The organism is Methylophaga sp. UBA678 (assembly GCF_002299105.1).
GTDB classification, from domain to species: domain Bacteria; phylum Pseudomonadota; class Gammaproteobacteria; order Nitrosococcales; family Methylophagaceae; genus Methylophaga; species Methylophaga marina.
The window spans coordinates 1681-58340 of the sequence record NZ_DBNG01000014.1; the positions used below are offsets into that span (position 1 = coordinate 1681).

Annotated in this window: 62 protein-coding genes (1 of these 62 running past the window's edge); 36 read left to right on the top strand and 26 right to left on the bottom strand. The window is 43.3% G+C overall.

Translation table 11 applies throughout. From position 1 onward, the window contains the following. From tsf to lpxA, 12 genes are all read left to right on the top strand, one after another. Positions 1-831, top strand: an 831-nt coding sequence (tsf, locus tag B3014_RS07980; protein ID WP_289286942.1) for a translation elongation factor Ts, incomplete at its 5' end; no start/stop codon positions are given. 3 nt (positions 832-834) lie between these two features. Next, the gene (pyrH, locus tag B3014_RS07985) at positions 835-1560 is read left to right on the top strand and encodes a UMP kinase (protein WP_286305389.1); all 726 of its coding nucleotides are present in this window, start codon (positions 835-837) and stop codon (positions 1558-1560) included. Between the two features lie 8 nt (positions 1561-1568). Then, on the top strand, positions 1569-2126 hold the full coding sequence (gene frr / locus B3014_RS07990) for a ribosome recycling factor (protein WP_289243983.1): 558 nt from the start codon (positions 1569-1571) through the stop codon (positions 2124-2126). A gap of 33 nt (positions 2127-2159) precedes the next feature. Further along, positions 2160-2903 (top strand): isoprenyl transferase, encoded by a 744-nt coding sequence (locus B3014_RS07995; RefSeq protein ID WP_286305388.1) that lies wholly within the window; start codon positions 2160-2162, stop codon positions 2901-2903. Further along, positions 2896-3723 carry a phosphatidate cytidylyltransferase gene (locus B3014_RS08000; protein WP_286305387.1) on the top strand — a complete coding sequence of 276 codons (828 nt, stop codon included), beginning with the start codon at positions 2896-2898 and terminating at the stop codon, positions 3721-3723. The genes B3014_RS07995 and B3014_RS08000 overlap by 8 nt, the downstream gene beginning before the upstream one ends. After that, complete coding sequence (gene ispC, locus B3014_RS08005) at positions 3724-4911, top strand: 1-deoxy-D-xylulose-5-phosphate reductoisomerase (protein ID WP_289243982.1); 1188 nt, start codon at positions 3724-3726, stop codon at positions 4909-4911. Then, positions 4899-6236 carry an RIP metalloprotease RseP gene (rseP, locus tag B3014_RS08010; RefSeq protein WP_289243981.1) on the top strand — a complete coding sequence of 446 codons (1338 nt, stop codon included), beginning with the start codon at positions 4899-4901 and terminating at the stop codon, positions 6234-6236. The genes ispC and rseP overlap by 13 nt, the downstream gene beginning before the upstream one ends. A gap of 58 nt (positions 6237-6294) precedes the next feature. After that, positions 6295-8571, top strand: coding sequence for an outer membrane protein assembly factor BamA (bamA, locus tag B3014_RS08015; RefSeq protein ID WP_289243980.1), 2277 nt, complete (start codon positions 6295-6297; stop codon positions 8569-8571). Positions 8572-8590: 19 nt separating this feature from the next. After that, on the top strand, positions 8591-9097 hold the full coding sequence (locus B3014_RS08020) for an OmpH family outer membrane protein (protein ID WP_286305383.1): 507 nt from the start codon (positions 8591-8593) through the stop codon (positions 9095-9097). A gap of 9 nt (positions 9098-9106) precedes the next feature. After that, positions 9107-10123 carry a UDP-3-O-(3-hydroxymyristoyl)glucosamine N-acyltransferase gene (gene lpxD, locus B3014_RS08025; RefSeq protein ID WP_289243979.1) on the top strand — a complete coding sequence of 339 codons (1017 nt, stop codon included), beginning with the start codon at positions 9107-9109 and terminating at the stop codon, positions 10121-10123. Between the two features lie 87 nt (positions 10124-10210). Continuing rightward, on the top strand, positions 10211-10660 hold the full coding sequence (fabZ, locus tag B3014_RS08030) for a 3-hydroxyacyl-ACP dehydratase FabZ (protein ID WP_286305381.1): 450 nt from the start codon (positions 10211-10213) through the stop codon (positions 10658-10660). Further along, a complete protein-coding gene (gene lpxA / locus B3014_RS08035) occupies positions 10657-11427 on the top strand; it encodes an acyl-ACP--UDP-N-acetylglucosamine O-acyltransferase (protein WP_289243978.1) in 771 nt (256 codons plus the stop codon). Before fabZ ends, lpxA begins: the two co-directional genes overlap by 4 nt. 30 nt (positions 11428-11457) lie before the next feature. Here lpxA and B3014_RS08040 read toward each other — a convergent pair whose 3' ends face one another. Next, complete coding sequence (locus tag B3014_RS08040; RefSeq protein WP_289243977.1) at positions 11458-12642, bottom strand: ammonium transporter; 1185 nt, start codon at positions 12640-12642, stop codon at positions 11458-11460. 288 nt (positions 12643-12930) lie between these two features. On the opposite strand from B3014_RS08040, the gene B3014_RS08045 reads away from it, so the two are divergent. The 3 genes from B3014_RS08045 to der are packed head-to-tail and all read left to right on the top strand — an operon-like array spanning position 12931 to position 16137. After that, a complete protein-coding gene (locus B3014_RS08045; RefSeq protein WP_289243976.1) occupies positions 12931-13572 on the top strand; it encodes a YfgM family protein in 642 nt (213 codons plus the stop codon). Next, positions 13562-14734 (top strand): outer membrane protein assembly factor BamB, encoded by a 1173-nt coding sequence (gene bamB / locus B3014_RS08050; RefSeq protein ID WP_289243975.1) that lies wholly within the window; start codon positions 13562-13564, stop codon positions 14732-14734. Before B3014_RS08045 ends, bamB begins: the two co-directional genes overlap by 11 nt. Continuing rightward, complete coding sequence (gene der, locus B3014_RS08055) at positions 14731-16137, top strand: ribosome biogenesis GTPase Der (RefSeq protein ID WP_289243974.1); 1407 nt, start codon at positions 14731-14733, stop codon at positions 16135-16137. Before bamB ends, der begins: the two co-directional genes overlap by 4 nt. Here the strand turns inward: der and B3014_RS08060 are convergent. Then, on the bottom strand, positions 16134-16472 hold the full coding sequence (locus B3014_RS08060) for a hypothetical protein (protein WP_289243973.1): 339 nt from the start codon (positions 16470-16472) through the stop codon (positions 16134-16136). The two genes, der and B3014_RS08060, sit on opposite strands and share 4 nt — an antisense overlap. A gap of 116 nt (positions 16473-16588) precedes the next feature. On the opposite strand from B3014_RS08060, the gene B3014_RS08065 reads away from it, so the two are divergent. From B3014_RS08065 to fabB, 6 genes are all read left to right on the top strand, one after another. Further along, entirely contained in the window at positions 16589-18769 is a 2181-nt protein-coding gene (locus B3014_RS08065; protein ID WP_289243972.1) for a type I secretion system permease/ATPase, read from the top strand. A 2-nt stretch (positions 18770-18771) separates the two neighbouring features. After that, entirely contained in the window at positions 18772-20103 is a 1332-nt protein-coding gene (locus B3014_RS08070; protein WP_289243971.1) for an HlyD family type I secretion periplasmic adaptor subunit, read from the top strand. Continuing rightward, entirely contained in the window at positions 20100-20771 is a 672-nt protein-coding gene (locus B3014_RS08075) for a helix-turn-helix transcriptional regulator (RefSeq protein ID WP_289243970.1), read from the top strand. The genes B3014_RS08070 and B3014_RS08075 overlap by 4 nt, the downstream gene beginning before the upstream one ends. Positions 20772-20895: 124 nt before the next feature. Then, complete coding sequence (locus B3014_RS08080; protein ID WP_289243969.1) at positions 20896-22215, top strand: TolC family outer membrane protein; 1320 nt, start codon at positions 20896-20898, stop codon at positions 22213-22215. Between the two features lie 136 nt (positions 22216-22351). Then, a complete protein-coding gene (gene fabA / locus B3014_RS08085) occupies positions 22352-22867 on the top strand; it encodes a 3-hydroxyacyl-[acyl-carrier-protein] dehydratase FabA (RefSeq protein WP_286305370.1) in 516 nt (171 codons plus the stop codon). Between the two features lie 9 nt (positions 22868-22876). Continuing rightward, on the top strand, positions 22877-24094 hold the full coding sequence (gene fabB / locus B3014_RS08090) for a beta-ketoacyl-ACP synthase I (protein WP_286305369.1): 1218 nt from the start codon (positions 22877-22879) through the stop codon (positions 24092-24094). A 29-nt stretch (positions 24095-24123) separates the two neighbouring features. Here the strand turns inward: fabB and B3014_RS08095 are convergent, their stop codons facing one another. Continuing rightward, on the bottom strand, positions 24124-24297 hold the full coding sequence (locus B3014_RS08095; protein WP_007145891.1) for a hypothetical protein: 174 nt from the start codon (positions 24295-24297) through the stop codon (positions 24124-24126). Between the two features lie 54 nt (positions 24298-24351). Between B3014_RS08095 and B3014_RS08100 the strand changes: the two genes are divergently transcribed. The 4 genes from B3014_RS08100 to B3014_RS08115 are packed head-to-tail and all read left to right on the top strand — an operon-like array spanning position 24352 to position 27161. Then, a complete protein-coding gene (locus B3014_RS08100; protein ID WP_289243968.1) occupies positions 24352-25116 on the top strand; it encodes an alpha/beta fold hydrolase in 765 nt (254 codons plus the stop codon). Next, the gene (locus B3014_RS08105; protein WP_286305367.1) at positions 25109-25459 is read left to right on the top strand and encodes a nucleotide pyrophosphohydrolase; all 351 of its coding nucleotides are present in this window, start codon (positions 25109-25111) and stop codon (positions 25457-25459) included. The genes B3014_RS08100 and B3014_RS08105 overlap by 8 nt, the downstream gene beginning before the upstream one ends. Positions 25460-25519: 60 nt before the next feature. Next, positions 25520-26377 carry a formyltetrahydrofolate deformylase gene (gene purU, locus B3014_RS08110; protein WP_286305366.1) on the top strand — a complete coding sequence of 286 codons (858 nt, stop codon included), beginning with the start codon at positions 25520-25522 and terminating at the stop codon, positions 26375-26377. A gap of 25 nt (positions 26378-26402) precedes the next feature. Further along, positions 26403-27161: an SDR family oxidoreductase gene (locus B3014_RS08115; protein ID WP_286305365.1), complete on the top strand. Its 759-nt coding sequence runs from the start codon at positions 26403-26405 to the stop codon at positions 27159-27161. A gap of 37 nt (positions 27162-27198) precedes the next feature. Here the strand turns inward: B3014_RS08115 and B3014_RS08120 are convergent, their stop codons facing one another. The 9 genes from B3014_RS08120 to dapC all read right to left on the bottom strand — a co-directional run bounded on the left by B3014_RS08120 (position 27199) and on the right by dapC (position 34754). Beyond that, positions 27199-27543, bottom strand: a complete 345-nt coding sequence (locus B3014_RS08120) for a DUF4870 family protein (protein WP_286305364.1) — start codon at positions 27541-27543, stop codon at positions 27199-27201. A gap of 40 nt (positions 27544-27583) precedes the next feature. Beyond that, the gene (locus B3014_RS08125) at positions 27584-28348 is read right to left on the bottom strand and encodes a metal ABC transporter permease (RefSeq protein WP_289243967.1); all 765 of its coding nucleotides are present in this window, start codon (positions 28346-28348) and stop codon (positions 27584-27586) included. After that, the gene (locus B3014_RS08130; protein WP_286305362.1) at positions 28345-29238 is read right to left on the bottom strand and encodes a metal ABC transporter substrate-binding protein; all 894 of its coding nucleotides are present in this window, start codon (positions 29236-29238) and stop codon (positions 28345-28347) included. Before B3014_RS08130 ends, B3014_RS08125 begins: the two co-directional genes overlap by 4 nt. Positions 29239-29247: 9 nt before the next feature. Next, positions 29248-30621: a hypothetical protein gene (locus tag B3014_RS08135; RefSeq protein WP_289243966.1), complete on the bottom strand. Its 1374-nt coding sequence runs from the start codon at positions 30619-30621 to the stop codon at positions 29248-29250. Between the two features lie 86 nt (positions 30622-30707). Continuing rightward, entirely contained in the window at positions 30708-30998 is a 291-nt protein-coding gene (locus tag B3014_RS08140) for a hypothetical protein (RefSeq protein WP_289283540.1), read from the bottom strand. 9 nt (positions 30999-31007) lie between these two features. After that, a complete protein-coding gene (dapE, locus tag B3014_RS08145) occupies positions 31008-32138 on the bottom strand; it encodes a succinyl-diaminopimelate desuccinylase (protein WP_289243964.1) in 1131 nt (376 codons plus the stop codon). Between the two features lie 151 nt (positions 32139-32289). Further along, complete coding sequence (locus B3014_RS08150) at positions 32290-32628, bottom strand: ArsC family reductase (protein ID WP_289243963.1); 339 nt, start codon at positions 32626-32628, stop codon at positions 32290-32292. Between the two features lie 87 nt (positions 32629-32715). Beyond that, positions 32716-33537 (bottom strand): 2,3,4,5-tetrahydropyridine-2,6-dicarboxylate N-succinyltransferase, encoded by an 822-nt coding sequence (dapD, locus tag B3014_RS08155; protein WP_289243962.1) that lies wholly within the window; start codon positions 33535-33537, stop codon positions 32716-32718. A gap of 23 nt (positions 33538-33560) precedes the next feature. After that, the gene (gene dapC, locus B3014_RS08160; RefSeq protein WP_289243961.1) at positions 33561-34754 is read right to left on the bottom strand and encodes a succinyldiaminopimelate transaminase; all 1194 of its coding nucleotides are present in this window, start codon (positions 34752-34754) and stop codon (positions 33561-33563) included. 73 nt (positions 34755-34827) lie between these two features. On the opposite strand from dapC, the gene B3014_RS08165 reads away from it, so the two are divergent. Together B3014_RS08165 and B3014_RS08170 are read left to right on the top strand one after the other, a co-directional pair. Next, entirely contained in the window at positions 34828-35709 is an 882-nt protein-coding gene (locus B3014_RS08165; protein WP_289243960.1) for a DMT family transporter, read from the top strand. A gap of 77 nt (positions 35710-35786) precedes the next feature. Beyond that, positions 35787-36176, top strand: a complete 390-nt coding sequence (locus tag B3014_RS08170) for a VOC family protein (protein WP_286305354.1) — start codon at positions 35787-35789, stop codon at positions 36174-36176. 256 nt (positions 36177-36432) lie between these two features. Here B3014_RS08170 and ttcA read toward each other — a convergent pair whose 3' ends face one another. Genes ttcA through mobA form a run of 3 tightly spaced genes read right to left on the bottom strand, consistent with a single transcriptional unit; the run spans position 36433 to position 39685 of the window. Next, entirely contained in the window at positions 36433-37311 is an 879-nt protein-coding gene (gene ttcA, locus B3014_RS08175; RefSeq protein ID WP_286305353.1) for a tRNA 2-thiocytidine(32) synthetase TtcA, read from the bottom strand. Further along, positions 37308-38567, bottom strand: a complete 1260-nt coding sequence (locus B3014_RS08180; RefSeq protein WP_289243959.1) for a bifunctional molybdopterin-guanine dinucleotide biosynthesis adaptor protein MobB/molybdopterin molybdotransferase MoeA — start codon at positions 38565-38567, stop codon at positions 37308-37310. Before B3014_RS08180 ends, ttcA begins: the two co-directional genes overlap by 4 nt. A 2-nt stretch (positions 38568-38569) precedes the next feature. Beyond that, positions 38570-39685 (bottom strand): molybdenum cofactor guanylyltransferase MobA, encoded by a 1116-nt coding sequence (mobA, locus tag B3014_RS08185; RefSeq protein WP_289243958.1) that lies wholly within the window; start codon positions 39683-39685, stop codon positions 38570-38572. A gap of 38 nt (positions 39686-39723) precedes the next feature. Here mobA and B3014_RS08190 point away from each other — a divergent pair, with 38 nt between their 5' ends. Beyond that, complete coding sequence (locus tag B3014_RS08190; protein ID WP_289243957.1) at positions 39724-40368, top strand: retropepsin-like aspartic protease family protein; 645 nt, start codon at positions 39724-39726, stop codon at positions 40366-40368. A gap of 55 nt (positions 40369-40423) precedes the next feature. On the opposite strand, the gene folE2 is transcribed toward B3014_RS08190, so the two are convergent. The 5 genes from folE2 to B3014_RS08215 are packed head-to-tail and all read right to left on the bottom strand — an operon-like array spanning position 40424 to position 44639. Then, entirely contained in the window at positions 40424-41236 is an 813-nt protein-coding gene (gene folE2 / locus B3014_RS08195) for a GTP cyclohydrolase FolE2 (RefSeq protein ID WP_286305349.1), read from the bottom strand. After that, positions 41237-41620, bottom strand: a complete 384-nt coding sequence (gene queD, locus B3014_RS08200; RefSeq protein WP_286305348.1) for a 6-carboxytetrahydropterin synthase QueD — start codon at positions 41618-41620, stop codon at positions 41237-41239. Positions 41621-41664: 44 nt separating this feature from the next. Continuing rightward, positions 41665-43488, bottom strand: coding sequence for a 1-deoxy-D-xylulose-5-phosphate synthase (dxs, locus tag B3014_RS08205; protein ID WP_289243956.1), 1824 nt, complete (start codon positions 43486-43488; stop codon positions 41665-41667). 12 nt (positions 43489-43500) lie between these two features. Then, a complete protein-coding gene (ispA, locus tag B3014_RS08210) occupies positions 43501-44367 on the bottom strand; it encodes a (2E,6E)-farnesyl diphosphate synthase (RefSeq protein ID WP_289244050.1) in 867 nt (288 codons plus the stop codon). 26 nt (positions 44368-44393) lie between these two features. Further along, entirely contained in the window at positions 44394-44639 is a 246-nt protein-coding gene (locus tag B3014_RS08215) for an exodeoxyribonuclease VII small subunit (RefSeq protein ID WP_286305346.1), read from the bottom strand. 127 nt (positions 44640-44766) lie between these two features. On the opposite strand from B3014_RS08215, the gene ribF reads away from it, so the two are divergent. Next, positions 44767-45699, top strand: coding sequence for a bifunctional riboflavin kinase/FAD synthetase (ribF, locus tag B3014_RS08220; protein ID WP_289243955.1), 933 nt, complete (start codon positions 44767-44769; stop codon positions 45697-45699). Between the two features lie 6 nt (positions 45700-45705). On the opposite strand, the gene B3014_RS08225 is transcribed toward ribF, so the two are convergent. The 3 genes from B3014_RS08225 to B3014_RS08235 are packed head-to-tail and all read right to left on the bottom strand — an operon-like array spanning position 45706 to position 46943. Further along, complete coding sequence (locus B3014_RS08225) at positions 45706-46065, bottom strand: lysozyme inhibitor LprI family protein (RefSeq protein ID WP_289243954.1); 360 nt, start codon at positions 46063-46065, stop codon at positions 45706-45708. A 3-nt stretch (positions 46066-46068) separates the two neighbouring features. Next, positions 46069-46473 carry a hypothetical protein gene (locus B3014_RS08230; RefSeq protein WP_289243953.1) on the bottom strand — a complete coding sequence of 135 codons (405 nt, stop codon included), beginning with the start codon at positions 46471-46473 and terminating at the stop codon, positions 46069-46071. A gap of 11 nt (positions 46474-46484) precedes the next feature. Then, positions 46485-46943: a GNAT family N-acetyltransferase gene (locus tag B3014_RS08235; protein ID WP_286305342.1), complete on the bottom strand. Its 459-nt coding sequence runs from the start codon at positions 46941-46943 to the stop codon at positions 46485-46487. A 120-nt stretch (positions 46944-47063) separates the two neighbouring features. On the opposite strand from B3014_RS08235, the gene B3014_RS08240 reads away from it, so the two are divergent. The 4 genes from B3014_RS08240 (at position 47064) to B3014_RS08255 (ending at position 52490) form a co-directional block, all read left to right on the top strand. Beyond that, on the top strand, positions 47064-47810 hold the full coding sequence (locus tag B3014_RS08240) for a ferredoxin--NADP reductase (RefSeq protein WP_289243952.1): 747 nt from the start codon (positions 47064-47066) through the stop codon (positions 47808-47810). A 145-nt stretch (positions 47811-47955) separates the two neighbouring features. Then, entirely contained in the window at positions 47956-48477 is a 522-nt protein-coding gene (locus tag B3014_RS08245) for a type IV pilin protein (protein WP_289243951.1), read from the top strand. Positions 48478-48485: 8 nt separating this feature from the next. Then, positions 48486-51302 (top strand): EAL domain-containing protein, encoded by a 2817-nt coding sequence (locus tag B3014_RS08250; protein WP_289243950.1) that lies wholly within the window; start codon positions 48486-48488, stop codon positions 51300-51302. A 132-nt stretch (positions 51303-51434) separates the two neighbouring features. Then, complete coding sequence (locus B3014_RS08255; protein ID WP_289243949.1) at positions 51435-52490, top strand: acyltransferase family protein; 1056 nt, start codon at positions 51435-51437, stop codon at positions 52488-52490. A 2-nt stretch (positions 52491-52492) separates the two neighbouring features. Here B3014_RS08255 and B3014_RS08260 read toward each other — a convergent pair whose 3' ends face one another. Beyond that, complete coding sequence (locus B3014_RS08260; RefSeq protein WP_289243948.1) at positions 52493-53155, bottom strand: SDR family oxidoreductase; 663 nt, start codon at positions 53153-53155, stop codon at positions 52493-52495. A gap of 116 nt (positions 53156-53271) precedes the next feature. Between B3014_RS08260 and B3014_RS08265 the strand changes: the two genes are divergently transcribed. Genes B3014_RS08265 through arsB form a run of 3 tightly spaced genes read left to right on the top strand, consistent with a single transcriptional unit; the run spans position 53272 to position 55101 of the window. Then, positions 53272-53649 carry an ArsR/SmtB family transcription factor gene (locus tag B3014_RS08265; RefSeq protein ID WP_286305335.1) on the top strand — a complete coding sequence of 126 codons (378 nt, stop codon included), beginning with the start codon at positions 53272-53274 and terminating at the stop codon, positions 53647-53649. Between the two features lies 1 nt (position 53650). Next, positions 53651-54061, top strand: a complete 411-nt coding sequence (locus B3014_RS08270) for an arsenate reductase ArsC (protein ID WP_286305334.1) — start codon at positions 53651-53653, stop codon at positions 54059-54061. Beyond that, positions 54058-55101, top strand: a complete 1044-nt coding sequence (gene arsB / locus B3014_RS08275; RefSeq protein ID WP_286305333.1) for an ACR3 family arsenite efflux transporter — start codon at positions 54058-54060, stop codon at positions 55099-55101. Before B3014_RS08270 ends, arsB begins: the two co-directional genes overlap by 4 nt. 80 nt (positions 55102-55181) lie before the next feature. Here arsB and B3014_RS08280 read toward each other — a convergent pair whose 3' ends face one another. After that, positions 55182-56423 (bottom strand): sensor domain-containing phosphodiesterase, encoded by a 1242-nt coding sequence (locus B3014_RS08280; RefSeq protein WP_289243947.1) that lies wholly within the window; start codon positions 56421-56423, stop codon positions 55182-55184. A gap of 126 nt (positions 56424-56549) precedes the next feature. After that, positions 56550-56660: the final stretch of an MAPEG family protein gene (locus B3014_RS08285; RefSeq protein WP_286305331.1), read on the bottom strand. 312 nt of this gene lie beyond the right edge of the window; 111 of the gene's 423 nt are visible here — the last part of the coding sequence; its start codon lies off the right edge, out of view; the stop codon is at positions 56550-56552.

The window sequence follows — 56660 nt, forward strand, 5'->3', positions numbered from 1 at the left end:
GGCATGATGGAGTGCAAAAAAGCACTCGTCGAAGCAAATGGTGACATTGAAGTCGCTATCGAAGAAATGCGTAAATCAGGTTTGGCAAAAGCGGATAAAAAAGCAGATCGTATCACCGCTGAAGGTATCATCACTATTGAAACAAGTGCGGATAACAAACATGCGATTATGTTGGAAGTGAATTCAGAAACTGACTTCGTAGCGAAAGCAGACGATTTTGTTAATTTCGTATCTGCGGTAGCGAAAAAAGCGCTGGAAGCACAACCTGCCGATCTGGACGCGTTAAAACAATTAACACTGGAGTCTGGTGAAACAGTTGAAACTGTGCGTCAGGCGCTGGTAGCTAAAATTGGCGAAAACATTCAAGTTCGTCGTTTCACTTCATTAAACACTGAAGATGGCATCATTGGTTTCTATCGTCATGGTGACCGCATTGGTACTATGGTTCAGTTAACTGGTGGCAACGAAGAATTAGCTAAAGATTTAGCTATGCACGTTGCAGCTAATCGTCCACAAGCCATTTCTCCAGATGAGTTATCTCAAGAACTGCTGGATAAAGAACGTGATATCGTGGCAACTCAAGCACGTGATAGCGGTAAACCTGAAAACATCATTGAAAAAATGATTGAAGGCCGTATGGCGAAATTTGTTAACGAAATCAGCTTGGTTGGCCAACCATTTGTTAAAGATCCAGACGTGACAGTTGAAAAACTGATCAAACAAGCCGGTGCTTCAATTGACGCTTTTGAGTTCTTTGAAGTCGGTGAAGGTATCGAAAAAGCAGAAGATAATTTTGCTGAAGAAGTAATGGCACAAGCCAGAGGGAAGTAATTTATGACACAAACGGGAAGTCAGCCAGTTTTTAAGCGTGTCTTGCTCAAACTGAGTGGCGAGGCATTGATGGGGGATGCGGAGTATGGCATCCAGCCAGAAGTGATTTCCCGTTTTGCCAAAGAGATATCTGAGCTGAGCGCGCAAGGCGTTCAGCTCGGTGTCGTCATCGGTGGCGGAAATATATTCCGTGGTGCTGGTCTCGCCGCTAGTGGCATGGACCGTGTCAGTGCCGATCATATGGGCATGTTAGCGACAGTGATGAATGCCTTGGCATTACAAGACGCTTTGGAGCGAAACGGTACTTTCTGTCGTGTCATGTCAGCTATCAGAATTCATGAGGTCTGCGAAGATTATTTACGCCGTCGTGCTATCAGACATCTTGAGAAAGGGCGTGTAGTTATTTTCGCTGCCGGAACGGGCAATCCTTTTTTCACGACTGATTCTGCAGCGAGTTTACGTGCTGTGGAGATCGGTGCTGAACTGATGTTAAAAGCGACGCAGGTTGATGGTGTTTATAACGCTGATCCGAATAAAGACCCAAATGCCGTTCGTTATGATGAATTGAGTTATGACGAAGTCATCAATAACCGCCTTGCTGTGATGGATACGACAGCTGTTGTGATGTGTCAGGAGCAAAAAATACCTTTACGTGTTTTTGACGTACACAAAGAAGGTAATCTGACAAAAATTATCTACGGCGAAGAAGTTGGAACATTAGTCAAATAGGATTGAATATGATTGAAGATATCAAGAAAGATGCTGCTGATCGTATGAACAAAAGTGTTGCTGCACTTAATACAGCAATGGCTAAAATTCGTGCAGGACGTGCTCACACCAGCTTATTGGATCATTTGCATGTCTCTTACTATGGTTCTGATGTGCCATTGAGCCAAGTGGCCAATGTGGGTGTTGAAGACTCAAGAACATTAACGGTAACGCCATGGGAGAAAGATATGGTGTCTGTCGTTGAAAAGGCCATCATGACATCTGATCTGGGTGTTAACCCAAACAGTGCCGGCATGACTATTCGGATTCCCATTCCTCCTTTAACGGAAGAACGCCGTCGTGACTTAGTCAAAGTGGCAAAAAATGAAGCTGAAAATGCACGTATCGCTGTTCGTAACATTCGCCGTGATGCTAACAGCACGCTAAAAGATCTACTGAAAGAAAAAGAAATTTCTGAAGATGAGCAACGTGGTGCTGAAGAAGATATTCAGAAGCTCACCGATGCAACCATCAAACAAATTGATGATGTGCTTGCAGAAAAAGAAACGGACTTGATGGAAGTGTAACCGGCTGGTTACACTCTCATTGACCACCTCTGAATGAACCCTCAGAAAGAGAATATTCCTAAGCATATCGCCATTATCATGGATGGTAATGGCCGTTGGGCAAAACGCCGTTTACAACCACGTTTTATGGGGCACCGAGCTGGTGTGAAAACGGTGGCTGAAATAGTGAAACGCTGTGCCGAACTTGGTGTCGAAGTGCTCAGTTTATTTGCCTTTAGCAGTGAAAACTGGCGTAGACCAGGTAAAGAAGTGTCACTGCTTATGGAATTATTTAGTCACGCCCTCGACAATCAAGTCAAAAAGTTACACGAGAATAATATTAGATTGTGCATTATTGGCGACGTCGATAAATTTTCTCCCGTATTACAGCAGAAAATAGTCGATGCACAGTCACTCACACAAAATAATACGGGACTGATAGTCAACATCGCTGCAAACTATGGTGGGCGTTGGGATATCACACAATCCGTTCGTCAGCTTGCAAAAAAGGTGGCTGCTGGTGAATTAGACCCTGACGATATTAACGAAGACGATATCAGTTCATCACTATCAACCGCTGAACTCCCCGAACCAGATTTATTTATCCGCACTGGCGGAGAACAGCGCGTCAGTAATTTCCTGTTATGGCAAATGGCCTATACAGAGTTTTTCTTCACAGATGTATTGTGGCCCGAGTTCGATAAAAAACAATTAGATGTGGCTATCAGCTCATTTAGTCAGCGTGAAAGACGTTTTGGTCGTACTTCTGAACAGTTGCAAGGTCAATCGGATGCTTAAACAACGTTTAATCACAGCAGCCATTTTAATTCCCCTGGTCGTTTGGGCTATTTTTGCCAGTTCCTTAGTGACATTCACTACACTTATCGCTGCCGTAGCCATACTGGCTGCTTGGGAGTGGCATCAAATGATAGGGATAAAAAGCCCGACAATGCGTGTGATGCTGGTGATAGACCTGATTGTTGTATTGTATTTGGCCATTACACAAATTAATCCATATTTTGTGATCAGCATTGGCATTATTATTTGGCTTTTAGCGACATTAACGATACTCGCCTATTCAAATAACTCTCTGTCTGAACGGTTATCCTATTTATTCAAGAATAAAATTTTTGGTGCGATTAGCAGTATTCTGATACTCACTGTATTTGTTGTCTCTGCTGTCACATTGAAAACCTTTAGTGAAACCGGTGCTTTTCTCTTCTTTTTTGTCATGGTGACAGTGTGGTTAGCAGATACCGGTGGTTATTTTGCTGGTAAACGCTTTGGTCAACATGCGTTGGCACGATCTGTCAGTCCGAACAAAACATGGGAAGGTGTCGCGGGTGCCATTGTGCTTGCTTCAATATGGGCAGCTGCCTTTTATTCAGTAACATCACCTTCGACAATCACGTGGTTTGAATGGATGTTAATTTCTATCGCCACGGTGGCTTCATCCATTATCGGTGACTTATTTGAAAGCCTCTACAAACGTGCTTTTTCTGTTAAAGATAGCGGGAATTTACTACCAGGACATGGTGGTATATTAGACAGAATTGATAGTCTTTTAGCTGCAGTGCCTATCTTCACTTTCCTGATATTAATCATGGGTAGTGTCTAGATGAAATCAGTGACGATTCTTGGTTCTACTGGTTCCATCGGTTTGAGCACATTGGACGTGTTGAGTCTTCATCCTGAAAAATTCAAAGTCTATGCATTAACAGCCAATCAATCTGTTGAAACTATGTTGCAGCAATGTCTGCAGTTTCAACCTGAAATTGCTGTGATGTTAGATGCCAAAGCTGCAGACAAACTGGCTGAAGCGCTTCGTAAAGAAGGCTGTAATACAGTTGTAAAAAGTGGCACCCAGTCACTGGAAGATGTTTCGTCATCATCCAGAACCGATATCGTCGTTGCGGCAATCGTGGGTGCTGCTGGCTTATTACCCACTCTTGCCGCTGCCAAAGCAGGCAAGCGAATCTTACTGGCTAACAAAGAAGCATTGGTCATGAGTGGTGCCTTGTTTATGAAAACTGTGGCAGAAAACGGCGCAACTCTTCTCCCCGTTGATAGTGAACATAATGCCATCTGGCAATGCCTGCCCGTAGCAAACACGCAGCATCATGATTTCAACGGCAAAGGGGTAAGGAAGATAATTCTTACCGCTTCAGGTGGGCCTTTCAGAGACTATGAGCTGGATAAATTAGAAGAGGTGACACCAGAACAAGCTGTTGCTCATCCTAATTGGTCCATGGGGCAAAAAATTTCCGTCGACTCAGCGACTATGATGAATAAAGGTCTTGAGGTGATTGAAGCCCATTGGTTATTTGGCTTACAAAGCCAACAAATCGAAGTCGTGTTACACAGACAGAGTGTTATCCACTCAATGGTGGATTATGAGGATGGCTCGGTTTTAGCTCAGATGGGCAATCCGGATATGCGGACTCCTATTACGAATACCTTATCGTGGCCAGAGCGAATCGCCTCTGGTGTGGCACCATTAGACTTAGTGAAAGTAGGCCGGCTTGATTTTAGTGAAGCTGATTTTTCACGTTTTCCGTGTTTACGTTTAGCCTATAAAGCATTAAACGATGGTGGTACGGCTACAGCTATTTTGAATGCTGCTAATGAAGTAGCAGTGCAAGCCTTTTTGGATGAGCAGATACGGTTTACTGATATTGCGAAAATTATTGAAGATGTTTTAATCGAACTACCTATTCACGAGGCTTCATCACTCGAACAAATCCTGGCAGATGACGCTGCAGCAAGAGAATTGGCTATGAGCAAGATAGGTTTATGCACTCACTAATCTTCTTTTTAATCGCTTTAGCCATACTGATTATCATTCATGAATATGGTCATTTCTGGGTAGCAAGACGCTGCGGCGTCAAAGTGCTACGGTTTTCGGTGGGCTTTGGTAAACCTATCTGGCAAAAAGTGGGTAAAGATGGCACTGAGTATGTGTTAGCGCCTATTCCAATGGGCGGTTATGTCAAAATGCTCGATGAACGGGAAATGCCGGTAAGTGAAGAGCAAGCTCAATTTGCATTTAACCGTCAGTCTTTGGCAAAAAGAGTGGCTATCGTCTCTGCTGGCCCTATAGCCAATCTCATTTTTGCCATACTGGCTTATTGGATGTTGTTTGTCGTTGGTGTATCTGGAATTAAACCCATCATTGATGATGTGCATCCAGACTCAATCGCCGCTCAGGCGGGTCTCAATCCGAATGATGAAATTTTACAGGTGGATGGTAAACGAACCCCAACCTGGAATAGTGTTTATAAGGCACTCATTCAAAAAGCAGAATATGGTGAACGAACTGAGATTTTAGTACTGACGTCAGGAATTGAGCAGCAATATGCTTTAGTCATACCTCAAGTCAGTATTGATCAAGCAGGTAGTATTTTGGACAAAATAGGTATTGAGCCTTTGCGTCCAGCTATTAAACCGGTACTGGGTGAAATTGTGCCTGACTCACCAGCCCAAAAAGCCGGGTTAAAAGTGGGGGATGTTCTCCTGTCCTCACAGCAACAAACCATTGATAACTGGTCGAAATGGGTTGAATTGATCCAAGCAAGTGCTGGTAAAGAGTTGAATATTGAAATTCAACGTAATGAGCAACGCTTAACTCTCACATTAACACCACAAGCTGGTGATGATGGAAAAGGACGAATTGGTGCCGCGGTCGATGCAAGTCAGAGCACGATACCTCAGGATCTTCAAGCGGAATTAAGTTATGGCCCTGTTGAAGCGGTCTGGCAAGCGGTGATACAAACTTGGGATTTTTCTTCTTCGACACTGAAAAGTTTATGGGGAATGATAACCGGGAAAGTCTCAACCGATAATCTTGGCGGGCCGATTAGTATTGCACAAATTGCAGGCAGCTCGGCCGAGCAGGGTGTGACCTCATTTATCAGTTTTCTTGCCATGATAAGTATTACACTTGGCATATTGAACCTTTTACCTATCCCAATGCTTGATGGTGGACATCTCGCCATGTTTGCAGTGGAGGCTGTCAGAGGTAAACCAATCTCTGAAATAACTCAGATGCAGATACAAAAAGTGGGCTTTTTGATTTTGATTATGGTGATGTTTATTGCCTTTTTTAATGATCTCACAAGAGTGTTTGGATAATCAGATTAATTGCAGGTACACTTACTCTTTCGTCGACGGATAGTTATTGCTGATAACAATGAATAAATTACTGCCTATACTCCTGTTTTTGTCTTTTATCTCAGTCGCAAAGGCTGAGTCCTTTACCATCGAAGATATTCGTATAGAAGGATTGCAGCGGATTTCTGCTGGTACAGTCTTTAACTATCTCCCTGTGAAAGTCGGGGATACGATGACGGATAATGATGCAAAAGGCATTATTCGCTCATTGTTTAAGTCTAAATATTTCAATGATGTTGAAGTAGAAAGACAAGACGGTGTATTAGTTATCAAAGTCAAAGAACGTCCAGCCATATCCAGCATCGAACTTGTCGGCAATAAAGACATGGACTCAGCAGAGTTGCTGAAGTCGCTTCGGGAAATCGGTTTTGGTGAAGGCCAGGTTTTTGAGCAAGCCATGCTAGAGCGTGTAGAGCTTGAACTTGAGCGTCAATATTTCAGTCGAGGCAAATACGGTGTGGCGATTAGTTCTGAGGTAACACCGTTATCACGAAATCGTGTAGCTATTCGTATCACGATGGCAGAAGGCGTGGTGGCGACTATCAGTGATATTAACATTGTTGGTAATCATGCTTTTGATGATGAAGAGCTGATGACAGATTTTCAGACCACAACCGGTTCATTACTGTCATTCCTGACGAAGGACAATCAATATTCTCGTCAAAAATTATCCGCGGATTTAGAAACCTTACGTTCTTTTTACTTAGATCGTGGTTTTGTAGATTTTACGGTTGAGTCAACTCAAGTCTCTATCAGTGATGATAAGAAACACATGTTCATCACAATCAATATCAGTGAAGGCGAGAAATATAAAATTAACGAAGTGCGATTAGCCGGTAATTTGATCGTACCTGAAGAAGAATTATTTAAGCTGGTTACAATTCGAGAAAACTCGGTATTTTCACGTAAAGCCATCACTAAGAGTACTGAAAATTTAACTAATCGCTTAGGTAATGATGGCTATGCCTTTGCAAACGTCAACGCGGTGCCTGAGATTGACCGTGAAAAGCGTGAAGTAGATTTGACGTTCTTCGTCGATCCAGGTCGTAGAGCCTACGTCAGACGTATCAATATTTCAGGTAACAGTAAAACACGTGACGAGGTTTTACGTCGTGAATTCCGCCAACAAGAATCTGCATGGATCTCCACAGAAAAGGTAGAGCAGTCTAAGGCCAGGGTGTCACGTCTTGGTTACTTTGAAAATGTGAATGTCGAAACTATTCCGGTGGCTGGTGTACAGGATCAGGTTGATTTAGATTTTGGAGTCACAGAAACACCATCAGGTAGTTTATCTGCCGGTATCGGCTTCTCCCAATCAGATGGTCTGATTTTCAATGCCAATGTGACGCAGAAAAACTTCTTGGGTAGTGGTAAGCACATTCGATTTGGCTTCAATAATAGTAGCATTAACACGATATATAGCTTTGGTTACACCAATCCATTTGTCACAGTCGATGGTATTAGTCAGGGCTTTAATGCTTTCTATCGTGAAACAGATGCTGATGAAGCAAACATAGCAACATATACTCTTGACGCATTCGGTGGGGATATCACTTTCGGTATTCCAATTTCAGAAGAGAATCGTATCAATCTTGGGGTGGGTTATGAACGTACTCAAATTGATCTTCCTTCAGATAACACTATTTCGCGCTATTCTGATTTTATCGATCGTGAAGGTGACACCTTTGATACCGTTACATTAAATCTTGGCTGGTCCAGTGATGACCGTAATAACGCATTATTACCAACAAGTGGTGTGTCGCAAACATTGACAGGTGAGTTTGCTATACCAGGACCATCATTGCAGTACTACAAGCTCAAATACAAAGCGAATGCTTACCATCCGATCAACGACACCTTCACTTTCGCGTTAAGAGGTGAGTTCGGATATGGTGAATCCTATGGTGATACTGAGGAGTTTCCTTTCTTCCAGAACTTCTACGCTGGTGGTATCAGAAGTGTCCGCGGCTTCCAGGCTAATACCTTGGGTGTCAAAGAGGACGATGAACCGTTAGGTGGTAATTTACTGGTTAGCGGTGGTGCGGAAGTTATTTTCCCCGTGCCATTTATGAAAAAAACGTTAAAATCTTTCCGTCTTAGCGCCTTTACTGACTTTGGTAACGTTTATGATGTGGATCAAGATTTTGATGCTGGTTTACTGAGGTATTCAGCAGGTTTGTCCGCTATCTGGATTTCCCCATTTGGTGCAATGTCGTTTAGTATAGCGGCACCGTTGAAGAAAGAAGACGGTGATGAGACTGAAGCATTCCAGTTCTCATTGGGTTCGACGTTTTAATTAATTATTGGAGTTGAGTGTGAAGAATTTGAAGTTTATTTGGCTATTATTTGCATTGTTCATCGCCGCCCCTGCTAGCTATGCAGCAGATTTAAAAATTGGTGTTGTAAATGCAGGCGTGGTGCTTGATAAATCACCACAAAAAGCAGCAGCACTCGCGCGTTTGGAAAAAGAATTCTCCGCAAGAAGTAAATCATTAGAAGCAAAACACAAAGCACTTCGTGCTGCACAAGAAAAATTAAATAAAGACGGGGCTATCCTCAGTGCAGATCAACGTCGTGACAAAGAACGTGATTTATTAAGCGATCAACGTGAACTGCAACGCCTTCAAGATGAGTACAGTGAAGACTTATCGATCCGTCGTAATGAAGAGTTAAGAAAGCTTGAAAAAGACATTGCAGAAACCATTGTCGATCTGGCAAAAAAAGAATCGTATGACATGGTGTTGTATCAAGGTGTCATTTTTGCCAGTGATAAAGTTGACCTGACAAATAAAGTCTTGGAAATGTTGAAAGCTAAAAAATAGAGTACAGTTGTGGGTTTGACACTTGCTCAAATAGCAGAAGAAATTAATGGTAGAGTTATCGGCGATGCTACTTACGAAGTTAGCAGCGTCGGTACTCTATCTAATGCTAAATCATCTCAGCTAAGCTTTTTATCAAATTCGAAATATAAGAAGTTTTTAAAACAATCCCAGGCTGGCGCCATTATCGTCTCAAAAGACATGTCCGAATATGTCGTGACAAATGCCATTGAGGTTGACGATCCTTATGTTGCCTATGCCAAAGCAGCCAGTCTTTTACATCCTGTGAAAAAGCTCTCTGCTGCCATCCATCCATCCGCAGCCATTGATCCTGCAGCCGAGATAGGTAGCAATGTCAGCATTGGTGCACATGTTGTCATTGAGCCAGGCGTTATCATCAAGGATAACGTAACTATAGGCCCAGGCTGTGTTATTGAGCATGACGTCATTCTCAGAAAAGGGGTAACACTCCGTCCTAATGTGACATTATGTTTTGGTGTGGATATCGGTGAACGTACTATCATCCATCCAGGTGTTGTGATTGGTGCAGACGGTTTTGGCATTGCCAATGATAACGGGCACTGGATTAAGGTGCCTCAGGTTGGGTCAGTTAAAATAGGTAGCGATGTTGAAATTGGCGCCAACACTACGATTGACAGAGGCGCTATCGAAGATACCGTAATAGCAGACGGTGTAAAACTCGATAATCAAATACAAATTGGCCATAACGTGACCATTGGAAAACACTCGGTCATAGCGGGCTGTACAGGGATAGCGGGTAGTACATCTATTGGTGAATATTGTGCGATAGGTGGTGGCACCGGCATGACTGGACATATCAATATCGCCAATGGAGTGCAGCTGACTGGCATGAGTATGGTGACAAAGTCCATCAATGAAGCGGGTGTCTATTCGTCAGGTATACCGGTTGAGCCAACGAAACAATGGCATAAAAACGTGATTAGATACCGTCAGATGGATAAATTATTTGATCGTGTGAAACAGCTTGAAGAGCAAGATAAAGACTGATTGCAATGTTGTTTTGCTTTACCAAAGTCTGCTCTCACAGTAACATTGTCGGTCTTTTAAATACAATGATAGTCAAGGGATATTAGCTTGAACACGATTGATATACATGAAATTCAACGCCTGTTACCTCATCGATACCCTTTCTTGTTGATTGACAGGGTTATAGAGTTTACCCCGGGTGAGCGTTTGGTCGGCATTAAAAATGTGACATTTAATGAACCGCATTTTACAGGTCATTTCCCTCAGCGTGTCATTATGCCTGGTGTATTAATCCTTGAATCCCTTGCGCAAGCGACAGGGTTATTAGCGTTCAAGACAGCGGATCAAATCCGCTCTGATGAAGCATTATATTATCTAGCTGGTATAGATAATGCTCGGTTTAAACGACCTGTTGAACCCGGTGATCAACTTAGACTTGAAGTTAAGTTAGAAAAGAACAAACGTAACCTGTGGAAATTTACGGGCGAAGCGAGTGTTGATGGCGAAGTTGTTGTCAGCGCCGATATCATGTGTGTTAACCAAGAAATGCCAAAGTGATACATCAAACAGCTATCATTGATCCAAGCGCCGTTATCGCTGATAACGTCAAAATTGGTCCTTTTTCTGTTATCGGCCCAAAGGTAGAGATTGGCGAAGGGACTGAAATCGCCTCACATGTCGTTATAAATGGACCAACGAAGATTGGTAAGAATAACCGCATCTTTCAATTTGCTTCTATTGGTGAAGAACCTCAAGATAAAAAATTTCATGGTGAAGACACCACATTAGAGATTGGTGATAACAATCTTATACGTGAGTCTGTCACAATCAACCGTGGCACTGTGCAAGGCGGAGGCGTAACTCGTCTTGGCAGTAACAACTGGATTATGGCTTATGTCCATATCGCTCATGACTGTATTATTGGTAACGATAATATCTTTGCGAATAATGCATCACTTGCCGGTCATGTGATTATCGATGATTTTGTGATTCTGGGTGGTTTTACTTTAATCAGTCAATTTAATTACATGGGATCACATTCCTTCAGTGCTATGGGCAGTGTGATTTCAAGACATGTACCCCCGTATGTGCTGGTCTCTGGTCACATGGCGAAACCCTTTGGTATTAATGTTGAAGGATTACGCAGACGTAATTTTACTGATCTGCAAATTAAAAATATTCGACAAGCCTATAAATTTTTATATCGCTCTGGTTTGAAGTTAGAAGAAGCTGAGATGCGCATTGATAACATCAAACAAGAATCAGATGAAATTTCTCTATTATCTGATTTTCTCAAGAACCAGGAGGGTGGCATAATCCGATAACAATCGGATTATGCTTTATTCCATTCTTACTTAGTCATTATTCGGCGTTGCTGTGATTTTGTGAATACTTAAATCTGCACCTTCATATTCTTGTTCCTGAGACAGCCTTAACCCCAAGACGAGTTTAAGCAAACCATAAACGGTAAATCCACCAACAAATGCGATAAGTACACCTAATCCAGTGCCAATAAGCTGTGACATCAAACTAACGCCACCCATACCACCTAAAGCGACTTGACCGAAGATACCAGCTGCAATACCACCCCAAACACCACAAAGACCATGTAAAGGCCACACCCCAAGGACATCATCAATTTTCCATTTGTTTTGTGTGAGTGTGAATGTGAAAACGAATAATGAACCCGCAACCAAACCTGTCACCAGGGCTCCTAATGGATGCATGATATCTGAACCTGCACATATGGCTACTAAACCTGCAAGAGGTCCATTGTGCACAAAGCCCGGGTCGTTTTTACCCACTAGGCACGAAGCAAGTATGCCGCCAACCATTGCCATAAGTGAATTGATAGCAACCAACCCACTTATTCCATCAATAGCCTGAGCGGACATGACATTAAACCCAAACCAGCCTACAGTAAGAATCCATGCACCCAGTGCCAGAAAAGGGATATTTGAAGGTGGGTGTGCAAATATTTCACCTTTTTTACTATAGCGTCCATGGCGTGGACCGAGGTGCAAGACTGCTGCTAATGCAATCCAGCCGCCCACGGCATGAACAACAATTGAACCAGCGAAATCATGAAAGCCGGCACCATATGTGTTAATCAACCACTCTTGAATACCATATGCACCGTTCCATGAAATGCCTTCGAAGAAAGGATAAATAAAGCCAGCAATAAAAAATGTCGCTATGAGTTGAGGGTAAAACTTAGCACGCTCGGCAATGCCACCAGACACAATAGCCGGTATCGCAGCAGCAAAGGTAAGTAGGAAAAAGAATTTAACCAGCCCATAACCATAATTTTCATTCAATGTTGGAGCCGCATCAAAAAAATGTAAATTGTAGGCTATACCGTAACCAATAAAGAAATAAGCGATAGTGGATATGGCAAAATCGACAATAATTTTTACCAGTGCGTTGACCTGATTTTTCTTTCTAACTGTCCCGACTTCTAGAAAAGCAAAGCCAGCGTGCATGGCTAGCACCATTATGGCGCCAAGCAGTATAAACAAAACATCATTTGCGTTATTCACTATCCTATCCCCTCGTTGGTTTAGATATAAAGCACCAAAATAGCAAGAGTCGCACCAAATTAGAAAAAACAATATAAATCAATTGGATGGTTATAATAAACCTGCCAGTGTTGGGTTTTATTGATTTAAATTGGTGCAATATTGTTAGCTTTAGCACTAGATTGGTGCTTCGTGATATCTCATGGTGCATGTGATTAAACGAATTGTTGATCCACAAGCAGCATATAAAAACGTATAATCAACGGCTTTATATAAAGTTGATCAGTAAACCGATGTTGAGGAGACCGCATGGATATCTATGCATCTGATGAAGAGAAAGCAGAAGCAATAAAACAATGGTGGCGTGAAAATGGCCGCTCTGTCTTTATTGGTGTGATACTGGGTATCGCAAGCATTTTTGGTGTACGTTACTGGATGAACTATCAGCAAGTTCAAACTCAGCAAGCGGCTATGATCTACCAGCAAGCGATTGTGTCAGTAAGCAATCAAGATTCTGAAGCTGCTCAAGCCAGCACAGAAAAATTGATGCAGGATAACAAAAATAGTGCTTACGCCGTTTTCGCCGCGCTCCAAATGGCACAGAAAGCGAGTGAAGCCGGTGAGTATGAGAAAGCGAAAGATTACCTGCGTTGGGTGATAACGAATGCAGAGTTATCAAGTCACCAAGCGTTAGCAAAACTACGTTTAGCAAAAGTTGAGTTTGATCGCGGACAATTAGAACAGGCTCTAGAGCAAGTAACATCCAATGATGTGGAGGCCTTTGATTCTCTTTTTGCTGAGCTGGAAGGTGATATTAAATCTGCTCAGGGAGAGACGCAACAAGCGCAAACAGCGTATCAGAATGCCTTGAAAGGGCTCAATTCTGGTGAACCTAGACATACCCTGATTGAAATGAAATTAGATGATGTGGCCGTTGCACATGAAAGTTAATTTGCGCTTATTAACCATTGGTCTCTCACTCACCGTACTTACTGCATGTAGCACCGTAGGCGATTGGTTCGCAGAAGAATCCTATGAGGAACCACCAGAGCCGCTAACTGAATTTGCCAGTGAGTTCAATGCCAAAGTCCTATGGGATAAAGGTGTTAATGATGGTGCAGGTGAAAAGAAACTCGACCTGGCATCATGGTGGCAAAATAATAAAATTTTTGCTGTTGATCATGAAGGTGAAGTGACCGCACTGAATGCTGAAACGGGACGTGAAATTTGGGATGCCGATCTGGATTTTAATGTTGTGACCGGCATCGGTGGTGGTATGGAAGCAGTCTATGTCGGCTCAGATAAAGGTTTGCTGGTTGCTTTGAATGAAGTCGATGGCAAAGAGTTGTGGCGGACACAATTAACTAGTGAAGTGTTGGCTCCAGCGACTTCAGCAAATGGTATTGTTGTGAGTCGTACCTCTGATGGACGAGTCACGGGTATTTCTGCAGGTGATGGTAAGGTCATTTGGTCATACCAGCGCGCTGTCCCTTTACTCAGTTTACGTGGTGCCGGAAGACCTGTGATTGCTGGTGATACCGTCATTGCTGGCTATGACAACGGTAAATTGGTCGCCCTGACATTGAACGACGGTAAAGTGATATGGGAAAAGAGTATCGCTATTCCACGTGGCAGAACCGAGCTGGAACGTTTAGTTGATATTGATGCTGACCCGGTAGTGATTGAAGATACTGCCTACGTTGTGACTTACCAAGGACAATTGGCTGCTGTAGATATCAATTCTGGTCGTGTGTCATGGTCACGTGATATGTCATCACAAATCGGGCTGGATGCCGCTTACCGAGACGCTGTTTATGTGACAGATGATCAAGGTTATGTCTGGGCTGTCCAGGATGGTAGTGGTGATGCATTGTGGCGTCAGACAAGATTGCTGAGACGTCAGGTAACTGCGCCTGCGATTGCGGGTAATTACATAGTCGTAGGTGATTTTGAAGGATATATTCACTGGATAGCAAGAGATGATGGTCGCTTTGTTTCACGTCAGCAACTGAGTGATGCTCCAATTTACAGCAAACCATTAGTTATCAATGGCATTGTCTATGTTACTGCAGCTGATGGCAGTCTTTCCGCTTTGAGAGTACCTGAAAATTGAAACCAGTAATTGCGTTGGTTGGTCGTCCGAATGTCGGCAAATCGACCATATTTAACCGGCTAACAAGAAGCCGTGATGCGCTTGTAGCGGATTACGCTGGTCTGACGCGTGACCGTATCTACGGTACCGCGAAAGAGCCTGGTTATGATTTTATCCTGATTGATACCGGTGGCCTTACCGATCAAACAGACAATATGTCTGATCTTATGCGTAAACAGGCAAAACTGGCGATTGATGAAGCGGATCTCATCTTATTCATCGTCGATGGTCGTGCAGGACTGATGCCTACTGACTCCGATGTCGCCCAGCTTTTACGAAACGACGGCAAACCCGTTTGTCTTGTAATAAATAAAACGGAAGGTGAACGTCGTGAAATTATCTCTGCCGAGTTCTATGCATTAGGTCTGGGTGAGCCTCAGGTTATCTCTGCAACTCAGGGCAGAGGTATAGATGCGCTGTTAGCCGAAATCAAAGATCGCATCCCAGCGGTTGAGAAGCTGGAGGCCGATGAACCTGAGCAATTTGATGAGAATGAAATTCGACTGGCAGTGTTGGGCAGACCTAATGTAGGTAAATCTACGCTGATTAACCGTTTGCTTGGTGAAGAGCGCGTGGTGGCATTCGATGAACCTGGCACAACCCGTGATAGTATTCATGTTCCATTTGAAAAAGATGGCGTCAAGTACACATTGATTGATACAGCAGGTGTCAGACGACGTTCTAAAGTCTCTGAAAAACTTGAAAAGTTCAGTATATTAAAAACATTACAGGCTTTAGAAGATGCTAATGTAGTGATGCTGGTCCTGGATGCGCATGAAGGCATAGTCGAGCAGGATCTGCATTTAGCAGGACTGATTATTGAAAGTGGGCGTGCTGTCGTTATTGCTGTTAATAAATGGGACGGCCTGGAAAAAAGTGAACGTGAATGGGTGACGACAAATATCGAGCGTCGGTTACCTTTTCTGAATTTTGCCAAAACGCATTTTATTTCAGCATTACATGGCAGTGGTGTCGGCCTCTTATTCAAATCAGTCAGACAAGCATTTCAGTCTGCCATGATAAAAGCCCCTACTTCACGCCTGACTCGGGTATTGGAAGATGCGGTTGCTGATCATCCACCGCCACTGGTCCGAGGTCGTCGTATCAAATTCCGTTATGCTCATCTAGGCGGAAAAAACCCGCCTAGAATCATCATTCATGGAAATCAGACTGAATCAACGCCGAACAGTTATAAACGTTATCTGGAAAATACCTTCAGAGACGTTCTAAAGTTACAGGGCACACCGGTGATGATTGAGTTTAAAACCAGTGACAATCCTTACCGTGATAAAGCCGTTAAAAGTGCGGCACAAAACACACCTCAAAGAAAACAGCGTCCTCCGCGTAAAAGTCGTAAAAATTAGAGCAATCCGGGGTCATCGCTCATCAGATTTTCGAGACTGTTGAGCTTGTCCCGGATTTTTTCACGCGTGGCCAATTTCTCGCGCGCAGCGAGAGGCAGATCTGTAAATAGTATGACTTGTTTGTCTATCAAGGTATTGATCAAATCTTCCAACACCCGGATCAAAGATAAGTCTGATGCGTTAAGCGCAGACAGACTATCTGCTTTGTTTTCTGATTGTGTTAAATAAGCGACCAGTTCGTCAGAGTTTACTGATAGCTTTTCTGTTGCGCCAGCTTGAGGGTTATCGTAAACAGCAATGATGTCAGCTGTTTCGTCTCTTTCTACATAAACCATATCTATTCATGACCCCATTAATGTAATGCCATAGCACATTATGGCGTGATATGCTTTACAGTAAACTAAAAAACTGTGAAACTCATCAAGTTTATTAACTTACTATTGTTAAGAAGATGTATACGGAGTCTGTCATCAACACAAATAAAAAAGAGCAGTGGGATGCTCAGGATAGCTACCGTACTCATGATGATCCGTTACTGGCCTGCCTGACGGTTCTCGCCAAAATTCTTAATAAACCACATAGTCCAGAATCGTTGATTGCTGGTCTGCCCCTTGTTGATAATAAACTTTCACCCTCTTTATTCAGTCGCGCTGCAGACCGTGCGGGCTTGTCTTCTCGCATAGTGAAGAGAAAACTGACAAAAATCTCAAATCTTGTTTTGCCGGCTATCCTTTTATTGGATAATGCAAATGCCTGCATTCTCCTTGAAATCAACAAAACAAAAGCAAAAGTTATTTTCCCTGAAACAGGTGAAGGGGAGTCCGAGCTCTCTCTTGATGAATTAGCAGAGCAATATTCGGGATACAGTATCTTTATCAAACCTGTTCATCACTTTGATAAACGAACAGAATTCTCTGCTATACCGCGTTCTGAACATTGGTTCTGGGGCACAATTTTGCGTTTCTGGCCCATCTACGGCCAAGTATTTATTGCATCCATCCTGGTGAATAGTTTTGCTCTGGCTTCACCTTTATTTGTGATGAATGTCTATGACCGTGTTGTGCCAAATAATGCCACAGAAACACTGTGGGTATTAGCCATTGGTGTCGCCACTGTATTTGTCTTTGAGTTATTACTGCGCACACTTCGTGCGTATTTTATTGATATAGCCAGTAAAAAAGCAGATGTGATTCTTTCCGCCACTATTTTTGAAAAAGTGATGGCGGTAAAAATGTCCGCGCGGTCGAATTCTGTCGGGTCATTCGCCAACAGTATGCAAGAGTTCGAATCGTTCAGAGAGTTTTTTACATCGGCGACACTGACAACCTTGGTTGATTTGCCATTTTCATTATTATTTATTGCTGTTATCTGGCTGGTAGCAGGGCCTGTCGCGTATATACCTTTAGCCGTTATACCTCTGACGATACTAGTGAGTTTGATTATTCAGTTCCCTTTATCAAAAACGATTCAACATTTATTCAGGCATTCCGGACAGAGAAGTTCGACATTAATTGAAACGCTTACCGGCTTGGAGACTATCAAGAGTATTGGTGCAGAGACTCCTATTCAGCGTAAATGGGAGCAGACGGTTGGTTTTATGACGAAATACAGCCAACGCGCACGTATTTTATCTGCCACGGCGATCAACTTTACTTCCTTCCTGCAACAGATGGCATCCATCACCGTTGTTGTGTTTGGTGTGTATTTAATTACAGAAAATGAAATCACTATGGGGGCCTTAATTGCCAGCACTATTTTGACAGGGCGTGCATTAGCTCCGATGGCACAGTTAGCCGGGATATTGACTCGATATCATCAATCTAAAGCGGCGTTGAGTTCATTGAATAGCTTGATGGCATTGCCTGTTGAAAGACCATCTGGACGAGAGTTTCTGCATCGGCCTGAATTCAAGGGTGGCATTGAATTTAAAAAGGTGAGCTTTCGTTATCCAGAACAACCCATTGATGCTTTATCTGATGTCTCTTTTAAGATTAATGCTGGAGAAAAGGTGGCATTTATAGGCCGCATTGGTTCTGGGAAAAGTACCATTGAAAAACTCATGCTGGGTTTGTATGAGCCTAATGAAGGCTCTATTTTGTTGGACGGTACTGATATTCGACAGGTCGATCCTGTCGATCTAAGAAAGAATGTTGGCTACGCACCACAGGACGTCGTACTGTTCTACGGCAGTATTCGTGAAAATATCACCATGGTGGCTCCCTTCGCTGAAGATCATGAAGTATTAAAAGCGGCGGACATTGCGGGGGTGACGGAATTTGTCAATCGACACCCATCGGGTTTTGATATGCCTGTCGGGGAGAGAGGTGAAGGTTTATCCGGTGGACAGCGTCAAAGCGTAGCCGTTGCCAGAGCATTGTTGTTAAATTCACCTGTTGTGATGCTGGATGAACCCACTAATGCCATGGACAACAGTACAGAAGAACGTTTTAAAGCCAAATTAGCAGAGCACATTGAGGATAAGACCCTTCTACTGGTGACTCATAAAGCCTCACTTTTGAGTTTAGTTGATAGAGTGATCGTGATGGATCAAGGGAATATTGTTGCCGATGGCTCCCGGGAACAAATTCTGTCTGCCCTTAAAAATGGTCATATTAAAGTGAGTAAGGGCTAGTTATGGCTTGGTTCAAAAAAACGCATTCAGACGATCTGGAGTTCATGTCAGAAGTCAGTGCCGCTTCACTGGAAAGTTCATCTCGAGTTGGTCACTCTTTACTACTGCTTACAGCACTGTTTTTCATCTGCGCTTTCTGGTGGGCCAGTATTACAGAGTTAGATGAAGTGACGCGGGGGCAGGGTAAAGTTATTCCATCCAGTAAAGTTCAAGTCATACAGAATCTGGAAGGTGGTATTCTCTCTGAAGTATTGGTACATGAAGGAGACATCGTCAATAAAGATGATGTATTACTTAAGATTGACGATACGCGCTTTTCCTCGTCTTTTCGTGAAACCCAGTTAAAGTACTGGGAGTTACTGGCTCGTAAAGTACGATTGACGGCCGAAATGGAAGGCAAACCATTAGAGTTACCTGAAGAAGTCCTAAAACAACAACCTGCCTTAGCTGCTAGTGAACGCGCACTCTATCAATCACGCCAACTTGAATTACAAAGTAATATTGATGTTCTTGAGCAACAAGTAAAACAACGACAACAAGAGCTGTTAGAAAACCAGGCGAAGCTCAATAAGCTGACAACGAGTTATGATTTGAGCCGCCAAGAGCTGGAAATGTCTGAGCCATTGGTCTCTGTGGGCGTTATATCTGAAGTTGAATTATTAAGACTTAAACGAGCGACCAATGATTTACGTGGCGAAATGGAAACGACCAGGTTAGCGATTCCTCGTATCCGGTCAACACTTAACGAAGCCAAACAAAAAATAAAAGATACGACGCTGAGATTCAAATCAGAAGCAGCATCTCAGCTTAGTGAGGTACAGTCTGAATTAGCCATAACCAAAGAAACAACGACTTCTCAGGAGGATAGAGTGAGGCGTACCTTGGTGCGTTCGCCTGTGAAGGGTAAGATAAAGCAGTTAAAAATTAATACCGTTGGTGGGGTTATACAACCAGGAATGGATTTGGTTGAAATTGTGCCAGTGGAAGATAATTTATTAATTGAAACCAATATCCGTCCTTCGGATATTGCTTTTTTAAGTCCAGGCCAACAAGCGATGGTGAAATTGACGGCATATGATTTTTCCATTTATGGTGGACTTCCTGCTACATTAGAGAGAATAAGTGCTGATACAATTACAAATGATGAGGGAGAGAGTTTTTATCTGATTTATTTAAGAACAGATAAAAGCTACATAGAGAGTAGTAAAGGTCCATTAGAGATTATTCCAGGTATGACTGTGACAGTTGATATTCTTACGGGTAAAAAAACAGTGCTGGATTATTTGTTTAAACCGATACTCAAAGCTAAAAATGAGGCGATGAGAGAACGTTGATTAATCCGACCATGCCCACCATGCCAGTGAAGGCAGACAATCCAATGCTTTATTGCATCGGTCAAGATGCAAATCAACTTGTGCATATTAAACAGATTTTGTCTGAGCAATATGATGTGCATGATTTTTCATGTGTTGATGACGCACAGTCGGCACTTGCTCAGAAACAACCGAATCTTATTTTATGTCACTTGAGCTGTCTAAATAGTGAGGATCAATCTTTATTCAGTCACAGTGACGCCAGCGCAGAACGTGTACGGGTGCTTATTTTAGGTCCAAAATTGTCTGTATTGGAACAGATATCCATTTTAAAGCAAGGGGCCAGAGGCTATTTTCAGGAAGAGTTACTGGATGATAAGTTGCTGATAGCAATTGAATTAATTCAGAGGGGTGAAGTCTGGGTCGAGCGTCATGTGATTGCCGGTCTGATTGATGAGCTAAATCATGCGCCAACACTCTCAAGCGAACAGCAGCAAAAACTCGATAGCTTATCCCGGAAAGAATTAGAAGTCGCTGAGCTAGTGAGTCACGGGGCGACAAATAAAATGATCGCCAGAACAATGAACATTACAGAAAGAACCGTCAAAGCACATTTAACAGCCATTTTCCAAAAGATGAATATCCCGGATAGGTTGTCACTGGCTATATTTTTCAGAGATTTGCGTTAGTTATATCAAACGACAAAATGTTATGTTTTAATACATCATGTCATTTTTAAGCACAATGGAATAAAGCTTAGGTCAGTCAGTGAGCGTATTACGCTCCGACTGAAGAGGATTAGGATTTGAAGTGATGAAGAAAAATTTAGTTTTAACTCTACCTCTTTGGGTAATGATATCGAGTGTATCAGCTCAAACGTTGCAGAGTGCAGTGATGACAACTATCGAGTCTAATCCTGATATTTTAGCGGCAGCGAGTGAAAGACAAGCTGTTTCCAAAGAAGTTGACCAAGCCCGTGCAGGTTATTATCCAACGCTTGATCTCGCATTAGGTACTGGTTGGGAAATGACGGATAATCCTAATACGCGTTCTTCAGGTCGTGGTGAAGTCAGACTAAATAGAGATGAAGCCAGCTTACAACTTCGTCAAATGCTTTTCGATGGTATGGAAACCAAAAATGAAGTGTTGAGACAAGAGTACAGGACTAACTCACGCGCCTCAGCGGTGTACAGTGCTGCTGAGAATACCGGCCTGGAGGCTGTTGATGCCTATCTGAATGTGTTGCGACAACAAAACATTGTCGAATTGGCTCAGACCAACCTTGAAGCTCACCAAAGAACACATGATCAAATCGTTTTACGAAGTGAACGCGGGGTTGGACGTGGTGCGGATATGGACCAGAGCCTGGGTCGTCTGGCATTGGCAGAAGCCAATCTAATGGAAGAAGAAAGTAAATTGCGGGATGCTGAAACCGCGTTTATCAGAGTCGTTGGTGAAGCACCGGAGTCACTGGAGCAGCCTGAAGTACCAGGTGAGTTTATCCCTGATAATTTAGAAGAGGCTATCGCTAAAGCCGTTGATCATCACCCAACATTGAGACTAGCAAACTTTGACTTAGAATCAGCCAGAGCACAGCATGCCACAGCGAAAGCGCCTTTTTACCCAGATCTACATTTGGAAGTAGGCACTCGTGCTGATCATAATATCGATGGTCAAGTGGGCACAGATAAAGACGTTACAGCTATGCTCAGGTTGCGTTATAACTTACTCAATGGTGGCCGTGACTCTGCGAGACGTGAGGAAACCGCCTTTCTTATTAACCAGGCCGCTGAAATCCGTAATAACACTTATCGTGAAGTGGAAGAGAGCACCAGGCTCTCATGGAATGCCTGGGAGACGGTCAAGCGTCAGATGTCATATCGGCAGCAGCATGTTGATTCAAGTAGAAAGTCACGTGATGCCTACAGACAACAATTCAGCCTTGGACAGCGCACATTGCTGGATTTATTAGATTCTGAAAATGAAGTGTTTAGAGCGGAGACAGCACTGGTGAATACATCATATGATGAGTTGTATGCGCAGTATCGTATTTTGAACAGTATGGGCCTTCTGTTGGAAGGCTTGAATATTAAAGCCCCTGAAACTGCACAAACTATTGCTATACAACAGTAAATTAGAATTTATTGATTATTTTGGCCACGGTCGTAACCGTGGCTTTTTTATATATATGGGAATGACGTTTTTTTCTGGTTTAGAAACGATCGTGGTATTATACGGGGCCCAATTGGCGGGATAATTAAGAGAATTCATGAGTAAGCAATCATCATTTACATACGAAGAATTATTGCAATGTGGACACGGCGAAATGTTTGGTCCTGGCAATGCCCAACTCCCCATACCCAATATGCTGATGATGGATCGCATTACTCATATTGCAAATACGGGTGGCGCTTACGGCAAAGGCGAAATCATTGCCGAGTTGGATATTCATCCTGATCTTTGGTTTTTTGATTGCCATTTCCCCGGTGATCCGGTCATGCCAGGGTGTTTAGGCCTGGATGCAATGTGGCAACTAGTCGGATTCTTCTTAGCTTGGGATGGTAACCCAGGTCGAGGACGGGCTTTGGGCTCAGGTGAAGTGAAATTTACCGGACAAGTCTTACCTACAGCCAAAAAAGTGACTTACCGTATTGATTTAAAACGTGTTATTGCACGCAAGCTAGTTCTGGCTATTGCTGATGGCACGGTATCTGTGGATGGGCGCGATATCTATACTGCAAAAGATTTACGCGTTGGTCTGTTTACATCAACCGATGATTTTTAGGATGTCATAATGAAACGTGTTGTCGTTACAGGGTTAGGTATCACTTCTTGCTTAGGACTTGATGCCCAAACAGTGACAGAGTCTCTTCGCCATGGCCGCTCGGGCATTCGCTTCAAACAAGAATATGCGGATATGGGCTTTCGTAGCCATGTTGCGGGTACCATCGATATTGATTTTAAAGAATACATAGACCGTAAAACATTACGTTTCATGGGTGATGCTGCAGCTTATGCCTACATCGCCATGGAGCAAGCGATTGCCGATGCGGGGTTAAGTGAAGAGCAGGTGTCGAATATCCGAACTGGTCTTATTATGGGATCCGGTGGTGCTTCCTCTTCAAATCAAGTTGAAGCAGCCGACATCCTGCGTGAAAAAGGTTTAAAACGTATTGGGCCTTATCGCGTTACCCAAGTGATGGGTAGTACAACCTCAGCTTGTCTTGCCACGCCTTTCAAAATTAAAGGGGTCAATTACTCTATGTCATCCGCTTGTGCGACCAGTGCACACTGTATCGGTACGGCTATGGAGCAAATTCAACTAGGCAAACAAGATATTGTCTTTGCTGGTGGTGGGGAAGAAGAACATTGGTCAATGAGCTCTTTATTCGATGCAATGGGCGCTTTATCCACCAAGTACAATGATACGCCAGAAAAAGCATCGCGTGCCTATGATGCTGACCGTGATGGTTTTGTTATCGCTGGTGGCGGTGGTGTACTCGTACTCGAAGAATACGAACATGCCAAAGCACGTGGTGCCAAAATCTATGCTGAATTGACCGGTTACGGTGCTACATCAGATGGTTACGATATGGTGGCCCCATCAGGTGAAGGAGCGATGCGTTGTATGCAGCTGGCGATGTCTACGAGTCGCGGCAAAGTGCAATATATCAATGCACATGGTACCAGTACGCCTGTAGGTGATTTAGCCGAGCTAGGCGCTATTAAAAAGACATTTGGCGCGGATATGCCTGCCGTTGGCTCAACAAAATCATTATCAGGTCATTCTTTAGGTGCTGCCGGGGTTCAGGAAGCGATCTATAGTCTGTTGATGCTAGAAAATGATTTTCTTGCTGCATCAGCCAATATTGAAACATTAGATCCCGAAGCGGAAGGCATGCCTATTCTTCGGGAACGCGTGGATAACGCTGGACTGACGACAGTAATGTCGAACAGTTTTGGCTTTGGTGGCACCAATGCCTGTCTGGTGTTCGAGAAACTGGATGATTAAAGAAAAAAGCCACCTTTCGGTGGCTTTTTTTATTGTAGATCGTCGTCAGTGACTGGACCGCGCTTACCCGCATTGGCTTCTTGTATCAGTGTGATCAGTAATTGTTTCTTATCAGGATCATCAAGATATTTTGAGCTGAAGGTAATGCCAAATTTATCGGCATATTGTTTCACTAGCATCACCAAAATTGTTTCGTCTTCCACATCAGGCTCCAGTTTATTTAAATTGTTCGATTATAACGTTTCAACAAGCTATCAATGAAATTGCATTATCAAGAAAGTGGTGAAGGTACGCCTTTAATTATTATCCACGGCTTATTTGGTTCAGCGGATAACTGGCGCAGTATGGCAAAGTATTTTTCGCGCTTTTACCATGTTATTAGCGTCGACTTACGTAATCATGGACGTTCACCTCACAGTAAACAGCAGGATTTCACTGTCATGGCTGAAGATATCAAAGAGTTGTGTGAGGCCATGGAGTTAGGGCAAGTATCTATTCTTGGTCACTCTCTTGGTGGCAAAGTAGCAATGATGTTTGCGGGCATGTATCCAGAGCAAGTATCTAAATTAATTGTGGTAGATATAGCGCCACGTCAATACTTCAGTGCGCATACACCACTGATGGATGCCATGATGGCGCTCGATTTGTCTCAGTTTACCCGCCGAGGTGAAATCGATGATGCATTGGCTCAATCTATTCCTGATAAGGCTGTTCGTCAGTTTCTACTGATGAGTTTAAGTTCTGAAGACGAGACTTTTCAATGGCGGATTAATCTGCCTGCGTTAAAAGCGAATTATCCTGAGTTAATGGCTGCAGTGTGTGAGGACATAACATTCACCATGCCAAGCTTATTTGTTTATGGTGAATTATCAGACTATGTCACTGAGGAGGATCGGCAACAGATTTCTTCACAGTTTGTACATGCAGAATTTAATGGCATAGAAAAGGCAGGTCATTGGGTTCAGGCTGAACGACCACAACAGTTTAAAAAAGTGGTAGAGGAGTTCTTGCAGAATGATTGAGCCGGAATTATTTAAGCAGCTTATTGAGTTTCGCCGTGAAAGAGATTGGGAGCAGTTTCATAACCCCAAAGATATCGCCATATCGTTATCTATTGAAGCCTCTGAGTTACTGGAATGGTTTCAATGGAAGAGTGCTGAAGAAGTTCAACAACGATTAGCCTCCGATAAACGTGAAGATTTAGAGGACGAAATAGCCGATGTTGCTGTTTATCTGGCTTATCTTTGTCATGACTTAGACATCGACTTGAATCAAGTCATTAAAAGTAAAATGCAAAAAAATGCAGCTAAATACCCACGAGATAAAGTCAAAGGTCGTAATGACAAATACGATGAATATTCATAAAGCCTTGTGACAGTGCTAGGATTTAGCTTTTTTTCCGTATTATTTTCTTAGGAAACCCTCATGAGCGCCATTGTTTTCCTGATTCAGTGTAAAGACCAAAAAGGTTTAGTCGCTGGTATCACCAGCTTTTTTGCCGAAAGACAATTTAATATTTTGCACTGCCAGCAATATACAGATACTGAAGTTGGCCAGTATTTCATGCGAATTAAGCTGGAAGATGATGGTCATTTTAATCATCAAAAACTGGAAGCCGAGTTCAGCCAGTTTGCAAGCACTATCGACTTAAACTGGTCCGTTCGCTACAGCGAAGAGCCTTATCGAGTCGCTTTACTGGTGACAAGAGCTTCTCACTGCCCATACGATTTGTTACTCAGAGAATTAGAAGGTGAGCTGAAATGTGATATCCCTCTGATTATTGGTAATCATCGTGATTTAGAGGATATGGCGCGTCAGTTTGATAAACCGTTCTATCATTTACCGATAACGGCTGAAACCAAACAAGCACAAGAAGCTGAGATAAAACGTTTGCTGGCAGAGTTTGATATTGATTTGATTGTGATGGCGCGCTACATGCAAATTTTATCAGAGGATTTTGTCACCGAGTTTTCTGGTCGGATTATTAATATTCACCACGGGTTCTTGCCAGCCTTCCAAGGGGCGAAGCCGTATCATCAGGCTTATGAGCGTGGCGTTAAAATTATTGGTGCTACAGCGCATTATGCGACAGCTGAGTTAGATGAGGGACCGATTATTGCCCAGGATATACAACATGTTCAGCATGATAACAGTCCGCAAGATTTGGTAATGATGGGAAAAGATATTGAACGTATTGTGCTGGCGAGAGCCGTGAAAGCACATATTGAGCACCGCATTATTATCAATGGTCGACGTACCATTGTGTTTTCAGAAGGTGCCTGATTAATCAAAATAAGGAGTCGATTGCATGTCAAGTAAGACGATCATGATTACCGGCGCTACCTCTGGGTTTGGGGAAGCTTGTGCCAGACTATTTGCCAGTCATGGCTGGCAATTAATTCTGACTGGTCGACGTCAGCAACGGTTAGACGATCTTCAGCAGGAGCTGGGTGGTAAAGATAAAGTGGCGACCTGCTGCTTTGACGTGACCGACAGAAAAGCCGTCGAATCTGCGATTAATAGTTTGTCAGAGCCATTTAAAAAAATTGATGTGTTATTAAATAATGCGGGTTTGGCACTAGGTTTAGAACCTGCCCATGAAACCAATTTAGATGATTGGGAAAAAATGGTGGATACCAACATCAAAGGTTTACTTTACTGTACCCGCACAGTTTTACCGATGATGACGGAGCGTCAATCAGGTTACATCATCAATATCGGCTCAGTAGCAGGGAATTGGCCTTATCCTGGGGGTAATGTCTACTGTGGTACTAAAGCCTTTGTCAGACAATTCTCATTGGCGACACGGGCTGATTTATTAGGCACGAATGTGCGAGTGACGAATGTGGAACCGGGCAATGCCGAAACGGAGTTTTCTAGAGTGCGTTTTAAAGCGGACGAAGCTCGTGCAGATAAAGTCTATGAAGGCACCCGCGCCTTAGATGCTGAAGATATTGCTAACACGGTATGGTGGCTGGTGAATACGCCAGAGCATGTTAATGTGACGACGATTGAAGTTATGCCGACACATGAAGCGAATGGTCCAATGGCATTTCATCGCCAATAAAACCTAAAAGACCGGGGCCTCCCGGTCTTGTCATTTCTCAGCCAAAAAGCCAGCTGGTTGGATTAGGATGCGGCTGCTGTTGATCCAGATATTTCATACCTTTCACGCAACGCACCACGACCCAGACAACCCAGAACAGTAAGACCATATAGCCGACTAAAAAGAACGCGAAGAGCACGCCGATAAACAAATATAGAAACCCTATCCAGAATGTTCGAATCTGAAACTGATAGTGTGACTGTAACCATGCCGCAGCATCGTCTTTATTAATATAGGCAATCACGACTGCAACAAAGCCTAAAAACTGAATAAGAATATTAGCGATAAATAATAAGTACACCAGTTTAACTGTGTTCTGACTGGCTTGTGTTGATTCGGTCATGCTGCTTTCCTGATTGATGTTTTGAAACAATCTACCAAACTTAGTGCTTATTTAGCCACTGCATAACAAAGCGACTTATTACCACGAGTACGAATAAGGTCCAGACGGTCATCGCGCCCATTGGTACATCAAACAATAATGCCAATATCAGACCGAAGAAATAGCCCAGAAAGCCAATACCATAACCAAGCAAGAGCTTATGATGGGGTTTCTCAAAACCGCGGCTGGCGAGGGCTGGCAAAATTAAACTGGCAAAGACCAGATATACCCCGACTAATTGCACAGAGGCCGTGACGGTGAATGAAAAGACAATATAAAAAAGCCAGTTACGCTGTGCTCGCATGGTGAACCAGACAATTAACAAGGCAGCATAAAGCAGAGCGACCCATATCAATTGAGATGATGTCACCCATAAAATCTGTCCCACTAATAGATCGTGAAGTAACTCATCACTATGGGGTGCATGACTAACCAGTAATATTCCACCACTGGCCGCCAGAATAAATAATAAGCCGATCAAGGCTTCTACAATATGAGGATACCGTTTCTCTAACCACAGCACCAAAACAGAGGCGGTGAGAGCGCTACCTGCAGCACTGATTTGTAACCAGGGCCCGTGCATATCGCCGATAAAAATGGTGGCGGCCATTACTCCCAGTGCGGCCATTTGGGCAATAGCAAGATCGATGAAGATAATGCCACGTTTCAGTACTTCTTGCCCCAACGGCACATGTGTTGTCAGAACTAACATGCCTGCCACGAGGGCAGGCAATATTAGCGACCAATCAAGATTGATCAGGTTCATTTAGCACCATCTAGAAGTAAATCGATGGTGTTGTCGTACAGTTCAAATAAATTTGTACTTTGTTCATTACCGCCAACAGTGAAAGGCAGTACCACTTTCGTGATACCGGTTTTATCTACTAACCAGTCGGTCGCTCTTGATGATTGATAGGCTGCGACAATCACCATTTTTGCTGGTGTTTGCTTCAGCTTTTCAACTACTGACTGCAACTGATTTACAGTCGGTGGTACAGCAGGTTTAGCTTCCAATACAGCTACTTCATTTAACCCTAACCAGTTCACTAGATAAATCCAGTTTTTATGTTGAACAGCAATAGGCACACCTTTGAGGGGAGCTGCTTTTTGCTGCCACTGGTTCATCGCCGCTTGCCAGCGTTGTTCAAAATCTTGCCAGCGCTGTTCATAGTTATTAGCATTTTCAGGATCACGTTTCTTGAGACGTTGAGTCAACGCTTTAGCAACGTTGATGATGTTCTCAGGACTTGTCTGAATATGCGGATTACCAGACGCGTGAACATCACCTTGGCTTCGATCTACCATGACGGGTTTATCCAGTAAACGAATATAATCAGAAGCCATAAAGTAACCTTCAGCACCTCTTTGGATATTAGGATTACCCGCTTTGCGTTGTAATAAAGGTAACCAGCCTGTTTCTAACTCAGCGCCTGTACATACCAATAAATCAGTCTGGCGTGCTTTAGCAATCAAACTTGGACGTGCTTGAATATAGTGCGGATCCTGTAAACCTCTGGTCGCACTGAAAACAGACACATCGTCACCACCTAACTCTTTAGTTAAAGAGGCCCATTCCGGCTCACAGGCAAACACTGAAAGTTGCGCCCATACTGGCGAGCTCATTACAAATAAAAAAGTAAAAATAAACGCTTTCATGTAGAACTCCTAGTATTGATGCGCGCCATGAGCGCCAAGGCTGACGGTATATTGCAGTATCATCTGCCAATCATCATCGTCGTATGATTGATCGTGATTAATTTGTGCACGAATACGACTGAATTCACTTGGGAGGTATTCCACCATTGCACTGCTACGTTGAGGATGGTTTCTACCACCTTCTAGACCCGCATCCGCTAGCAATTCTTCATCCGACGCACGGTGCTTGCTACCTAACCAGTCATAACGCAGGCCGGAGCGCCATTGCGGATTAAATTGATAAATACCTTCTACATAGCCGCCATATTGTTTGCCATCGTAACGAGCAAACTCGTCACTGCCATGACTGATATCGCCATCATCATGCAGATACATAAACTCACCGATCAAGGTCAGGTTTTCCTGACGGAAATTACCATTCGGTGCCCATTTATACACCAATGATAAATTGGTGATATCAGTGTCACCATTGAACACGGCTGAACTTTCTTCTTCGTCATCATGACCATGATGGTGTCCACCATCATAAGAACGATCATCAGGGCTTGCACGCCAGTGAGATATACCGGCCTGCCAGCTGCTTTCTATACCAATATCACCACCTGTTTTCGCATAGACCAGCCAGTCACCGATGCCACTGTGTTCACCACTGCCAGGATAGCTATCACCATTACCAACGCTGGTACCGACTTCAAACATGTAGTCTGTTGGTAACAGATAAGATAGCTTCACACCATCAGTTGAAAGTTGGTTGCCAAATAAGCCACGATAAATCAAAGGCGCGTCAGCAAAATTCCAGGCATGTACGTGACGTTCATTTAAGTAGCCAATAGGGGCAAAATAGCGACCAGCACGAATGGTCATGCCATTGCCTAAACCCAGAGTTTCAATAAATGCTTCTTCTATTTCCAGCTCTGTTTCACCTTCATGCTCATGTACAGCCAAAGTCGCCTGACCATAAAAGAGTTGATCGATGTTTGAGCTGACGGTTAATTCACTTTCTCCAAGGGAGAAGCCTTCTTCCACTAAACCGCCCTCGCCTTGGACATTAAACCCGTCCAGAGCGTAATCCTCAGTATTGTTCTGGTACTGGCTGAACGTACCGTTTAATACCATACTGATAGCTGGATTAAAGGTATTGCTGTTATTAGGTGAAGCAACAGGAGCAGGCGCTTCGGGAATCATTGCGACTTCATTGGCAACAGTCTGTGTATTCGCTTCTGCTTCAGATAGTCGTTCTTCCAGTTTTTGGATACGTTGCTCATAATCAGCACGCATTTTTGCGATTTCTTGTTTAAGATCATCAATATCGCCAGCAAATGCAGGTGATACCGGGCTCAGTGCAGCTGTCATCAGCAACACAAGCAATTTTTTGCTTTTCATAAACTTTCCTCATAGCCATAAGCAACAGCTACAGATCAGACGTTCGCGGATCGGTAGCATGATTAAAATAGAGAGATCAGGTAAGGCTATGAAAAAAATGGTGGGGCGCGGATAAGATAAGATTGGCGCTGCGCGAACGGCAGTGTTATTACAGGAGAGTCCACCTCAAGACTGAGTGTGGCTCGAGACTGATGAAGGCTAACTTCAGTAGCTACGTCAGCAAGCGGGAAATGACTGATGGCATTTAGGCGCTCACATTGCGCTTCTGCATGATGAAATGCGTGTTCAGCATCATGCCAGACAGCAAACGACTGTAACAGCAGCACAATGGCTGCTATCACATAGAGGTAGTGTCGTTTTTGATGTGCGTGAATCAATGGCATTGCCTAATCAACAAGGAGATAACTGAGCAGTCTTTCATAAATGTCTGACAGGGTGTCAAGATCAGCTGTAGCAACACATTCATCTATTTGATGAATCGTTGTATTCAACGGTCCGAGTTCTATCACCTGTGTGCCAGTGGGCGCAATAAAGCGTCCATCTGATGTACCGCCAGAAGTCGAGAGTGTTGTCTGGTAGCCTGTCACATCAGAAATAGCCTGTTGAACAGCTTCCAACAATTGACCGCTTGCGGTACGAAATGGCTGGCCTGAAAGCTCCCAGTTCAACTCATACTTCAATGCATGTTTGTCTAATATGGCATGGACACGCTGTTTTAGCTCTTCGTGTGTGACTTCTGTTGAGTAGCGGAAATTAAATACAACCTCAGCCGTGCCTGGGATGACATTGGTGGCACCTGTGCCAGAGTTGATATTGGACACTTGAAAGCTGGTTGGCGGAAAGTCTTCATTACCCTGGTCCCACTCAATGCTGCACAATTCGGTCAGTGCAGGGCTGAGGAGATGGATAGGGTTTTCTGCAAGATGCGGATAAGCAATATGACCTTGCTTACCTTTAATACTCAGGCGGCCATTCAAAGAGCCACGACGACCGTTTTTGACAATATCGCCGACTTTGTCCGTACTTGAAGGCTCACCAACCAGACACCAGTCAATATGTTCCCCACGGCTTTGTAAGGTTTCAACCACTTTCACTGTGCCGTTTACTGCTGGGCCTTCTTCATCGCTGGTAATCAGAAAAGCGATACTGCCCTGATGATCTGGATGTTTTTTGACAAAGCGCTCACAGGCTGTGATAAAGGCAGCAATACTGCCTTTCATATCAGCCGTACCACGTCCATACATCATGCCATCGACGATATTAGCTTCGAAGGGAGGCTGACTCCAGCGCTCGACAGGGCCTGTTGGCACAACGTCAGTATGCCCAGCAAACGCCAGAACAGGACCTTTATTTCCTCGGCGTAGCCAGAGGTTATCCACGTCGTCGAAACACATGTGTTCAGCATGGAAACCATAAGGTGCCAGCCGATCCGCTATCATGATCTGGCAGCCTTTGTCTTCGGGAGTGACACTGTCACGACGAATTAATTCTTGGGTCAGTTGTATGGTTTCAGACATGAACGTTTCTTGTGTTTGAGGTTATAAACGAATACCGATGGTGAATGACAAACTGGCACCACCTAACATAATGACATCAACGCCATATTGATGATTACCGCAGCCGATACCTGAGATGATAGCGGGCATAACTCTGCTAAGAAAATGTAAGTTAAACCAACTGTTGATAAACATCTTCTTTAAATCCGACTATGATCGTTGAGTCGTTGACCAAAACGGGCCGCTTAATCAGAGTAGGGTTTTCCAACATGAGTTCAATCGCGGTTTTTTCATCCAGATTGTCCTTACGTGGGTCATCAAGTTTCCGCCAGGTTGTGCCTCGTTTATTCAACAACGTCTCCCAGTCAACGGACTGAAGCCATTCTTTGACGGTGCTCTCTTCAAGACCTTGCTGACGAAAATCGTGAAACACATAGTCAATAGAGTGTGCCTCAAGCCAGCTTCGTGCTTTTTTGACCGAATCACAGTTTTTAATACCGTAGAGAATCATTGTAGTCACATGTATATAAGGCTAAAAATAAAAAGGGGTGAGCAATAACGATTTGCTCACCCCTAATCTTATCTGAATAAAATGATACTAGATATCACGTAATAATTCATTAATACCCACTTTGCCGCGTGTTTTTTCGTCAACTTGTTTGACGATAACCGCACAGTAAAGGCTATATGAACCATCTTTAGAAGGTAAGTTACCAGACACCACAACAGAACCTGCAGGGATGCGACCATAAGTGATTTCGCCGGTCAGACGGTTGAAGATTTTTGTGCTTTGACCAATATAAACGCCCATTGAGATAACTGAGCCTTCTTCCACAACAACACCTTCAACAACTTCAGAACGTGCACCAATGAAGCAGTTGTCTTCAATGATGGTCGGGCCAGCTTGTAAGGGTTCTAATACACCACCGATACCTACGCCACCAGAAAGGTGAACGTTTTTACCTATTTGAGCGCAGCTACCTACCGTCGCCCAAGTATCGACCATGGTACCAGAATCAACATAAGCACCAATATTGACATAAGAGGGCATCAAAACAACGCTAGGGGCGATGTATGATCCGCGACGAACCGCTGCTGGTGGTACGACACGCACACCGGCTTTGTTAAAGTCATCTTCATTGAAGCTGGCAAATTTAGGATCAACTTTATCGAAATAGTTGGTTTCTCCACCAGGCATGATTTTGTTGTCATTTAAACGGAATGATAATAAAACCGCTTTTTTCAGCCATTGGTTAACAACCCAGTCACCATTTTGTTTTTCTGCAACACGAGCTGAACCGTTATCCAGCATCGTTAATGCTTCATTGACTGCATTTCTGACATTGCTATCAGCGTTAGCAGGGTTAATCTCAGCACGGCGTTCAAACGCCTCTTCAATAATTTGTTGAATATCACTCATTGGTGTCTACTCCATTGATTTAATTATAAACTTTCAATAAGGCTGCGAATGCGATGTGCAGCTTCTATACATTCTTCCAGCGGGGCAACCAATGCCATGCGAATATGATTCGAACCGGGGTTGCCTGCAGTGGTGTCACGGCCCAGATAGGTGCCTGGTAAAACGGTGACATTTTGTTGTTCAAATAATTGTCTTGCAAACGCCGTATCAGCAATGGGTGTTTCAGCCCACAGATAGAAACCGGCTTGTGGCATAGATACTGACATGACTGGCGCTAAAATTTCTAATACCGCATTAAATTTTTCCAGATACAGCTCACGATTGTGAACAACATGATCTTCATCATTCCAGGCTGTAATTGATGCAGCCTGAGTGGCTGGTGGCATTGAACAGCCATGATAAGTGCGGTAACGCAGAAACTGTTTCAGAATATCGGCATCACCTGCAACAAAACCACTACGTAATCCTGGCGCATTGGAGCGTTTAGACAGACTATGAAAAACCACACAACGGCTCATGTCAGTATAACCAGCCGCATAAGCTGCTTCTAATAAACCGACGGGCGGGTTCGCTTCATCGGGGTAGATTTCGGAATAACATTCATCAGAAGCAATCACGAAATCATACTGATGCGCCAACTCAATTAAACGTGTCAGAGTCTCTTTATCAATGACAGCACCAGTTGGATTGCCTGGGCTGCAGATATAGATTAACTGACAACGTTGCCAGGTATCTTCACTAATCGCATCAAAATCTGGAATAAAGTCGTGACTGGCAGAACAATTCATATAATAAGGTTCTGCACCTGCCAAAATAGCCGCACCTTCATAAATCTGATAAAACGGATTAGGCATCAAAACTAATGGTGCTTTGTCGCGATCAATGACCGCTTGTGCAAACGCAAATAAAGCCTCACGCGTGCCATTTACCGGAAGCACCTGAGTTATAGCGTTGATATGGCCATCCAGATTGAATCTATTATTCAACCAAGTCGCTATGGCATGACGCAGCTCATTCGTACCGGCGGTGGTGGGGTAGGATGACAGTCCGTGAAGATGGGTGATGACTGCTTCGGTAATAAATCCTGGCGTTGGGTGTTTGGGTTCACCTATCGACAGTGCAATATGTGCCTTGTCTTCAGGTGGCACACAGCCTTGTTTCAGTTGAGCCAACTTTTCGAAAGGATAGGGGTGCAGTTTTGCCAGTTCTGGATTCATAATTCCAAATGAATGAGTGAAAAAATCAGACCATTATAACGGGTTGCAGCAATCTCGTGTTATAAGGTGTGCCATGACAAATACGAATAACCAACAATTTAATCTTGCTGTACTCGGTATCTTATTTTCCTCAGCTATGTGGGGATTGATTTGGTATCCAATGCGGTTACTCGAACAACAAGGTCTTCCTGTTGTTTGGTCTACCTTACTCATGTATTTTGCTGCCGCCATCGTGGCCACAGCCATGTTGTTCAAACAGAAAAAAGATTTTTCAGGTCACTGGCCCCCCAGTCTTTGGGCGCTTGCTGCCGCAGCAGGCGTTACAAATATTGCTTTCTTAGTGGCACTGACTCACGGTGAAGTGATGCGTGTCATGTTGCTCTTCTATCTGTCTCCACTCTGGTCAGTGTTGTTGAGTCGTTGGTGGTTAGGCGAAAAAATTTCGCGAGTTTCAATGCTGATGATCATTGTGGCGATGTCAGGCACGATGATCATGTTATGGCACCCGGAAATAGGTCTGCCCTGGCCAAAAGATATGGCTGACTGGTTAGCTTTGTTTGCGGGATTTATGTTTTCAGTGAATAACGTATTAAGTCGCAAACTTGCTGATGTGGCTATGGAAGTCAAAACCACCATTGTTTACTGGGGCGTGGTTATGGTGGCAGGGCTTGTATTAGTTCTACAGCAATCAAGTGTACCGGACATTAGCCTCAATTTATGGCTGGCGGTCATGGTTTTTGGTGGTCTTTGTTTTACCGCGATGACGATAGCCGTGTTATATGGTCTGGCAAGAATGCCGGTTTTTCGCTCAGCCATTTTGATGTTATCTGAACTGGTGGTGGCGGCTATTTCTGCCTGGTGGTTGACTAGTGAACAAATGAGCCAAACAGAGTGGTTAGGCGGAGCGCTTATTTTTATTGCTGCCTACGGTATGGCTAAGCAAGGTAAAGCCTGAGTTATATTTGGTGTCACATACCGCCTGACGTTAAAATAACGCTATGGCTTTTCAATGTTTTTTTATCCAGGTGAAATATGATCAAATCGATAGCACATGCCAGTTTCCTAGTAAAAGACCTAGACGTTTCTTTACGCTTTTATTGCGACGTATTACAGCTGCCTCTTAACCCTAGCAGGCCTGAGTTTGCTTATGACGGCGCTTGGTTAGATATCGGCGATACAGGACAGATGATTCATCTGATGGTATTACCCAACCCTGACTCTACAGAAGGACGTCCTGCGCATGGTGGTCGTGATCGTCACCTGGCGTTAGTAGTCGATGATTTAGAAGCCTTAGGTGAACGTCTGGAAAATGCGGGTTATGAATTTTCCCGAAGCAAGTCGGGCAGAGCCGCATTTTTCTGTCGTGATCCAGATGGAAATGCATTAGAGTTTGCAGAAGATTTTACACCGAAGCAAAACTAAAAATAACGACTTAGAGAAGCAATCAATGACTTACAGAGTTACTCACATTTTCTGTGGATAACTCTGTGATTAACTTCTGTGAAAATCGCTAAGTCATTCTTACGCAACAAGGCTGACGGTTTTGGTTAAAAAATGACCATTTTATTAAGTTTATATAAATCAATAACTTATATTCAAGTTAACCAGATTCAATGACTTAGCGATGATACTTGTATTCGTTTTGTAATACTTCTTATAACTGGTGATAAGTCTGTGGCTATCTTGCCAAAGCAGGCTGCTGAATATCGTCCTGAAAGCGATCTTCTTCTCCAGTGGGTTCCTGTCTGAATTGCTCGAGATCGGTAAAGTTAAATAAATCTAAATCGCCCATTTGTGAGGGTGAAATATTCTGAATACTGCGGAAGATATTTTCTAACCTACCCGGAAATTGTTTCTCCCAGCCCTGCAACATTGTTTTAATGGCCTGACGTTGCAGATTTTCTTGAGAGCCACATAAATTACACGGAATAATGGGAAACTTCATTGCTTCGGCATATCGCGCAATATCTGATTCTTGTGCATAAGCTAAAGGTCTAATCACAATATTGGTTTTATCATCACTTAATAGTTTGGGGGGCATGGCTTTTATTTTGCTGCCATAGAACATATTTAGAAACAGTGTTTCAATAATGTCATCACGGTGATGGCCCAGAGCGATTTTGGTGATGCCATTTTGTCGAGCATAGCCATATAAGGAGCCTCGACGTAGGCGTGAGCAAATGCCGCAAGTGGTTTTACCTTCAGGCACGACTTCTTTAACGATGCTGTAGGTGTCTTTTTCGATGATATGAAATGGCACACCAATCGATGATAAATATTCCGGTAATACGTGCTCAGGAAAGCCAGGCTGTTTCTGATCCAGATTCACGGCGATAAGCTCAAAGTTAATCGGTGCATGGTCTCTCAGATTAATCAGAATATCGAGCATGGTATAGCTGTCTTTACCACCAGATAAACAGACCATCACTTTATCGCCGTCCTGAATCATATTGTAGTCGGCGATGGCCTGACCGACATTGCGACGTAAGCGTTTACGCAGTTTATTAAACTCGCGTTGTTGTTTGACCAGAGTGTGTTCGGTTGTGGATTCTGTCATACCAGACCTGCAAAGGGTTGAACGTTAACAAGACTGCCGGCACTGAGTCCGTCGCAGTTTTCTTCAAGTAAAATAAAACAATTCGCCATGCTCATCGAGCGAAGAATGCCAGAGCCCTGGGCTCCGGTTGTGCTGACTCTGAGTTGACCTTCATTGTTTCTAAATAAGATGCCGCGCTGAAATTCAAAGCGCCCTGCGCGTTTTTTTATCGCATTATCGCACGGAACTTCAATGATTATAGGGAGTGTGTCTGATTCACCCGCCAGACGTTTTAGGGCGGGTTGCACAAATTGATAAAAGGTCACCATCACCGACACGGGATTACCAGGTAAACCAAAAAACATGGCTTCGCCAATTTGCCCAAATGCCAGAGGACGTCCCGGACGCATAGCAATTTTCCAGAAATTGACCTGGCCTAATTCAGCCAACATGTCTTTGACATAATCGGCATCACCTACCGATACACCACCAGAAGATATAATAACATCTGCGTCCGCCGCCGCTTGCTCTAGGGCTATTTTTAAAGCGGCTCTATTATCTGGAAAAACGCCCATATCAATGACATCAATATTGAGCTCACTGAGCATGCCATAGAGGGTGTAGCGGTTACTGTCATAGATCTGACCATCACCCAGGTGTTCACCCAAGCCACATAATTCGTCACCAGTAGAGAAAAAGGCAACACGAAGTGGTCTATATGTGACAACCTCGGCAATGCCTAGCGATGCCAAGAGGCCTAAGTCAGCAGGTGTTAATCGGCGGCCAGCAGGTAAAACAGTGTCCCCACAATCGATATCTTCTCCTGCTAGTCTGACATTTTGTCCGGCTTTCACCTCTGTATGAATGGTGATGGTTTGATTGTCTGATTCAACCTGCTCCTGCATCACCACGGTGTCACAACCATCCGGAATTTTTGCGCCGGTCATAATACGAATACATTGACTTGCTTCAACATGACCTTGATAGGGTTTACCCGCAAATGCCACACCAACGTTGTTGAGTGAGAAAGGGGCATTTTTGATGTCTGCACTTTGCAACGCATAACCATCCATGGCTGAGTTGTTATAAGGGGGTACTTGTCTGGGTGATACTACGCTTTGGTGTAAAACCTGCCCTAGTGCCTGTCTCAAGGAGACTTTCTGCCAGCTAGAAATGGGGGACAATAAGTCGTGGATACGCTGGCGAGCCTGTTCAACCGTCAAGTTATTGTGATCAACATCATCAGCGCAACTTGGCTGTGGGGTAAATTCGGCCATATTTAGCTTTTCCATGAAAAAATAAACTGTTCAATAAAGTCGACCATAGCAGGTATATGGTTGATATCCAGCATGAAAGGCATATCGTCATTTGCGATGGCATTGTCGGACGCAACGGCGATGATATGCGGGTCATCCTTATATAATGTTGGTGCGCCTAGTTCTGTGCGGTTTAATTCTATTTTAGGGAAACGTTCGTGTTTAAAGCCTTCAACAAGAATGAGGTCGATGGTGCGTGTATCTAGACGCTGAATTAATGGTTGTAATTCGGGCTCGATGAGATCGTCATGATTTTTTTTCATCAGTGCCATCATTTTATCTGAAGCAATAATCATTTCTTCAGCGCCGGCTTCACGGATTTGATAGCTGTCTTTTCCCGGCTTATCGATATCGAAATTATGGTGAGCGTGTTTTATAACCGCAACACGGATATTTCTGTCTTTGAGCGCGGGTATCAGCTTAGTGAGTAAAGTCGTTTTACCTGTTCCGCTGAACGCCGCAAAGCCCAGAAGTGGTTTGGTTGAGCGTATTTTTGGCTTTAGCGTTAATTCATCAGGTGAATTGATATTGATAAAAAAGTCTGCCTGATCAGAAAAATCGACTTCAGCCACCTTATGCTGATATAGCCAATCGCGGGTTTTACGCTGACCTGAAGCTAAAAACTCAGATAAAGACTGTTTAAGCCGAAGTGGAATTAACGCAAATACCGGTTGTAATTGTGTACCATCATGGGCAACAGCAATATCACTTCCAGTCGCTAACAAGGCTTCCATTAAACGTTGCCTGAGTTGAGCACTGATAAGCGGATTGTCACAAGGTACGGTGAGTAAGTACGCTGATTTTACCTGCTGCATTACTGATAGTATGCCGGACAGTGGCCCCTGGAAATTGGCGAGATTATCCGTGATAACCGGATACGAAAAAGTTTGATACTTTTCAATATGTCGATTCGCACTGATATATAAATCATCAACTTGCGGTAATATAGCATCAATGACATGGCTTACCATCGCTCTGCCCTGGTAGTGAAGCAAGCCTTTGTCTTGACCACCCATTCGGCGGGATTGGCCGCCAGCCAGCAGTACGCCAGAGACTGTAATAGGGGAGAAAATGCTCATGATGCGATTAGTGAACAACCTGATTAAAAAGAAATGTCATGGCTAAAGTTATATTAGTGTCGCTTATTATACTGTTAATTAGCGCTCGAGCAGAGGCCGTTAATATCGACATTATGGTGGTTGGTTTATTTAAAGACAAAGCCGTGGTCGAAGTGGATGGTAATCAACATTTATTGAGTGTCGGTGAAACAAGCCCTGAAGGCCTGAAATTGCTTGCTGCCAATAGTAATAACGCCACTTTTGAAATCAATGGAAAAAAACAAACTTTCCCTCTAGGGGATCGTATCAGCAGCAACTACATTGAAGCTGAGAAAAAAACAGCTGTGACATTGTGGCCAAGCAATGGCATGTATACCGCAACCGGCAATATAAACGGTTATACGACAAGCTTTTTGGTCGATACCGGGGCCAGCACTATTGCTATGAACTCAGCTACTGCAGCTCGCCTTGGCATTGATTATCTTCGAGGGCAGCAGGTGGGGATAAGGACGGCTTCTGGCAAGAGTGTGGGCTATAAGGTCAAACTAGATTATGTGCAGCTTGAGCAGATAAAACTGCATAATGTTGATGCCGTCGTCTTAGATGGTGAAGAACCATCAGTGACCTTACTCGGTATGTCCTTTCTGGGACAGCTGGACATTCAGCACAATGGTGAACGTCTTGATCTAAGACAAAAATATTAAGCAAAAAAAAAGCCTGGTTAACCAGGCTTTTTTTAGATGAACCAATCAATAATGATTAATCAAACCCTTTACTTATTAATGCATAAGCAGAATGGTTATGAATCGATTCAAAGTTTTCTGACTCGACTGTGTAAGCCGTAATACGAGAATCTTGATTCAATCTCGCTGCGATATCACGCACCATATCTTCAACGAATTTTGGATTATCATAAGCGCGTTCAGTGACGTATTTTTCATCAGGACGCTTTAATAAACCAAAGATTTCACAAGACGCTTCTTTCTCAACAAGATCGATTAGATCTTCGATCCAGACAAAGCTCTCCACACGGACAGTCAAAGTCACATGTGAGCGTTGATTATGTGCGCCGTAATCAGAGATGTTCTTGGAGCAAGGACATAGGCTAGTGACAGGAACGACAACCTTAACCGTCATCATGGTTGTTGCACCGGTGATTTCACCAATAAACGTGACGTCATAATCCATCAAGCTTTTGACTTTTGAAATGGGCGCTTCCTTGTTTACAAAATAAGGGAAGTTCATTTCAATGTAGCCAGATTCAGCATCAAGGCGCTCGGTCATTTGACCAAGCATTTCGCGGAATGACTTAACCGTAATTTCACGTTCGTGTTGATTCAAAATCTCCACAAAGCGTGACATGTGTGTGCCTTTGAATTGATGTGGCAAATTCACATACATATTGAAGTTAGCAATGGTATGTTGCTCACCGGTCGTACGGTCACTGACCTTAACGGGGTGTTTAATGTCTTTGATGCCGACTTTATCAATAGCAATTTTACGTTGATCGGCGATATTCTGGACGTCTTCGATTTCGTCTTTTATCTCAGTGCTGGCTGGGGTTGTGCTCATTCAATTATCCTCGCTGTATTTAACGCAAGCGCGATCTGTTTCCCACAAAGTAACACCGGAAACTTTAGCGATATCATTATTTAAGGTATCACTGAGCTTTTGGTAAAAAAATCTGGCAATATTTTCAGCCGTTGGATTGATGGTATCAAATGGTGGGATGTCATTCAGATATCGGTGGTCCAACGTTTTTGCCAACTCACGAGTCGCTGTTTTGATAGTTTTGAAATCCATGCCCATGCCATGATCATTCAGATCAGTGGCAGTGACTTCGACTTCCAGCTTCCAGTTGTGGCCATGCATGCGACTGCAATCACCTGGATAATCTCTCAGGGTATGTGCCGAGGCAAAATCGGCCAAAATTTTCAGGGTGTACGTTGCGCTCATAATGTTGACTATTATACTCAGGAATCGTTCACGAAGACAGCGTATTATGCCGTAAAGTGCTGATTAATGGTATGCAAAATACCGTCAGCATCCAGACCGCACTGACTTAACATGCTGCTATGAACGCCATGCTCGATGAATGTATCAGGTAATCCCATCAGTTTTATAACGACAGCATGATTTATTTCTCTTAAATATTCATTTACTGCGCTGCCAGCACCACCCATGACCGCATTTTCTTCAATGGTGATAATAAGGTCGTGTGAGTCAGCGATTTGTTTGATCATGTCTGTATCAAGGGGTTTAACAAATCGCATATTCACCACAGTGGCGTTGACCTGTTCTGCGGCTTGTTCTGCGGCAGTGACCATACTGCCAAAGGCAAAAATAGCTACTTTTTCACCTTGGCGTTTTAATTGGGCTTTACCCATTTCCAGTGAGGTCAGCGCCGGCTCCACCGTGGTACCGTTACCACTACCACGGGGGTAACGTACTGCTGCTGGCCCGTTATAACGAAAACCAGTGGTTAACATTTGTCGACACTCATTTTCATCAGCGGGTGCCATGATGACCATGTTCGGAATACAACGTAAAAAACTTAAGTCGAAACTGCCCGCATGGGTCGGACCATCAGCGCCAACCAAACCCGCACGATCAATGGCAAATAATACATTCAGATTCTGAATAGCCACATCATGAATTAGTTGATCATAAGCTCGTTGTAGAAAGGTTGAATAAATCGCAACAACGGGTTTTTTGCCTTCACAAGCTAAACCAGCGGCGAGGGTGACTGAATGTTGTTCAGCAATACCGACATCAAAGTAACGCTCAGGAAAATCTTCGGCAAAGCGATTCAACCCCGAGCCTTCGCACATGGCTGGTGTAATACCGAATAAATCCGGATCCAGACGAGCCATATCGCATAACCAACGGCCGAAAACTTGGGTATAGGAGGGGCCGGAAGATTTACTATTAGCTGGACTTACTCCATGGTATTTACATGGATGTAATTCGGCAGGCTCATAACCTTTGCCTTTTTTGGTGACGATATGAAGAAACTGCGGCCCTTTGCGCTTTTTCAAATTGGTCATGGTCGCTATCAAGGTATCAATGTCATGACCATCAATGGGACCAATATAGTTGAAGCCCATTTCTTCAAACAGGGTGCCGGGAACCATCATACCTTTGACATGTTCTTCTGCGCGTTTGGCGATTTCCCAGGCAGGTGGAATCTTTTCAAGTACACGCTTACTACCTTCGCGAGCGGATGCATAGAAGCTTCCCGAAAGTAATTTAGCGAGATAATTCGCCATGCCGCCGACATTTCTTGATATCGACATTTCATTGTCGTTAAGAATAACTAAGAGATTGGCACTTAAATCACCAGCGTGTGCTAGAGCTTCAAAAGCTTGCCCTGCGGTAAGTGCGCCGTCACCAATAATTGCGACAGCGTGACGTGGATCGTTATTGGCTTGTGCTGCCAGTGCCATACCTAACGCCGCACTGATTGATGTGCTCGAATGACCGACACCAAATGTATCGTAGTCACTTTCGCTACGTTTTGGAAAACCAGATAACCCACCAGGCTGACGCATGGTATTCATTTGATCACGACGGCCAGTCAATATTTTGTGTACATAACTCTGGTGACCTACATCCCACACCAGCCGATCGGTTGGCGTGTCAAAGACATAATGTAGGGCAATAGTGAGTTCGATAACGCCCAGATTAGAGGAAATATGCCCGCCTGTTTGCTGCACACTATCGATAATCAGTGTTCTCAACTCTTCGGCCAGCTGGGGCAACTGTTTTTTATCCAGCTGACGCAGATCATCCGGACTATTGATATGAGCGAGTATTGTATCCATTCTGTCGATTTCTTAATGTGAGCGGTTCACAACAAACTGGGCCAATTCGGCCAGCACTTCTGAGTTAAATGGGCACGCATCAAGGTGAGTGAGTGCTTTTTCTATCAACGCAACCGCTTTTTGTTGTGCTTTTTCGAGGCCTAGTAAAGCAGGATATGTGGGTTTATTCAATGCAATATCGGCACCTTGCGTTTTTCCGAGCGTTTCTGTGTCTGTGATCACATCCAACACATCGTCCTGTACCTGAAAAGCCAGTCCTATGCAGTCTGCATAGCGATCAAGGTGTTCAAGTATGGTTTCATCGTATTGTTCTGCTGATAAGGCGCCCATTAAGACACTTGCCCGGATTAATGCACCGGTTTTTAACTTATGCATGGCTTGGAGTGCGTCGATATCCAGTTTTTTGCCAACGGATTCCAAGTCAATGGCTTGGCCTCCTGCCATGCCTGCTGCCCCCGAAGCATGACTGAGTGTTTTTATCATACGACTTTTTTGTTTATCCGTCAGCGTCGCATCACACAAGGTTTCGAACGCTTGAGTTTGTAAGGCATCACCAACTAAAAGCGCCGTGGCTTCATCATAAGCTTTGTGACAGGTTGGACGACCTCTTCGTAAATCATCGTCATCCATCATGGGCATATCATCATGTACCAGCGAATAGGCATGAATCATTTCAACTGCGGCAGCGGCAACATCCATGGCTGGTTGCTTAGCTCCCATGGCTTGTCCTGTGGCGTAAACAAGTAGCGCACGTAAACGTTTACCCCCGCCCAATGTGGCGTAACGCATGGCTTCGAATAAACGTGCTGCTCCCGGCTTTAGACCTTGCTGAAGACGTTTTTCTAATACAAATTCAATTTGGGACTGGTGTTTTAACATCCAGTCTTCGAGAGGAAACTTGACGTTCACGCGTCACCAGTTTCCGGATCAAAATCTACCATATTGCTTTGACCAGATTGTTGTAACAGCATTTGAACTTTTTGTTCCGCTGCTTGCAATGATTCCTGACAATCACGCGTCAGTAATACACCACGTTCATAAAGTTTAAGGGATTCTTCCAGACTAATATCGCCATCTTCTAAGCGTTCAACTAATGCTTCCAGCTCTTTAACTGCAGCTTCATAATCCAGCTTTTTTTGTTTCGCTGCCATTCTTGCCTCTGACCGAAATAATTTTGCGCCTATTATAAGGTAATAGGCGTAGGCTTGCCTGCTGGATTGTTTTTTTATTTGCCGTTACTCTGTTGTGTTTGATTATTTTTTTGGTAGACAACGTCTTATGCCGAAAATCATTCGCGGTTTTCATAATTTACCTGCTTCACCACAAGGGTGTGTCGCTACCATTGGTAATTTTGATGGTGTTCACTTAGGCCATCAGGCGGTATTAACTCAATTAGCCATGAAAGGCGATACGCTGAAATTACCTGCCGTAGTGATAACTTTTGAGCCGCAGCCTTTTGAATATTTTGTACCAGAAAAAGCCCCAGCCAGACTGACACGGTTTCGTGAAAAAGTGGAAGCATTGCGTTGTTATTCCATTCAGCAGTTATGTGTCTTACGGTTTAATAAACGTCTGGCGCAAATGTCAGCAGAAGCATTTATCCAGACATTATTAGTGAAAGGATTGAATGTTAAATATTTGGTGGTGGGTGATGACTTCCGCTTTGGCTGTGAGCGAAAAGGCGATTTTGCGTTGCTACAGGAAGCCGGCAAAAAATATGGCTTCCAGGTTGTGAATATGCATACCTTTGCCATTGATCAAAATCGGGTGAGTAGTACGCGCATAAGAAATGCTTTGAGCACCGGTGATTTAGTATTGGCTGAAAAATTATTAGGACGCCCATACAGAATGAGTGGTCGTGTCGCCCATGGTGATAAGCGCGGCCGCAAGATGGGCTTTCCCACGGCGAATATCCATTTACATCGCCATAAAATTCCACTGACAGGTGTCTTTGCTGTGCAGTTATTTGGTATTGATGAAGAGCCGGTCAATGGCGTAGCGAATATTGGTATTCGACCTACCATCGGTGGTAATAAAGCCTTGCTTGAAGTGCATTTGTTTGATTTTAAAAGAGAAATATATGGAGAGCATGTCCAGGTATTTTTCTTACACAAGATTCGTGATGAACAGCGTTTTGATGGCCTGGAGCAACTCATTGCTCAGATTCATCTGGATGCGGAGCAGGCACGCCAATATTTTTCACAGGTTTGAACAGGTTTACTTCAGGTAATAATTCTGTAGAAATTGATGGCGTTGTCTGGTCAATTCAATAGCACAACTGGCCGTCATGGCGGTTTGCTCCTGATGCTTTTGCCAGGTCTGATACACATTCAGACATTGTGTCTTGCGATAGGCGTCCCAGGTTTGTTGAGATAATTCCAGTGATTTAAGCAATACCTCGTTATCAGCATGGCGTCGTCTAATGATGGTTAAGTCACTCACCATATGATCAATCGCTGATTGTAATTTTTCGTCCAAACAACTTTGCTGCACCTCGGCACTCGTCATTGGGCATAGTGCTTGTGCCTGAGTCAGCGGTGAGACAATAAAAAGCAGGCTAAATAAAATATATTTCATGGTTTAGAGTTTATCAATATCCAGTAAAATCTGTTTTGCTAATGTTTCCATTCGCTCCAGACTGATATCGGCTTTTTGCAGAAAATCATCGCTGTAAAATTTGGGGTCAGCCCAATGCTTGCCGGTGATATGGCAACGTTTGGCGAGTTTGTTGAGCCCCAGATCCTCTAAATCAAAGCCAAGTTGCGTCCAGCATTTGGCTAGATGCCGCTCGGTCGCATGGTCAGTTTGTTGCGTATCTTGTATCTGTCTGACATAAACACTGGTTTCGCGAGCCGCAATAATCACATTTCTCAGCGCTTTTCTGGATTGTTGCTGACGTGCCTCACCAGCACGATTGAGATTTGCTAGCCAGCGTTGTATATGTTTAAAAATTTCCCATAATAATTTGGGATTAATCGCATCCATGACGTTTTTATTTATGTGTCTAAGATTAAGCGCATCGGAATCATGGCTGAATGAGTAAAGCCTTCATCCTGATACATTTTTTGTGCAATGGCGTTATCAGCATCGGTTAATAGCGTCATCCGCAGGCAACCTTGTTGTCTGGCAAAATTCACAGCCGCATTCAACAAAGCTGAGCCAAAGCCTTTACCCCGATGTTGTTCATCAATGACCATATCTTCCAATAAAGCGACTTTACCGCCCATGGCGGTTGAGGTCAGATATAACAAACTGACAACGCCAACCACTTTTGACTGATGTTTGATAAGTAAAAAATGGCCTTTGTCTGGATGCCTGAGAATATCACTGACCGCGTGCATTTGTTTCTCTGGCTGTGGCTCAAAGTCGGCCTCCTGTGTGAACAGAACGGTTAACAAATGTGTGATGGCATTCAGATCAGTTAATGTCGCTTCTGCAATGATGTGGTTGGTCATTTAGCGTTAACCTTAGGCTCAGTTTATGTTGGTGATGTTCGTCGTATTCAAGGTCGATTGATAGTAGCATGACCCTTAATCAGAACGTTATATCATTTCGACAAAAAGGGAGACACCACCATGGCTGACTGGTTAACGGCAACTGTAGTTGAAAATAAGCAATGGACCGATCGATTGCACTCGTTAAGACTGGATGTCGATTATCCCATGTTTAAAGCTGGTCAATTTACCCGTTTAGCGTTGGAGATTGACGGTGAACTTGTCAGCCGACCTTTTTCTTTGGTGAATAGTCCTGATATGAGACCGCTCGACTTTTATTTTATTGAGGTACTGGATGGCTTACTCTCCACCCGACTCTCTAAACTGAAGCCTGGCGACGAAATTTTTGTGGCACCCAAAGCCGCGGGCTTAATGACCTTGGATCAGTTACCCGAAGGAAAGCATCTCTATTTATTGTCAACGGGGACTGGGGTGGGTCCGTTTCTTTCTATTCTGAACTCAGCTGAAGTCTGGCAGCAATTTGAAAAGGTGGTATTGGTTCATGCCGTCAGATATCAAAATGAGCTGACATATCAGGCGACGATTGACGCGATAAAAGCAGCACACAGCGAGCAGTTTATGTATGTGCCTTTTGTCAGCCGTGAGGCTGCACCGGATGTATTATCAGGTCGTATTCCTCAAGCTGTTGAAGATGGTCGCTTTGAAAAACGCACAGGCCTAAAGATCAATGCAGAAGATAGTCAGGTGATGTTGTGTGGTAATCCGGATATGGTCTTGGAAACAATGGATGTATTAATCAATACACATGGTTTGAAAAAACATTCGCGACGTGATCCAGGTCAAATCAGTATTGAGAAATATTGGTAATAGATAATTTACAGCTGAATTTGTGAGCAAACTCACTATTGAGAAATATTTGGTTTAGCCGATATCTTGTATACAAGATAAAATTAGTCAAACAAAGTCATTGCTAGTCATGATGAAGTGAGTATTTCAAGAAGGTAAATGAGTCTTGACGACCAAAAATATTTATTCAACTCTTTCAGTATTTCCCAACACGAAAGTACGTAAGCTACATTTTGATCAGGGTTTGACTCTGATTGAACTCATGATCGTAGTCGCTATTTTGGGCGTGCTCGCTATGATTGCTGTTCCCAGTTACCAACAATATAAAGAAGAAGCGGATAGACAGTTAGCCATTGCTGACTTAACCGAAGTACGCTTTTATATCGAACGATTTTATGCAGAAACAAATCGTTTTCCAGCCGACATCACAGAGCTAGGTAACTTACCTAACAATGGTAATGATCCGTGGGGAAATCCATATGTATATCTCAACATTGCCAATGCGGGTCCAGGGATTAAAGGCCAAGTGAGAAAAGATAAAAAACTTAACCCTATTAACACCCAATACGATTTCTATAGCAAAGGGAAAGACGGGGTGACTAAAAAACAAATATCCAATAAAGACAGTCTCGATGACATCATTATTGCGAGAGACGGTTTGTTTATCGGCGTAGCAGAAGACTTTTAAGCTAAGTCATGCTGACACGTTCTCTTTTTAGCAAAAATACGGTAGCCAAACGCCTCTATTTAGCCTTTATTTTAGCCACGATTATTCCTGTGAGCATTTTAGGGATCGTCTCGTTTTATCAAGTTAATGGTGAACTGGAAGAACAAGCGTTTTCTGGGCTACGCAAAAGCAGTAAAGATTATGGTTTGCGTTTGATTGACCGTTTCGTGGTCGCTGAAAGCGCCCTTAAATTACTCGAAAACAGAATTCCAAAATTAACGCTGGCACATGATTCCGCCATTCTCAAAGAGCGAATTGGCATGCTCTTTAGTCACATTGTTGTATCAAAACCAACTGGCAATCAATACATTGTAGGTGAACAGATATTACTTCCCACACTCAGCACTGATGAGCAGCGTGTGATTAGTTTAGGAAGGACGGTTATCAAAGCCGTTGATGAGGATGAGTCCATTGCATTGTGGATTGCCATTCCTCAGCTAGGGCTGCAAGACCATTTGCTTATGGCCCGCCTCAAGGGGGATTCTATCTGGGAACAGGAAGTGCTGGGTGCAAATGAGCTGCTAGTCTATGGTGAGAATGGTCAGTTATGGTTTAGCACTGCTGAGCACAATGTCTTACCAGAAGAATTGGAGCAGGAGGTGTTGTCCAAAAGCAGTGGTACATTTAAGTGGGAGGATAATGTTAACGGCAGTGTATTGGCCGGTTTTTGGCATACTCCACTGCGTAATATGTTTGAAGCACCGAATGCCATCATTGTTCAAATACAACTCGAAGATATTGCGCTGTCAGCGAATGCGCATTTCAAATCATTTTATCCACCTGTGATTATGCTGGCTGTCTTGGTAGTGTTGCTTTCCGTAACGAAATTAATCTCTCGATATTTAACACCTCTTTCAGCTCTTCAGGAAGCCACCGAGAAGCTAGTCAAAGGTGACTTTTCTTATCAGGTAAAAGTCGACAGTGAAGATGAGTTTCAGTCTCTTGCTAACTCCTTCAACAACATGACTCGACATATTCAAACTCAATTTGATATTCAGTCGACAATGGGGGAGATAGACCGACAGATTTTATCTGTTCGAGATGCGAATGAAGTGGTAGAAACGGCTATGACTCGGTTACCTGAAACACTTGGTGTCGATATGATGGCTATCGCAAGTATTAAACCCAACTCATTGGCGATTGAAAAGCTTTATTTCCGCGTTGGTCTACAGCCGACTCAAATTGTAGATAAGCCCAGTGTCCTTAGTCATGAGGACTATCAACATTTGATTTCTGAACAAAACCGTATTTTTATTCTTGCGAGTAGTGAATTGCCCGCTTATTCGTACATTAGGAAAATAATGCAAGAGCAGCACTTTTATTATCTCGTGGTGCCAGTGATTGTTAACGAACAACTAACGGCTATCGTTGGTTTTGCCTATCATCAACTGTCAGCTATCACTCATGAGGTGAAAAATACGGCGAGAAACTTCGGCGATCGAATTGCTGTAGCTTTATCTAATGCCGCCTGGGAAGAGAAGCTCTATAATCAAGCTCATTACGATGGGTTGACAGGGTTAGCAAACCGTCGTGTTTTAAATGAATATTTGAAACAGGCTGTGGCCAGAGCCAAGCGAGATGAAACTAATTTTTGTGTGCTATTTATTGATCTTGACCGTTTTAAGAGTATCAATGATTCGATGGGACATGCTGCCGGTGATAATTTACTCGTAGATGTTGCCAAGCGCCTTGAAAACAATTGCAGAGAGACTGACCTGGCGGTTAGAGTGAGTGGCGATGAGTTTGTTATTCTGCTGACCGAGTTTGATGACAAACAAGCTTCAGCCTCTATTTCCAGTCATATTGCTGAAAAAATCCTAAAGACATTAGCTGAGCCATACCACATCAATGGACAAACATTGCACATCTCGGCAAGTATTGGTATTGCCATTTTTCCAGATGATGGTAATAACCCTGACGCTATTTTAGAACACGCTGATGCGGCTATGTATCACGCGAAATCAGCTGGTCGAGCAAATTTCCACTTTTATCAGTCGGCAATGACATCAACAGCCGTTGAAAATCTCAAGCTGGAAAATGATTTGCGTCAGGCATTAGATAATAATGAATTAGTCGTTTATTTTCAGCCGAAATTCGATAGCGAACAGGAAATAGTTGGTGCTGAAGCATTAATTAGGTGGATGCATCCTGAACTTGGCATGGTATCCCCAGCCAAGTTTATTCCCATTGCTGAGCAGTCATTATTAATTATAGATATTGGTCGCTGGGTGTTTGAGCAGTGTTGCGATCTTATTAATGAATTGAGTGATAAAAATCTGACTATTGTTCCAATTGCGGTCAATTTATCGGCAGTAGAATTTAATAGAGATGATCTTATTTCTCATCTGCTTGGGATATTAGATAAAACTCAGACAAACCCTAATTATATTGAGTTAGAACTTACCGAAAGCGTCGCTTTAACCAACAAAGATATCTGTATTCAGCGAATGACTGCATTACGAGAATCAGGAATGAGTTTAGCGATGGACGATTTTGGCACCGGATTTTCATCTTTATCATACCTTCAGGAACTACCACTTAATACGCTAAAAATTGATCAACAATTTGTCAGAAATATTGAGTTGGGTGAAAGCAGTCAGGCAATCGTAAAAGCAGTAATGGCCTTGGCAAAAGGTCTGTCTATGTCAGTTGTTGCCGAAGGTGTGGAAACACCAGAGCAATTTAATTTTCTGGCTGAAAATGGATGCGATTTTTATCAAGGTTATCTGTTAAGTAAACCCATATCCAAAGTTGATTTTATGGCAAAGTTAGAGGCCAAAAAATAGCTGACAGCAGGTTTCTATACGGGATATCAATAAATCATATTGCTCATGATGATTTGGTGTATTGTTCTCATCTTCTATCTTTAGAAGAATGATAAGCTGATGTTCTTACTGATGTTGTTGGTAACTGATTAGATGAGGTTGATTGCCTTTGATTACTTCAGAGCCATTGCCATATTATGCATCGTTGCCGGACATTCTATTAGCTACAAATCCATCACCAGTTTTGATGAAAGAGTCATAGCGAATTTAATTCAGGGTGGCTCACCACTATTTGTCTTTATCTCTGGTTTTTTCTTTCATTATATTTTTTACAGGCAGTTCCAATACGGCCGGTTTATGCTGAAGAAAGTTAAAAATGTCTTGTCGCCTTATCTATTTTTATCAACATTAGCACTGATTTATTATCTAAGTTCAGACATTTCTTTACCCGATGCAGCAGAGTTGGGCCTTACGACGCTTATCCACTGGCAAGATTATCTAACTATGATGGCGCTGTATCTGTGGACAGGCAGAACCTCGTTTGCTTATTGGTATATACCTTTTATTACACTGATATTTCTGATGTCGCCATTGTTTATCAGCTACATTCGTCAGGGTGTAAAAATCCGGCTATTGATTTTTATTATTGCCTTAGTGCTGGCAATGATTGTCCATCGTCCAGCAGGTAATTTGTCTCCATGGCATGCCGTTATGTATTTTTTACCGATGTATTTATTAGGCATTCTCGTGTCGATGCATCGTGAGCTTGTGCAGCGATATCTACATAACAAAGCGTTTGTGCTCGGGGTTACAGTGGTATTTCTGGCAATTCTACAAGCGCTGATTTATCCAAGCTTTGGCAATCTGCATAAATTACATCCATTTACCTTTGATGGCTTAGATATCCTGATTTTGCAGAAGATAGTTTTATGTTTTTTCTTTTTATCTTTGCTAGAAAAACTGAGCGAACATCAGCCTCAGAATCCTTTGTTGAGGTTATTAGCTGATGCTAGCTTTGCCATTTATTTTATTCATCCCTGGGTATTGATTGCCTTAGTCGGGTATCAGTGGTTACCCCACCTGGAACAGATGAGCGGATTGGTTCAATTTATTATTACCTTTCCGCTCACAATATTGATTAGCCTGACATTAGCTTATGTTATTAAGCGATGTATCGGTACATACAGTCGCTTTTTAACGGGTTGGTAAGATTATCCTAGTCGCCCTGACACACTATTGATAAAGGCATCCTGGATCGTTTCATCACCATTATAGAGTTCATCAATCTGGTTGATGGATTCAGTATGCTTCAGGCAAAACTGAATACAGGCGGCCACGTCAGCTCGAGTAATCACGTCTTTATCAGCCTGACCTGTTCGTTGTGTGGAAATATGGCCAGTCGCTTCATCATTAATCAGTTTGCCTGGTCGCAAGATGGTGTAGGGGACACCACTGGCTAATAAATACTCATCAGCAAAGTGTTTGCAGATATTGTAGTGTTTTATCGCTTCGGTGCCTGCTTCAGGATTACCGGCATCTCTGGCGCTTACCATAACAAATTGTTTTATATTATGTTTCTTTGCCATGTCGATAGCTTTTACGGCGCCCCATAGATCAATCAAGATGGTCTTATCTGCTCCAGTTTTTCCTCCTGAGCCCGCTGTGAAAACGACTTTATCGCAGTCAGCAAAGGCATCATCAGGTAGCGGTGCTTCCAGATCAGTAATCATTGTTTCAGCCCCCAAGTCTTGAAAAAAAGGGGCTTGCTGTGAATGTCGAATCATGGCTTTAACAGGACTATTCTCAGCGCAGAGTAATTTGACCAGTTGTTTTCCAATCTGGCCATTCGCACCAATAACTAATGTTTTACTCATCGCTTTCCTCCTGAAGTCTTAACGTCAATATAACTATTACTCTAACATGGCCACCTGTTTTACTAATATGTCCATAAGTGTTGACGTAAAAAATATATGTCGAATACTATCGACATATGAAAATAGAAAATGCACTTAGCGCTTTTGATGCCCTGTCACAGGAAACACGCCTCCAAGCTTTCAGATTACTTGTTGAAGCTGGTCCGCAGGGAATGGCTGCCGGTGCTATCAGTAATGCACTGGGTATTCCACACAACACCTTATCATTCCATCTGACTCACCTGAGCCAAGCTAAATTAGTTTCGTCACGTAAACAAGGCCGTTCGATCATTTACCTCGCTAATTTTGAACAGATGAGAGAGTTGATCGCCTTTATGGTTCAAGATTGTTGCAGCAGTGATATGGCCCGATTACATCAGGCTGACAATATTGACTGTGCCGTTGTGGAACTGGTTGATTGTTGTAAACCTCAATCCGATAAAACAGAGAGTTGAAATGAAAAGGATATTGGTTTTATGCACAGCAAACTCATGTCGGTCCATCATGGCGGAAGCATTGATTAACCATCTCAAAGGTGAGGAATATCATGCTATGAGTGCGGGCAGTCAGCCCGCAGGGTATGTTCACCCCAAATCGATTGAGACACTAAGAAAACATGGCATTGCCCCGGGAAGTCCTGTCAGTAAATCCTTGGATGAGTTTGCTGGTCAGTCTTTTGATTACGTTATCACCGTTTGTGATCAGGCCGCTGATGAAATATGTCCAATTTTTTATGGTGAGTACCGGAAACTACATTGGAGCACGCCAGATCCGGCAAAAGTACAAGGCACTTCCGCGGCGCTAGACGCGGCTTTTGATGAGGCTTTTCAATTATTAAAAACATGTATCAAGAAGGAATGGGTATGAAGCAGGAGTCGACTTCAGCGATAGGCTTTTTTGAACGCTACCTGTCCGTTTGGGTGGGCCTTTGTATTGTGGCAGGTGTGGGCCTTGGGTCGTTATTTCCAGGCGTCTTTCAAACAGTAGCTGCATGGCAATATGCCAATGTAAACCTAGCCGTGGCTGTGTTTATCTGGTTAATGATTTATCCAATGATGGTCAATGTCGATTTTGCGTCGATTAAAGATGTTGGCAAAAAACCAAAAGGATTATGTCTGACGCTGGTGGTGAATTGGCTCATTAAACCCTTCACCATGGCCGGACTCGGTATTTTATTTTTTGAGATTTTATTTGCAGGTTGGGTTGATCCGCAATCAGCAAAAGAATACATCGCTGGGATGATTTTGTTGGGTGTAGCCCCATGTACCGCAATGGTGTTTGTCTGGAGCCAACTGGTCAAAGGGGATGCGAATTACACCTTAGTACAAGTCTCCATCAATGATTTGATTATGGTCTTTGCCTTTGCACCCATTGCTGCATTTTTATTGGATATGACCAATATAATTGTGCCGTGGCAAACTTTATTTTTATCCGTGGTCTTGTATGTGGTCATACCATTAATCGCAGGTTATCTCACGCGTAAACTTCTTGATAGTAGTCAGGAACATCATGAAATAGCGCGTTTCACACAAACCATAAAACCTTATTCAATCATGGGTTTATTGGCGATGGTGGTTTTACTATTTGGTTTTCAGGCTGAAACTATTCTGGACAAACCCTTAGTTATTGCTTTGATTGCTATTCCGTTGTTGATTCAAAGCTACGGTATTTTTGCTATTGCATATGGCTGGGCTTATTTATGGAAAGTGCCGTTTAATGTGGCCGCACCAGCGGCTTTGATAGGCACGTCCAATTTCTTCGAGCTGGCGGTGGCCGTGGCGATTAGCTTATTCGGCCTGCATTCTGGTGCAGCCTTGGCGACAGTTGTTGGCGTGTTGGTCGAAGTACCGGTAATGCTATCTCTGGTCGCTCTGGCATTGAAAACAAAACAAGCTTTCAGAGATTGAAATGAGTATCACTCTTTACGAGATTGGTTGGTATGAAATGTATCATCTAAAAGTAAAAGACATCGTATGTACTGTGTCTTTTAATTAAACTCTGGGCATTGAAAATGAATCGCTTGTTCTAACTCTAACGGCTGGCTGATGAAATAGCCTTGTATTTTATTGATGCCAAGCCGCACCAGTTCATGGAATTCCTCTTCAGTTTCTACCCCTTCGGCTAACACTTCACAGGCAGTTTCTTTTGCATAAGCAATTAATGCGGCGGTAAGTGCTTTTCTGGACGTATCGGTATCAATATTTCTGATCAGGCTGATATCTAATTTGATGATATCTGCACCCAACTCAAGTATGTGCTGGAAGTTGGAATAGCCTGCCCCGACATCGTCAATGGCAAGACGTACGCCTTGATTACGTAATGACTCGACAGCATTTCTGAATGCGCGATAGTCTGTTATCTGAGCATGTTCTGTGACTTCAAGGACAATTTTTTTGTCCAGAATATGTTGAGTTAATGCGCGCTCAACAGCACCATTTATCACGTATTCAGGTGAAATATTTAATGAGAAACTGGTGTCGTTAGAGAAAGCACTCATCTTATCAATGGCAGCCTCAATAGCCATGATTTCAAGTTCTTCCCCTAAGCCAACCGATTCTGCTTGCTGAAACCAGACATCTGGAGTGCGATAGGGTGTACTGGTAAAACGCGATAAACATTCATAGCCGATGACTTTTTGTTGGTCCACATGAAATACAGGCTGGAAGACGGTTTTTACCTCATGATTATTTAATACTTCGGTGATGCGTTTTTTTATTTGGTTGTCTTCTTGTTTCTTGTGCAATTGCTTGTCAATATGGCGTGCAGCGATATCAGCAAATATTTTCATCAGCGCCAGATCTCGTTCATTCAGACTATCGTTTGGTGTATGGCTGAAGCAGCAAAACGTGCCGTAAACCTCACCATCATTCAGCACAATAGGGGCGCCTAGGTAGCTACCAATTTGCAACTCTTCAGTAATAGGCATCACTTTAGTTATATGGTTTTTTGATGTGTCTTGGATAACTTCGTTCAGTTCACCTTCAATAATTCTCTGGCAATAAGTGTGTTCGGTTGGATCGGCGTGCCCAGGGGTGAGCGGTGAATCAGGATAAGCAGTATCAACGATTTCGATTTTTCTCATATCATCAGTAATTTCTGATATGAACGCGACGTCCATGTCCAGATGTTTACGGATAACAGACAAAATATAGCTGAGGTTGCTAGTAATTTCTGACGCTTCTGACAGGGCTATTTCAGTTTCTAAGCCTTGGAGGATGGTGTCTCTCATTATCATAAAACTCGTCTACGTATGGGCTTGAAATTATCGTTTCATTGCATATTTACCAATATTTTATATTTTGTCGAGTCTCAAGGTTTTAACAAGGATTAATTTGAAGGCCTCAATAACTTTAGGCTAGATAAGCGTTATAGCGCATAAGCCCAGCAATGCAACGTTCGCCAATAGACCAATCATGAAAAAGAGTGTTCTTGGGCTTGGATTTTTTTCAGTGGCAATTTTGTAATA

Excerpts from the sequence above, each read along its gene's own strand:
- pyrH (WP_286305389.1), top strand. The coding sequence starts at position 835 with ATGACACAAACGGGAAGTCAGCCAGTTTTTAAGCGTGTCTTGCTCAAA.
- frr (WP_289243983.1), top strand. The coding sequence starts at position 1,569 with ATGATTGAAGATATCAAGAAAGATGCTGCTGATCGTATGAACAAAAGT.
- B3014_RS07995 (WP_286305388.1), top strand. The coding sequence starts at position 2,160 with ATGAACCCTCAGAAAGAGAATATTCCTAAGCATATCGCCATTATCATG.
- B3014_RS08000 (WP_286305387.1), top strand. The coding sequence starts at position 2,896 with ATGCTTAAACAACGTTTAATCACAGCAGCCATTTTAATTCCCCTGGTC.
- ispC (WP_289243982.1), top strand. The coding sequence starts at position 3,724 with ATGAAATCAGTGACGATTCTTGGTTCTACTGGTTCCATCGGTTTGAGC.
- rseP (WP_289243981.1), top strand. The coding sequence starts at position 4,899 with ATGCACTCACTAATCTTCTTTTTAATCGCTTTAGCCATACTGATTATC.
- bamA (WP_289243980.1), top strand. The coding sequence starts at position 6,295 with ATGAATAAATTACTGCCTATACTCCTGTTTTTGTCTTTTATCTCAGTC.
- B3014_RS08045 (WP_289243976.1), top strand. The coding sequence starts at position 12,931 with ATGGATATCTATGCATCTGATGAAGAGAAAGCAGAAGCAATAAAACAA.
- bamB (WP_289243975.1), top strand. The coding sequence starts at position 13,562 with ATGAAAGTTAATTTGCGCTTATTAACCATTGGTCTCTCACTCACCGTA.
- B3014_RS08060 (WP_289243973.1), bottom strand. The coding sequence starts at position 16,472 with ATGGTTTATGTAGAAAGAGACGAAACAGCTGACATCATTGCTGTTTAC.
- B3014_RS08065 (WP_289243972.1), top strand. The coding sequence starts at position 16,589 with ATGTATACGGAGTCTGTCATCAACACAAATAAAAAAGAGCAGTGGGAT.
- B3014_RS08070 (WP_289243971.1), top strand. The coding sequence starts at position 18,772 with ATGGCTTGGTTCAAAAAAACGCATTCAGACGATCTGGAGTTCATGTCA.
- B3014_RS08080 (WP_289243969.1), top strand. The coding sequence starts at position 20,896 with ATGAAGAAAAATTTAGTTTTAACTCTACCTCTTTGGGTAATGATATCG.
- fabA (WP_286305370.1), top strand. The coding sequence starts at position 22,352 with ATGAGTAAGCAATCATCATTTACATACGAAGAATTATTGCAATGTGGA.
- fabB (WP_286305369.1), top strand. The coding sequence starts at position 22,877 with ATGAAACGTGTTGTCGTTACAGGGTTAGGTATCACTTCTTGCTTAGGA.
- B3014_RS08100 (WP_289243968.1), top strand. The coding sequence starts at position 24,352 with ATGAAATTGCATTATCAAGAAAGTGGTGAAGGTACGCCTTTAATTATT.
- B3014_RS08105 (WP_286305367.1), top strand. The coding sequence starts at position 25,109 with ATGATTGAGCCGGAATTATTTAAGCAGCTTATTGAGTTTCGCCGTGAA.
- purU (WP_286305366.1), top strand. The coding sequence starts at position 25,520 with ATGAGCGCCATTGTTTTCCTGATTCAGTGTAAAGACCAAAAAGGTTTA.
- B3014_RS08115 (WP_286305365.1), top strand. The coding sequence starts at position 26,403 with ATGTCAAGTAAGACGATCATGATTACCGGCGCTACCTCTGGGTTTGGG.
- B3014_RS08120 (WP_286305364.1), bottom strand. The coding sequence starts at position 27,543 with ATGACCGAATCAACACAAGCCAGTCAGAACACAGTTAAACTGGTGTAC.
- B3014_RS08125 (WP_289243967.1), bottom strand. The coding sequence starts at position 28,348 with ATGAACCTGATCAATCTTGATTGGTCGCTAATATTGCCTGCCCTCGTG.
- B3014_RS08130 (WP_286305362.1), bottom strand. The coding sequence starts at position 29,238 with ATGAAAGCGTTTATTTTTACTTTTTTATTTGTAATGAGCTCGCCAGTA.
- B3014_RS08135 (WP_289243966.1), bottom strand. The coding sequence starts at position 30,621 with ATGAAAAGCAAAAAATTGCTTGTGTTGCTGATGACAGCTGCACTGAGC.
- dapE (WP_289243964.1), bottom strand. The coding sequence starts at position 32,138 with ATGTCTGAAACCATACAACTGACCCAAGAATTAATTCGTCGTGACAGT.
- B3014_RS08150 (WP_289243963.1), bottom strand. The coding sequence starts at position 32,628 with ATGATTCTCTACGGTATTAAAAACTGTGATTCGGTCAAAAAAGCACGA.
- dapD (WP_289243962.1), bottom strand. The coding sequence starts at position 33,537 with ATGAGTGATATTCAACAAATTATTGAAGAGGCGTTTGAACGCCGTGCT.
- dapC (WP_289243961.1), bottom strand. The coding sequence starts at position 34,754 with ATGAATCCAGAACTGGCAAAACTGCACCCCTATCCTTTCGAAAAGTTG.
- B3014_RS08165 (WP_289243960.1), top strand. The coding sequence starts at position 34,828 with ATGACAAATACGAATAACCAACAATTTAATCTTGCTGTACTCGGTATC.
- B3014_RS08170 (WP_286305354.1), top strand. The coding sequence starts at position 35,787 with ATGATCAAATCGATAGCACATGCCAGTTTCCTAGTAAAAGACCTAGAC.
- ttcA (WP_286305353.1), bottom strand. The coding sequence starts at position 37,311 with ATGACAGAATCCACAACCGAACACACTCTGGTCAAACAACAACGCGAG.
- B3014_RS08180 (WP_289243959.1), bottom strand. The coding sequence starts at position 38,567 with ATGGCCGAATTTACCCCACAGCCAAGTTGCGCTGATGATGTTGATCAC.
- mobA (WP_289243958.1), bottom strand. The coding sequence starts at position 39,685 with ATGAGCATTTTCTCCCCTATTACAGTCTCTGGCGTACTGCTGGCTGGC.
- B3014_RS08190 (WP_289243957.1), top strand. The coding sequence starts at position 39,724 with ATGGCTAAAGTTATATTAGTGTCGCTTATTATACTGTTAATTAGCGCT.
- folE2 (WP_286305349.1), bottom strand. The coding sequence starts at position 41,236 with ATGAGCACAACCCCAGCCAGCACTGAGATAAAAGACGAAATCGAAGAC.
- queD (WP_286305348.1), bottom strand. The coding sequence starts at position 41,620 with ATGAGCGCAACGTACACCCTGAAAATTTTGGCCGATTTTGCCTCGGCA.
- dxs (WP_289243956.1), bottom strand. The coding sequence starts at position 43,488 with ATGGATACAATACTCGCTCATATCAATAGTCCGGATGATCTGCGTCAG.
- ispA (WP_289244050.1), bottom strand. The coding sequence starts at position 44,367 with ATGTTAAAACACCAGTCCCAAATTGAATTTGTATTAGAAAAACGTCTT.
- B3014_RS08215 (WP_286305346.1), bottom strand. The coding sequence starts at position 44,639 with ATGGCAGCGAAACAAAAAAAGCTGGATTATGAAGCTGCAGTTAAAGAG.
- ribF (WP_289243955.1), top strand. The coding sequence starts at position 44,767 with ATGCCGAAAATCATTCGCGGTTTTCATAATTTACCTGCTTCACCACAA.
- B3014_RS08225 (WP_289243954.1), bottom strand. The coding sequence starts at position 46,065 with ATGAAATATATTTTATTTAGCCTGCTTTTTATTGTCTCACCGCTGACT.
- B3014_RS08230 (WP_289243953.1), bottom strand. The coding sequence starts at position 46,473 with ATGGATGCGATTAATCCCAAATTATTATGGGAAATTTTTAAACATATA.
- B3014_RS08235 (WP_286305342.1), bottom strand. The coding sequence starts at position 46,943 with ATGACCAACCACATCATTGCAGAAGCGACATTAACTGATCTGAATGCC.
- B3014_RS08240 (WP_289243952.1), top strand. The coding sequence starts at position 47,064 with ATGGCTGACTGGTTAACGGCAACTGTAGTTGAAAATAAGCAATGGACC.
- B3014_RS08250 (WP_289243950.1), top strand. The coding sequence starts at position 48,486 with ATGCTGACACGTTCTCTTTTTAGCAAAAATACGGTAGCCAAACGCCTC.
- B3014_RS08255 (WP_289243949.1), top strand. The coding sequence starts at position 51,435 with ATGAGGTTGATTGCCTTTGATTACTTCAGAGCCATTGCCATATTATGC.
- B3014_RS08260 (WP_289243948.1), bottom strand. The coding sequence starts at position 53,155 with ATGAGTAAAACATTAGTTATTGGTGCGAATGGCCAGATTGGAAAACAA.
- B3014_RS08265 (WP_286305335.1), top strand. The coding sequence starts at position 53,272 with ATGAAAATAGAAAATGCACTTAGCGCTTTTGATGCCCTGTCACAGGAA.
- B3014_RS08270 (WP_286305334.1), top strand. The coding sequence starts at position 53,651 with ATGAAAAGGATATTGGTTTTATGCACAGCAAACTCATGTCGGTCCATC.
- arsB (WP_286305333.1), top strand. The coding sequence starts at position 54,058 with ATGAAGCAGGAGTCGACTTCAGCGATAGGCTTTTTTGAACGCTACCTG.
- B3014_RS08280 (WP_289243947.1), bottom strand. The coding sequence starts at position 56,423 with ATGAGAGACACCATCCTCCAAGGCTTAGAAACTGAAATAGCCCTGTCA.